Origin of the sequence: Henriciella mobilis, from assembly GCF_003576315.1 — a bacterium.
Taxonomy (GTDB): domain Bacteria; phylum Pseudomonadota; class Alphaproteobacteria; order Caulobacterales; family Hyphomonadaceae; genus Henriciella; species Henriciella mobilis.
Genome location: NZ_QWFZ01000035.1, coordinates 1 through 57,671 on the forward strand (window position 1 = coordinate 1; position 57,671 = coordinate 57,671).

Consider the following 57,671-nt stretch of genomic DNA (forward strand, 5'->3'; position numbering starts at 1 on the left):
ATCCATCCCCGGAGTTTCCAACAGTCTGCACCATAAAAAATGGCCCGGCGCATTGCCGGGCCATTCCTGTTTCTGGTTGTCGGATCGCCGTCCTAGCGGACGATGATCGTGACTTCCGAACGACGGTTCAGCGGCTCGCGAACACCGTCGCGCGTCGCCTTGGCGAGATCGTTCTCACCACGGCCTTCGGTCGAGATCATGTCAGACCCGATGCCACGCGACGTCAGTGCTGTTGCGACAGAAGCCGCACGGCGCTGCGACAGGCGGGCGTTGTAGGTCGCTGCACCCGAGGTGTCGGTGTGACCAACAATCGTCACCGAGCCCGGGGCACAGTCTTCACGCGCCCGGATGTTGGCAACAGCCTGGTCGATCACGGCAGCCGCCTGGCTCGTCAGGTCGGAGCTGTCCCACTCGAAGTAGACCACGAAGGCCTGGTTCAGCGTCGAGCAGGCTGCGACCGGCGCTTCCTCAACCTCTTCCGGCGGCGGCGGTGGCGGCGGCGGAGGCGGTGGAGGCGGCGGCGGTGGCGGCGGCGGCGGTGGCGGAGGCGGCGGCGGTGGTGGTGGCGGCGGGGCGCCGAACTGGTACCGCAGACCAACCGTCACGCTGTGATCGGTGTACTGGGCCTCATAGTTGACCGGGTTGGCGTTGTAATCGCGGCCAACGTACTGCAGATCGTCCGTCGTATAATACTTGTAGCCAATATCGAGAATGAGCTGCTCGGTGATGTCGTAGCCAATCCCTGCAAGGAATTGATATGCCAGAACCGCATCTTCATCGCTGAAGCCGTTAACGGTCGACGTGTTGCCTCCAACATCTGCAGCGCGCAGGCTGAAAGCCTTTGCTTTCACTTGTGAGATGCCAACACCGGCGCCCACATATGGGTTGAATGACGACTCCGGCATGAAGTCGTAGAGGCCGTTCACCATGAAGTCGATAACGGAAATCTTGCCGTCCGAACCCGGATCAAAGAACAGCGAAGCCGTATCAACCGGCGGGCCGCCATTGATCACGCCATCCGGATCAAGCGAGCCGGCACGCCAGCCAGCGACACCTTCAATACGGAAACCGTTTTCGAAACCGTAACCGATCCCCGCGCTGATGCCCGGAAGGCCACCATCCAGATCGGAGTCGCCTCCGAGGGAGTAAAGCGACCCCGGCTCAGCATCGTGATCCAGAGTGCCATCGAAAGTGTAGCCAAGATCAGCACGGCCATACCAGCCGTCCTGGGCGACTGCGACATTACCTGCCGACGCCATAGCGGCCGCAGCTGTCGCGCACATCAGAGTTCTTTTCATACTCATTCCTCTTTGTGAGCCGCATGAGCACCATTACTCACCGACCGCAGAGCTAACGGAGTGACCCGCATGGAATCGGTCTACAAAAGTTTTGTTCCGGAAGCGAGATGCGACGGGCAAGTCCGTTGGCTTCTTGTAGTTTTTTTTTGCTTGCGCTGCGTAAATGCAACAATTTTGGACAAATTTCGGACGAGTTTCGCGCAACGCACGAGCCGCTCTTCTGCGATGCCGGGGAAATGGTACCGCCTTCCCGGTTTGAACGGGAGACCTCTAGATCCACAATCTAGCGCTCTAACCAACTGAGCTAAGGCGGCACTCGCGCGTGACATACGCCGAGCAAGCAGCGCGTTCAAGACATTTTGCCCGGCTGTTGCAGTCGCCTGCAGGCTCACTGGGCCGCAACGGGCGGCCTAAGCGAATCGTCGGACGTATCTTCGCTCTCCGACCGCCTCGACCTGAAGACGAGCACGCCGTCTTCCAGATTGGCATGCCTGAGGGCGAATATGTCTTTCACATAATTCTGATGCAGACGCCAAGGCATGCGGTCGCCCTGTTTTGGCAGGTTCTCGCTGGCCCGCTGCACATAACCTGACGAGAAATCGAGCCATGGCTGGTCCCCCAAGGGTTCACCGGCTTCCGGACGAACCTCATCATAATCTTTCTTGTCCATGAAGCGTAGCAACCTGGTCGTGAAGTCGGCCGTGAGGTCGGCTTTCAGTGTCCAGGACGCATTCGTGTAACCGAACGTCGAAACCAGGTTTGGCACGTTCTCGAACATGATCCCGCGATAACCATGGATTTCGCCGGGCTGCACAGCCTGACCATCCACGACCAGATCGATCCCGCCGAGAAAATTCAGCTTCAGCCCCGTTGCCGTAACAATAATGTCGGCATCCAGGTGTTCGCCGCTTTTCAACTCGATCCCGTTCTCGCTGAATCGCTCAATGTGATCGGTCACGACCGATGCAGAGCCGGACTTCAAGGCCTGGAACAGGTCACCGTCGGGGACCAGACACAGGCGTTGATCCCATGGATTGTAGGTCGGTGTGAAATGAGTCTCGACGTCGAAATCGGGGCCCAGCTGTTCCTGCGCCATGTCGAGGATGCGCTTCTTGACTTTCGCCGGGCGCTTCCGGGCCATATTAAAAAAGAACATCTGGAACAGGATGTTACGCCAGCGGGTCACGCCATAAGCCCATTTTCCGGGCAGCCATTTGCGAAGCTGGATCGCCGTTGAATCCTCTGCCGGACGAGACACGACATAGGTGGGTGAACGCTGCAGCATTGTGACGTGTTCGGCGGTCTTTGCCATTTCCGGCACAAGCGTCACCGCTGTCGCGCCAGAGCCAATGACGACGACCTTCTTGCCGGCATAGTCGAGATCCTCCGGCCAGGCCTGAGGATGAACGATCTGGCCGGAAAAGCTCTCCTCACCCGGGAAAGAGGGCCGGTGGCCACCCTCGTAGGAGTAGTAGCCCGCACAGGTGTAAAGGAAACTGCAGCTCAGCCTATGGATGACGCCCGAAACCGCATCTTCGGCCTCGATGGTCCAGGTCGCCGTTTCAGAATCCCAGCTTGCCCGCTTTACCAGATGGTTGAAGCGAATCTGCTTGTCGATACCGTTCTCGCGAGCCGTCTCGTTGATGTATCGCAGAATGGACGGACCATCCGCGATGGCCTTTCGTTCGGTCCACGGTTTGAAGATGTAGCCGAGGGTGAACATGTCGCTGTCGGACCGGATACCGGGATACCGAAAAAGGTCCCACGTCCCGCCGATGGCGTCTCGGCCTTCCAGGATGGCATAGCTCTTTCCCGGACACTTTTCCTGCAGATGATAGGCCGCACCGATGCCTGACAGGCCGGCGCCGATTATCAGCACATCGAAATGTTCCTGTGTCATGCTCGCGATGAGAGCACGACCACTGCCCGTCTGTCTAGGTGACGCTCGCGTCAAGTTTAGCGGATTGTGCCGCCCGGGCGCTAATCTTGTCCCTGCGGTCCAGCCGAGACCGCACCCTGTTCAGGCCACGCGCCAAGGGCCCGGTAAAGCGCGATGATGTTGAGGTGTCGGACAAGTTCAGCCTGAATGAGCTGCTGGCGAGCGTTGTAATTGAGACGCTGCGAGTCAAGCACGGAGAGATAGTCATCGACCCCGACCTGGAACCGCTCCTGAGAAAGCTCCAGCGTGATCGATGTATCTTCAACCAGCCGCCCAAGCGCATCGACCCGCTCATCAATTGTCCGCGCCACCGCAAGCGCATCCGCTGTGTCCCGGAAGGCGGACTGGATCGCTTGCTCATAGCCGGCCACCGCGATGTCGCGGCGCGCCTGACTGACCTCAAGATTGGACTGTCTTGCGCCGGCGTCGAAGATCGGAAGCGAAATAGAGGGCCCGAAGCTCCAACCGGCCGTTCCGTCAAACAGATCGGTCAGGTCGCTCGACGCGTATCCGACTTGTCCGGTCAGTGAGATGACCGGAAAGAAAGCGGCCCGCGCTGCGGCGACATTCGCATTCGCCGCTAACAGCTGGCGCTCTGCCTGCTGCACGTCCGGCCGCTTGAGCAGCACCAGAGAGGACTGCGAAAGCGGAACGTCGCTGACCAGAGGTGCAGGCTTGAGCCGGGCCGCATCATACACCCCCTCGGGCAGGTCAGTCCCCACCACAAGGCGAAGTGCATTCAGGTCCTGATCCACCTGTGCAGCGAATTGGGCAACCTGGGCCCGCGCAGTCTCGACGCTGGCCGAGGCCCGGCGAACATCCAGCTCGGTCGCAACGCCAGCGTCAAACAGCTCACCTGTCAGCTCCAGCGATTCCGACTGCACATCGACCGTGTCTTCGGCCAGGGCGAGCAATGCCTTGTCGGCGGCCAGCTGCATCCAGAGTTCACCGACCGTCGCAGCAATCGAGATTTTCGCAGCGCGTTCGCCTTCTTCGGTTGCGAGATAGGATTGCAGGGCTGCTTCATTGAGATTTTCGACCCGACCGAACAGGTCGAGTTCATAAGCCGTGACGCCGATACTGGCGGATGCATTGTCACCAAACCCGGCACCGCCGGCATTGCCTGTTTCAAACGTACCGCCTTCCGTCACAGCGCCGCGTGCATTGACGGCCGGCAGACGTTGGGCGCGTGAGACGCCGTACTGCGCGCGGGCGAGCTGCACATTGGCCGCCGCGATCCGCAGGTCGCGGTTTTCGTCGAGGGCGAGTTCAATCAGCTGGCGCAATTCTGGCGCGGTAAAAACGTCCTCCCAGACAACCGGTTCGACGGGTTCACCGTCCGGATCGGTGACCGGGAGCGCGGCCGGCACCGGCGCATCAGGCCGCTCATAGGGTTCGGTGACGGTCATGCAGCCCGAAAGGATCAGGGTGCCGCTTGCGACTGCCAGTAGGAGTGATTTCCGGTTCATGCTCATGCCTCCGAAGGCTGCGCCTGTTTGAGCGGGCGCCCGCCTGCAAGTTTCCTGACTACAACGTAGAACATTGGCGCGAAGAACAAGCCCAACAGAATTGCCGATATCAGGCCTCCGACAACGGCTGTGCCTACGGCGACACGTCCAGCTGCCCCTGCCCCTGTGCTGAGCGCAAGGGGCAGCACGCCGAACCCGAAGGCAAAACTGGTCATCATGATGGGACGGAAGCGCATCCTCACCGCGCTCTTCACGGCTTCGACAAGCTCGGTGCCCTGACGCTCCAGATCGCGGGCAAACTCTACGATCAGGATGGCATTCTTGGAAGCAAGACCAATCGTCGTAAGCAGGGCCACCTGGAAGAAGATATCATTGTCGAGCCCACGCAGTTGCGCGGCAATGACTGCCCCCGCCACACCCAGAGGTGCAGTCAGCAGCACCGCAATCGGAACGATCCAGCTTTCATAAAGTGCCGCCAGGCAAAGGAAGACGAACAGGATCGAGAGGATGTAGAGCATTGTCGACTGACTTCCGGCCTCCCGCTCCTGCGCACTGATGCCTGACCAGGCAAGATCAAAATTGCCGGGCAGCTGGTCGACGAGCGTCTCCATCTCCGTCATCGCGACACCCGAACTGACTCCCGGCGCCGCATTGCCCTGGATATTGACCGCTGACAGGCCATTGAATCGCTGAAGCTGCGGTGAGCCATAAGTCCATTCCGTCGAAACGATTTCCTCGACCGGCGTCATACCACCATTGCCGTTGCGCACGCGCCAGTCACCAAGATCATTCGGCTGCATACGGGATTCCGCCTCGCCCTGCACATAGACCCGCTTGATCCGGCCCCTGTCCAGGAAGTCGTTGACATAGCTGCCGCCAAAGGAGACCGAAAGAAGGTTGGTAATATCGGCAACTGAAATGCCGAGCGCCTGGGCTTTCTGATAGTCGATGTCGATCTTGAATTGCGGGCCATCGGCGAGGCCATTAGGCCGAACCCCCGCGAGCTTCTGGTTCTGGCCGGCCATTCCAAGAAGTTGCCCCTGCGCCGCCATGAGCGCTTCGTGGCCTTCATTGCCTGCGTCCTGAAGATACAGGTCGAAACCAGCCGAATTCCCGAGCTCCGGGATCGGCGGCGGGACGATGGCGAACACCATGGCATCTGTGAACGAAGAGAAACTCCCCGTAACGGCGTTGGCTATCTCACTTGCGCCCTGTCCGGGTTCCGTCCGCTCAGACCATTCTTTCAGGGCGCCGAACGCGATGCCGTTATTCTGCCCTCGCCCAGCAAAGCTGAAACCAGCAAGTGTGAATATGCCTTCCATGCTGTCGCCGTGGGCATCGAAGTAGCGCTCGCGAACCTGGTCGACCACCTCGGCCGTGCGTTCCAGGCTGGCATCAGCGGGAAGGCTGACGAGCGTGATGACGCGCCCCTGGTCCTCCTGAGGCAGGAAAGAGGTTGGCAGGCGGGAAAACCCGAACCCGACAAGGACCACGATAACCGCGAAAACACCGACAAAGACCCAGCGACGGCGAATGATCCGGCTAACGACAGCTTCATAACCATCCCGCACTCGATTGAAGTTGCGGTTGAAGAAGGCTGCAGGTGCTCCCAACACGCCGCCCGGCTCGCCATGGCGGCCGCCTTTCAGGATCGTGGCGCAAAGCGCCGGAGAGAGAACAAGCGCAACCACCACCGAAAGGGCCATGGCCGAGACAATCGTCACCGAGAACTGGCGATAGATCAGACCGGCCGATCCCGGGAAGAAGGCCATTGGCACGAAAACAGCCGACAGCACCGTGGCAATGCCAACCAGGGCGCCGGTGATCTGCTTCATGGATTTTCTTGTTGCCTCACGCGGCCCAAGGCCGTCTTCCTCCATCACCCGTTCGACATTCTCCACTACGACAATTGCGTCATCGACCAGCAGGCCGATGGCGAGCACCATTGCGAACATGGTGAGCGTGTTGATGGAGAAGCCAAGCGCAAGCAGCACCACCATCGTCCCCAGCAGCACAACGGGAACCGCCATCATGGGGATGAAAGACGCGCGCAGGCTCTGCAGGAAGACGAGAATGACGATGAAGACGAGCACGACGGCTTCCAGCAGCGTCTTCTGGACCTCATGGATCGACGTCTCGATGAAGGGTGTAGAGTCGACGGGAAAGGCATATTCGAGATCGGCGGGAAAGTTCGCCGACAGCTCTGCGACCCGCTGTTTGACCGCCTCGGCTGTATCCAGCGCATTTGCGCCGGTCGCCAGCGACACCGCGAAGCCGGATGCCGGCATGCCGTTGAAGCGGGCAACGAAGGAATAGTTTTCCGCGCCCATCTCGACCCGGCCGACATCTTCCAGCCGAACGGAACCACCTTCCGGCGTTGTCTTGATCAGCAGCTGACGGAATTCGTCTGGCGTCGACAGCAGGGACTGGACGGTGATCGTCGCATTGATCTCCTGTCCCTCGACGGCTGGCGTTCCACCAAGCGAGCCAGCCGAGACCTGCGTATTCTGCGCGCGGATCGCTGCGATCGCATCAGCGGCAACAAGATTGTACTGGAACAGCTTGTCAGGATCGAGCCAGATCCGCATGGAATATTGCGAGCCGAAGAGCTGGACCTGACCAACACCATCGACCCGGCTGACCGGGTCATAAAGATTGCTTCGGATATAATCGCCGATGTCAGTCTGGTCGAACGTCCCATTGGGCGAATACAGCGAGGTGATCATCAGAAAGCCGGTGCTGGCCTTGTTTACTGTCACACCCTGGCGCTGGACCGGCTCCGGCAGGAGCGGGGTCGCAAGAGACAGCCGGTTCTGGACCTGCACCTGAGCGATATCCGGGTCGGTGCCGGTCTCGAAGGTCAGCGTGATCTGACTGGTCCCCGCCGAGCTCGACGTGGATGAGATGTAGTCGAGCCCGTCCAACCCCGTCATCTGTTGCTCGATGACTTGTGTGACGGAGTCCTCAACCGCCCTGGCCGAAGCGCCTGGATAGACTGCGCTGACGCTGATCGTGGTGGGCGCAATGTCAGGATACTGGGCGACCGGAAGGACACGCAGGGCCATGACACCGCCCAGCATGATGACAATAGCGATCACCCAGGCGAAGACCGGCCTGTCGATAAAGAAGTTTGCCATGTCGCGGGTCCGCTATTCAGGGGTAACGCTCGAAGGAGCCACCTTCATTGATGCCAGGTTGCGCCCGGAAACCGAAGAATCCTGAACCGGCGTGCCCGCACGCAGTCTCTGAAAGCCGGAAACGATCAGTTTCTGGCCTGCTTCCACACCGGCAGTGACGATCCAGTCGCTGCCTTCGGATTCCTGGATCGCCAGCATGACCTGCTGCGCCGTGCCATCATCTGCAACAATGTAGGCAAAAGGTTCACCCTTCGGCGTACGCTGAACGGCGCGCTGCGGGACGCGATAGACATCGTCGAGCGTCCCGGCAGAAAACTCGGCCTTCACGAACATGCCCGGCAGGATCAGGCCGTCCGGGTTGGGAACCTGGGCGCGGATGATCACCGTACCGGCTGCCTCATCAACGCTGACTTCGCTGAACTCAAGCGCGCCGCGATGCGGATAGGCCTGGCCATTTTCCAGCCGGACCGTCACCGGAACACCTGCATTCCCATCGCTGGAACGAATTCGCCCGGCTGCCACATCCTGGCGCCAGCGAAGCACTTCCGAACTTGACGCTGTCATGTCGACATAGATCGGGTCGAGCTGAAGAATCCGGGCGAGCTGCTGAGGCTGGTTGGCGGTAACAAGCGCGCCGGGCGTAACTGTTGAACGGCCGATACTGCCGTCGATCGGGGCCCGGATAGTCGTACGGGCAAGGTCAATGCGGGCCCGCTCAAGGGCTGCTTTCTGTATGCCGACTTCGGCCTCGGCTTGCTTGGCAGCAGCGTCAGCCTCGTCATAGGATTGCTGGCTGACAGCATTGATGTCGCTGAGCCGCTGGAAACGGCTAGCAGTCTGGCGGGCCGTCTCGGCCGTTGCTTGAGCCCGGGCAAGCGCTGCGCGGGCACTTTCCACCGACGCGACATATTCCGACCGGTCTATCTGGTAGAGCGCGTCGCCTTCGCTCACCTGCTGGCCTTCCGTGAACAGGCGCTTCTCGATCAGGCCGGAGACCTGCGGACGGATCTCGGCTTCGGCAAATGCGGTTGCGCGGGCGGGCAGAGACCGGACGCTCTCAACCGAAACCGACTCCAGCAAAATCGTTTCAACCGGAACCGCGGATGTCTGCATCTGTTGCGGGTTGGCCGTTTGAGCCGGCTCTCCCAACCCGCAGGCAGCCAGGAAAATGGCGCTGGCAAGTGCCGCCGCGGCAAGAACGCGGCGACCAGCGTAGAGGGAGGAAATCGTGGAGGCCATTTTCGGTCCTTCTCGAGTCATGCCATGGGTATATGTCTTGATATTAGCATGACTTTGTATAATTAGAATGAACGCTCTATCTATTGTTGCGCCGCAGCAAGTCAAGGGGCGTCGATCGAGTTTGGAGTTAAATGGTGCAAAAAGACTGCGCGCCAATGACGGGAGCAGAAAAACGGCGAGCTGCAAGGATCGACCAGGTTCTCGATGCGGCTGCTGACTGTTTTGTCGAATACGGCTTTCACAATGCCGGAATGGCCAAGATCGCCAAACGAGCCGGCATGAGCGTCGGCCACATCTACCACTATTTCGAGAACAAGGAGGCGATTATCGCGGCCATCGTAGACCGTGAATCAGCGCTATCGTCTCAGCGATTTCTTGAACTGGACGCCATTGCCCCCAGCGAACTGGCCGAAGCCATGGCCGACCGCGCGGCTCGGTCAATTTCAGACAATTCCGACATCATTCAGTCGGTCCTGAACATGGAGATGCTGGCGGAAGGCCAGCGAAATCCCGAAATCGCCAAAATCATCCAGCGCCACGACGAACATGTACGAAAGCAACTGATCCGCCTTTTTGGCGAAAAGCTTGGACTTTGCGATGCCGAAGCCCGCGCTGACATGCTGATGGTGGTCGTCTCAGGACTGGCAAGCCGCGTACTGCGCCATCCGGGGCTTGATCGGGCAAAGCTTGTCCCGGTCCTACGCCAGACGCTGATTGATCTTATGTCCCCAGGCCCGATCTGTAAGCGGTGAACCTTTTGGCGCCTCGAGCGCTGTCACTATCTGTATGGAGCAGACGGAAGGGACAGACTTGACGGCTTCGCGAGACGACCCGCTGGAAAATGTACTGGATCGGGCCATCAACGATATTGATGGCGAAAAGATTACCTTTGGCGATGTGCTGGACCTATTCGGCGATCGGTCGTTTGGACCGGTCATCGCCTTTTTGGGCCTACTGGTTGTGCTGCCGCCCCTGGGAGCCGTTCCCGGCCTGCCGGCGCTGATCGGCCTGATCATCATCATGTTTTCGCTACAGATCCTGTTCGGCGCCAGACATATCTGGGTACCCAAATTTGTGCAGAAGCGCTCAATCGGCAAAGACAAGCTGAAAGCCGCCAACCGCCGCGCCAAGCCCTGGCTAAAGCGGATTGATAAAATGATATCCGAGCGGCTGGAATTCCTGACAGGCCGCATCGCGGTGGTTGTTGCCGCCCTGATGGTCACCCTTCTTGCATTATTGATGATCCCGCTGGAACTGGTGCCGTTCGCGGTTGCCGCGCCCGGAGCCGCAATTGTCTTGTTTGGGCTTGCTTTTGTTGCTCGGGACGGCGTGCTCATGCTGTTAGGCTATGTGGCGTCGATTGCCGCGACGGTCCTCACAATCATTACGGTTCCGTGGGGCTCGCTTCCAGGCCTGTAGGTGGTCCCTACCTCATTCAAGCATCGCCGGTCACGCTCGATTTCGCTGACAATTCAAACGATTCCGGAACGGTTTGCCCGCCAAACAGTTTGATAAGGGAACGATGAGAAGGATCATGGGAACACAAAGCGGAAAGCTGACAGGTGATACGGCATGCGAGGAGACGCGTCAGCACCGGCGCGCCTTCCGAAAAGCCGTGTCCAGCGGACTGAGAAGGGCATTCCAGCCCGGCAAGCCGCACAGCCTGCCCAGTGATTTCATCGAACGTCTTCAAAAGGCTGACAGCAAAACAGCCAAGCCTTGAAGTTCAAAGACGGCCACGTGATGGTTAGATAGTCTAAGTTCTTCATTTTTCAGGATGATTTGCCCACGAACTGTTTCGCTAAACGAGGTGATTTACTCCCCGAAGGCGGGTTGAAGTCTGACTGCCGGAGTTTACGCTAAAGAAATGGAAGACATTATCTTCAGGCTGGAAAGCGAAGCCAACTCGGATGAATGGACATCTCTGATCGGGGCGTCCGTAGCGTTTCGCCGAGACCTTCATCGAAAGCCGGAGCTGCCTTGGCAGGAAGAAAACACCGCCGCCGCCATCCGCGCATCCCTCGATGCATTGAACATTCCCTGGCGTACATGCGCGGGCACCGGAACGCTCGCCACCTTGGCGATGGATGCGCCCGGCCGGCATGTCGGGCTTCGCGCCGATATCGATGCCCTGCCCATTCGCGAAGCGGGAGAGCATGACTGGGTGTCGACACACGAAGGGTGCATGCATGCCTGCGGTCATGACGGCCACGCAGCCGCCCTTATGTCGGCAGCCGCATGGCTGAAGATGCACGAAGCGGACCTGCCTGGACCGGTCACCCTGCTCTTCCAGCCGGCGGAGGAAGGCGGGCACGGCGCGAAAAAAATGATTGAGGACGGCGCTCTTGATGGTCTGGACGTCATTTTCGGTTGGCATAATTGGCCGGCGATCCCGTTCGGAAAGGCCGTCTGCCCGGACGGAGCCGTTATGGCCGGCAACGGTACGTTCCGGATTCACCTGCAAGGCTCGGGCGGGCATGCCAGCCAGCCGGAGAATACGCGTGACCCCGTCCTGGCCGCTGCGGCAGTAACCATGGCACTGCAACAGATCATCGCGCGCCGGATTACGCCGCAAAACGCTGCCGTGGTCAGCGTAACGTCGATCGAGGCCCCCAGCGGCGAAACGGTCATCCCGGACAGCGCGGTCCTTGCCGGAAGCATCCGGATCGCCGATCCATCAGATCGGGCCCGCATTGACGGAATGATTCAAGAAATCGCGACCGCACAAGCGGCCGCTTATGGTGTCGAAGCGACCGTCGAAATCTTCCCGCGCTATGACGCGACGATCAATCACGCTAGCCAGGCCGGCGAGATGAGAGCTGCAATCGCGGCTGATCTTGGACATGACTGGCAATTCGGCGAATTGCCTGTGCCCATCATGGCGTCAGAGGATTTCTCTTACTATTTGAAAGAGTTACCCGGCGCCTTTGCACTGATTGGTGCAGATGATGGCAACGGACATGACGTGCCATGCCACTCGCCACGCTACGATTTTAACGACCGGCTGCTGCCCATCGTCACGCGCATTTATGCGCGTCTGGCTGGTGCGCCACTGCCAACGCAATCAACCGCCCAACTGGATTGAGGCCGGCCGAACCATCCGACCGAAAGGAGACTTGAAAATGGAACTATTTGAACGCTGGGAATCGAATGTCAGAGGGTATGCCCGGACTTATCCCACGGTTTTCAAGTCCGCTTCCAATGCCCGCCAGACAGATGAGAACGGAAAATCCTACATCGATTTCTTTGCTGGTGCCGGTGTTCTGAATTTCGGCCACAATAATCCGAAGATGAAGGAAGCGATCATCGACTTCATCCAGTCTGATGGGATCCCGCACAGCCTGGACACGATGACAACCACAAAACGCGACTTCATGCAGGCCTTTGTCGACACCATCCTCAAACCGCGCGGCTGGGACTATCGCATGCAGTTCACCGGTCCGACCGGAACCAATGCGGTCGAGGCAGCCATGAAGCTCGCCCGCAGGGTCACAGGCCGCAACAGGATCATCGCCTTCACAAACGGGTTCCATGGCATGACGCTGGGCTCGCTTGCGGCGACGGCCAATGCCTACTTCCGGAACGCCGCCGGTGTCCCACTCCACTATGTCGATCGCCTGCCCTTTGGCCACCCGCTTGAAGGCATGGAGGAGACATACCAGGATGCCTCTTCAGGCTATGAGGCGCCCGCAGCCATCCTGATCGAGCCGATCCAGGCCGAAGGGGGTGTCAACGTCGCCGACGAGGCGTGGCTGAAGGAAATACGTCAGTTCGCCAAGGATCGCGGCGCGCTCTTTATTATTGATGACATCCAGGCCGGCTGTGGCCGTACAGGCTCCTATTTCAGCTTCGACGGCATGGATCTCGACCCCGACATCATTACGCTCGCGAAGGGCATTGGCGGCTTCGGCACGCCACTCGCCATGAACCTCAACAAACCTGAATTCGACAAGCACTGGTCGCCGGGCGAGCATACCGGAACGTTCCGCGGACAGGGCATTTCCTTCGTCGCGGGCAAGGTTGCGATGGACTACTTCAAGGATGACACCTTCATGAAGGAGGTCCGTGCCAAGGGCGACCTGATGCGCACGCACCTGCAGAAGATGGCCGGGCCAGGCATGGAAGTCCGCGGCAAGGGCATGATGCAGGGCCTTGATACCAAGGACGGCGCGCTCGCCAAGAAGATCGTCGCCGAATGCTTCCGTACGGGCCTGCTCGTTGGCGGTTGCGGCTCGGAAGGCCGCGTCATCAAGCTGATCCCGCCACTGACCATTCCCGAAGACGATCTCAAACAAGGCCTCGGCCTTCTCGAGAAAGCCGTTCAAAGCGTGATGGAGCCGGCATGAGACAGCGCGATGACATGACCTTCCCGCACGAGGAATATGTGCGGCGGCTGGAAGGACTGCGTGAACGCATGAAGGACCGGCGCCTTGATGCCGTGGTGATCTCGGACCCCGAGAACATCATGTACATGACGGACTATCAGACCACCGGGTATTCCTTCTTCCAGGCGCTTGTCGTTCCGCTCGACGGTGACTGCTACATGGTCACCCGGAACATGGAGGAGTCGAACGTCCATGCCCGCACCTGGGTCGAGAAGACGCGCCCCTTCGCCGACAATGGCGATGCCATCCAGACACTGGTAGAGAGCTTCCGCGAATTCGGTCTCAACAATTCGACCATCGGCTACGAACGGAACTCCTACTTCCTGCCTGCCTACCAGCAGGACCGTATCCGTTCGGCCTACACATCAGGGCGCCTGCTCGACTGCTTCGGCATCGTCGAGGAGGGCCGGATGCTGAAGTCAAAGGCCGAAATCGAAGTCATGAAGAAGGCTGCCAAGGCCACCGAAGCCGGCATGCAAGCCGGTATCGACGCCGTAAAGGCGGGCGTGACCGAGAACGAAATCGGGGCGGCCGTTTCTGCAGCAATGTTCCGCGCTGGTGGCGAACCACCGGCCGTCATGCCCTACGTGACGTCCGGCCCGCGCTCGATGATCGGCCATGCGACCTGGGAAGGCCGCACCGTCCAGGATGGTGAGCATGTCTTCCTTGAGGTCGGCGGCTGTTACCGGCGCTATCACACGGCGATGATGCGCACGGTCGTCCTGCAGGACCAGTTGTCCAGCTCGATGGAGAGCGCGCAGCGTCAGATGATCAAGGCCCTGCGGGAACTGAAGAATTATATCCAGCCTGGCCTGACGGTCTCAGATGCAGACAAGATCGTACGGGATATTGTCAGCGATGGTCGCCATGGCGGCGCGCTCATCACGCGGTCCGGCTATTCGATCGGAATCGCCTTCCCGCCGAGCTGGGACGAGGGCTACATTCTCTCGCTGATGCAAGGCGACCCGCAAATCCTGAGGGAAGGCATGACCTTCCATATTATTCCGTGGGTCTGGGGCGTCGATGGCGACAAGACGGTCGGCATTTCCGACACGATCTATGTCACCGAGGACGGCTGTGAAAGCTTCTTCTCTCTTGAGGAAGAATTCACGCTGAAGCCCGGAAAGAAGGCGTCTTCCGACAAACCGTCCGGAGATGCGTCAAAATCCAAATCGAGCAACGGCCAGGCCGCGAGCGCCTGAACGACAAGACTGGAGACAGGATCATGCTGACTGCCGTGAACCCGGCAACGGGCGACATTGTTCGCGAGGTCGAACCAGATAGCGATGAGGCCATCGAAGCGAAGCTGACGGCCTCGGTCGAAGCGTATCGCCAATGGAAGGAAAAAAGCTTTGCCGAACGGGCTGCGCTGCTGAACGCGGTCGCCAAGCTGATGCGCGAACAAGTCGAAACCCTTGCGCCATTGATGACGGAAGAAATGGGCAAGCCGATCAAGGAAGCGCGCGGTGAGGTCAACAAGTCTGCCTGGTGTGCCGAGCACTATGCTGCAAATGCTGAAGCCTACCTGGAACGGCAGGTCATCGAGTCCGATGCAACACTGTCCTATGTCGAACACCTGCCTATCGGCCCGGTTCTGGGCATCCTGCCCTGGAACGCCCCGTTCTGGCTCGCCTTCCGCTTCAGCGCACCGGCACTGATGGCCGGCAATTCCTGCCTGATGAAACATGACCCGCACGTCCCGGGCTGCGCGCTGGCGATCGAGAAATGTTTCCGCGACGCCGGCGCGCCCGAGGGGTTATTCCAGGCGCTGATGATCGAAACGCCGCGGGTCGAGGCCGTCATGCGTGACAAGCGCGTGCGCGGTATTTCCTTCACCGGGTCTTCGCGCGGCGGCGCAAAAGTCGCCGAGATTGCTGGTTCGGAGGTCAAGCCCGCAGTCCTCGAACTCGGGGGCTCCGACCCATCCATCGTGCTCGCTGACGCTGACCTCGAAAAGGCCGCCGATGTCCTGACCCTGTCGCGCATCATCAATGCGGGACAGTCATGCATCGCGGCGAAACGGATCATCGTCGAGGCCAGTGTCTATGAGAAAATGAAGACGCTGATGAGCGAGAAACTGGGCGCCTTGAAGCTGGGAGACCCTGCGCTCGAAGAAACCGACGTCGGTCCGATCGCCCGCAAGGACTTGCGTGCCACCCTGGACCGGCAGGTCCGTAGCACGATCTCCGAAGGCGCGACCTGTCTGCTGGGCGGCGAAGTTCCCAAAGGCGACGGCTATTTCTACCCCGTCACCCTGCTTGCCGACGTCGAGCCTGGCATGACAGCCTTCAAGGAAGAGACGTTTGGTCCCATCGGTGTGCTGATTGAAGCGCGCGACGAGGAACACGCGCTTTCGCTCGCAAACGACACCGAATTCGGCCTCGCGGCTTCCGTCTGGACCGACACCGAGCGGGGGCAAGAGATGGCGCGCCGCATCGAGGCTGGGCAAGTCAGTGTCAATGGCATCGTCAAGACGGACCCGCGCCTGCCATCGGGCGGCATAAAGGCGTCCGGTCTCGGACGGGAACTCGGCCCGCATGGCATCATGGAGTTTGTGAACGCCCAACAGGTCTGGGTTGGACCGGTTCGCGACAGCTGACCTGAAAACAGACAAACCCGATACAGCAAATTTCGAAGAAGTTTGACGCCGTCATTTTAGCGCGGCTTCAAATCTCTTCTGTAGGCCTTGACGCTGGCAAGGCCGCATTTCTCGCGGCCCGAACAGAACGTTCAGGGGCTGACCATGCTGCTAGCAAAACGCATCGCAATGATCGGACGGGCGGGAATCCTCGCCACGAGCCTGATATGCGGCGCACACGCACAAACGTCGCTGGCTGGCGGAGAATCCGCTGCAGCCATGACGACGAACCGCCCGGTCGAGCGCGACCTCACGGTCACAGTGAACAGGTCCACGCCGATCGACATCTCGCGACCATTCAAGCGAATTGCCGTATCACAGCCGGGAATCGCCGACGCTTCGCCGACGGCTGACAACCGCCTTTACGTCCGTGGCCGGACGATCGGAAGCACAAACATCCTCGTCTATGATGACGAAGGCCGCCTTGTCGAAGTGATTGATGTCCACGTGCAGCATGACCTCGGCGCGATCCGCAGCGATGTCACCGCACTCTTTCCTGCCGTGGACCTTGATCTTCGAACTGTGGCCAATCGTCTGCATGTGCGCGGCGATGTTCCCGATGATGCAACGGCCGCCGAGATCATGGAGATCGCCTCCAGCTATGCTCCCGAAGCAGTGATCAACGCGCTCAAGATCAGCAGTCCGCAACAGGTCATGCTGGAAGTCCGCTTTGTCGAAGCATCGCGCGAGGATGTGAAGGAAATCGGTCTTGGCAACCAGGTGAGCCGCGCGGGTGATTTTCTATTCTCGACTGGGTCCAGCTTGCTGTCGGGCGGAGCACCGAAATCCATCGCTTCGATCCTCGGGCGCTCGGGCGACGTCGATATAGACGTTTTCCTGCAGGCCCTTGAGGAGAAGGGTATCATCCGCACCCTCGCTGAACCGAACCTCGTGGCGCGCTCGGGCGAGACGGCCAGCTTTCTTGCTGGCGGCGAATTTCCCGTGCCGGTGGCCGCTGACAATGACACGATCACAATCGAATTCCGCGAGTTCGGCGTGAGCCTCGATTTTACGCCCACGATCCTTTCGGATTCCAAGATGAGCCTGGAGGTTCGTCCGGAAGTCAGCCAGCTTGATCCGCGCAACTCGGTCCGTCTTGCCGATGTCGAAATCCCGGCCCTCAGCGTACGCCGGGCACACACTATCGTCGAGCTTGCCGACGGCGAGAGTTTTGCGATTGCGGGCCTGATCCAGAACACGGTCGACAGCACCTCGCTACAGACACCTTGGCTCGCGGATGTGCCCGTCATTGGTGCGCTTTTCCGTTCCAATCGTTTCCGCGAGAACGAGACCGAACTCGTCATCATCATCACGCCCCGCCTTGTTCACCCTGCAGGCCGCGGCACGCGCCTGTCTGACCCGCTGGAACAGACGCGTGCGCCATCGGACATTGAACGGGTGTTTCTCGGCGACCTTGAAAAAGGCGCGGACAGGCCACTCGGCGAGGCAGTCAAGTCCAATATCGAAACCCAGTCAGTCCGCCCGGACCTGGGCTACGTGCCCCAATTTTCGGAGGGCGCAGAATGAACAATGAATCCGCGGCAATAGCCCCAACCTCAAAGACCAGGCTTCACGTCTACGCGCCTCAATGGGGAGGCAATATTTCGGACGCTGCAGGAGACCTGAGTTCAGTGTCGCTCACCGTCCACGCAGGTGCGGCGGACGCTGTCGATGCGGCCAGCAAGGATGCAGGCGGCATCGCTGTCATCGAACAGGATGCCAGCTTCGATCTTGTGGAATTGATGATCCGGATCTCGCAGGAACATCCCGATTTGCCAGGCATCGTGGTTGGCAAGAATGTCCCCGTTCTCGCGGTCAAGCACATCATTGCGATGTCCCGCTGGGACCTGATGGACGTCCCCGTAAACGCAGATGAGCTGAAACAATCCATTTCGACTGTCACCCGACGTGACAGCATGGGAACCGACAATACCGGCAGATGCTGGAGTGTGACTGGCTCGGTCGGCGGCTGTGGCGCGACGCTGCTGGCCGTGGAACTCGCCTACCAGATCAGTCAGCGGGAAACGAACAATTCAGTCTGCCTCGTCGACCTCGACTTCTTTGACGGTGCCTGCGCGTCCTATCTGAACTGCCCGTCCAGCCTGAACCAGTCAGCGCTCACCCAATCTGCTGACCGCATCGATGAAGCCCTCCTGCAGGCCTTCATTTCACGCCACAAGAACGGCATCCACCTGCTCTCGGCGCCGCGCTCGGACCGGCTCTGGAATACGATCAAGCCGGAGGCCATACTCAAGGTGCTCGACGTCGCCTGTTCGACCTATGACCACGTCGTCATTGACCTGCCCCGCTGGCCGACACCGTGGACAGCGGCGGTCGTTACAGGATCAGACGAAAATCTCGTCATGAGCGAACTGACCGTGCCAGCCCTGCACGCTGCCCGTCACCGTGTAGAAGAGCTGGAAATGCTGTCGGACGGTCTCGCCCAGCCGCGCATCCTGCTCAACCGCATGGCCAAGCGCATGTTCAGCAATACCGTCACAGTCTCGCAGGCTGAAGAAGCGATCGGGCGCCCGGTGTACGCAACCATCTCGTCCGACTGGGAAGCGGCCCTGGCGTCCGTGAACTTCGGCCAGGCCGTCAGTCAGGCGAAGCCGGGCAACCGTATCTCAAAAGATGTCGAAGCGCTGATCTACGCGCTTGAACATGGTGAGGAAGCAACCTCGTCAACCATCAAGGCAAGAAGGAGCGCATAATGGGCCGGTTCTCCCTTCTCTCCAAAGCGCAGCAGCCCCCTCATGAAGACGGGCCGTCGACCGAAGCCATCGAGGATACTGAAGGTCAGGCACCTGTCGAAGCGCCCAACTTCCTGACGGGGCTGGACGAAACGGAAGATTCTGCTGACGAGGCAGAGACGCCGCCGGCCTTCGACCTGCTCGACGCCAAGCTTCGCGTTCATAACAAGCTCATCGACGAGCTTGACCTGTCCATGCTCGACAAGCTGGACGAGACGGAGATGAAGCGCCAGGTCCGGCGTCTTGTCACCGAAATCGTCCGTGAAGAGCGTATTCCGATGAACCAGGCGGAAGTCGCCCAGTTCGCAGACTCCGTTTACGATGAAATGACCGGTCTCGGCCCACTTGAGCCCCTGCTCGCCGACCCGAGCATTTCCGACATTCTGATCAATGGCGCAAAGCAGGTCTATGTCGAACGCCATGGTGAGCTGGAACTGTCGGAAGCGAAGTTTCGTGACAATGCTCACCTGCGCCGGATCGTCAGCCGGATTGTGTCTGCGGTGGGCCGCCGTGTGGACGAAAGCCAGCCCTTGGTCGATGCCCGCCTCCTCGACGGCTCACGTGTGAATGCGGCGATCGAACCCGTTGCGATTGACGGTCCACTCGTTTCCATACGGAAGTTTTTCAAGAAGCCGCTGACACTGGATAAGCTCATATCTTTCAAGGCGATGCCGAAGGAAGTTGGCGAGTTTCTCCACGGTGCCGTGAAGTCCCGCGTGACCTGCATCATTTCTGGCGGCACAGGTTCAGGCAAGACGACGCTGCTGAATGCCTTGTCTGCTGCAATCAGTCACAAGGAGCGCCTTATCACCATCGAGGACGCCGCTGAACTCCAGCTGCAGCAGCCGCATGTTGCGCGCATGGAAACCCGTCCGCCCAACCTCGAAGGCAAAGGTGAGATACGGCAGCGTGAACTCGTGAAGAACGCCCTGCGGATGCGGCCAGACCGGGTCATCCTGGGCGAGGTGCGTTCCGAAGAGGCCTTTGACATGCTTCAGGCCATGAATACCGGCCACGAAGGCTCGATGGCGACAATCCACGCCAACAATCCACGCGAAGCCATCAGCCGACTTGAACAGATGGTCGCCATGGGCGGCCTGCGTATTTCACAGGAAGCTGTGCGCGGCCAGATCGCCTCGGCTATCGGCATCATTATCCAGGCCCAGCGCCTGTCCGATGGCTCTCGCCGCGTGACCCATGTCACCGAAGTCACGGGCATGGAGGGCGAAGTCATCCAGATGCAGGATATCTTCAAGTTCGAACGCCTGCGCACGGAAGAAGACGGGACGGTGGTCGGCGAATTTCGCGCCAGCGGCCTGAGGCCGCGCTGCCTCGACGAAATGCAACGCCGCGGCATCCGTCTTCCCGTCGAATATTTCGACCCGTCGAAACCGCTTCTCAAGGTGCCGTAAGCCGCCATGGGATTTGAAGCGGTCATCTATGTCCTTGCCTTCGGCTCCGCCTTCATGGCGGTGCAGTCAGCGCTGGGGTTCGGCAAGACAGCGCTCGAAAAGACCCGTATCAACAAGCGCCTCAAGGTAAAGGACAGCCAGGCTACGGTCGCGGACCTGATCGTGGAGCTGCGCCGCCAGCGTGGTCTCGACCAGGACGGCAATGGACGGCTGTCCCTGCAATGGTTCAACGACCTGGTCACCCGCTCTGGCTTGAGTTTTCAGCCAACCGTCTGGGCAGCTGTTGCGGCAGGTGTCGGCGCGGCGGCATTTGGTGCCGCGTTCTGGTTCCTGAAAAGCCCGACCTTTGCTGTACCTGCCGGACTTGTTGCCGCCATTCTGCTCCCCCTGCTCTTTCTGAAGCACAAGGTCGCCCAACGGGAGAAACTGCTTGGCGCCCAGCTGCCGGACGCCCTTGAAATCATCGTCCGAAGCCTCGAGGCGGGTCACCCGGTTCCCACGGCGGTCTCGCTGGTAGGGCGCGAAATGCCGGACCCGATCGGCTCTGAATTTGGTCTTGCTGCCGACGAAATCTCCTATGGCTCAAGCCTTGAAGAAGCCGTCCGCAAACTTGCCGAGCGCACGCGCCAGCCAGACGTCGAGCTTTTCGCTGCCACTGTGCGGCTTCAGGCCAAAACCGGCGGCAACCTTGCGAGCCTGCTCAAGGTCAATGCGTCAACGGTGCGCGCGCGTCAGAAGATGCGCCTGAAGGTTCAGGCGGCGTCGTCGGAGGGGCGTGCGTCAGCACTGATCCTTACCGCGGCGCCATTCCTCGTCATGGGGGCAATGTATGTCATCACGCCGAACTTCTATGGCGATGTCATTGACGAAAAGCTTGTCCAGTATGGCTTGGGCGGCTGCCTTCTCTGGATGGCCATCGGCAATCTCGTCATGCGCAAGATGATCAATTTCAAGGTCTGAGGAGGTAGAAGCAATGCCCCCACCGGGCCCTGACCAGATAACCGCTATCACGATCATCATGATCGTCATGGGCGCCGCGATGCTTGTCCTTGGCAGCAAGGTTTTCCGGTCGGTTCGCGACCGGCGCCAAGTCAGCGACCGGCTCAAGGCTGACGACGGCCGCCCATCGCGGGTATCGGCTTATTCCGAACGGCCCAAGGTGAGCCTTGTCGAGAAGATCGGCCGCCGCTTCACCGATCCGAACTCCGCGGACCTGACGAAGCTCCGGTTCCGGCTGATGAAGGCTGGCTATTACGGCAAATCCGCGCCCCACATCTACATTGGCGTCCGCTTCGTTGCGTTGATCCTGCCACAATTCATCCTGCTTGCCTGCTGGCCGCTCGTGGACCAGTACATGCCCCAGCACGGCCTGTTGCTGTCGTCCGTCGCACTCGGAATCATTGCATTCATTTCCCCCTCCTTCATCCTCGACAAGAAGGTCGCAAGCCGCGAGGAGCAATATCGAAACGGCTTCCCGGACATGATGGACCTGCTGGTCGCCTGTGTGGAGGCCGGTCTAAGTCTCGACGGTGCGGTTCAGCGCGTTTCTGATGAGCTGGTCCAGCGCTATCCCAATCTCGCCGACCATCTGAAAATCATGAACCTGGAAATGCGGGCCGGACGTGCACGGACAGAAGCCTGGAAGAATTTCGCCGACCGCCTTGGTCTCGACGAGGCCCGGGCTCTGGCGACCATGCTGCGCCAGTCCGAGGAACTCGGCACGAGCGTTGGTGAGACCCTGCGTGTCTTCGCATCGGACATGCGTGAAAAGCGGATGCTCTACGCTGAAGAGAAAGCCCTGGCCCTGCCGGCGAAACTCGTCGTGCCGCTGATCCTCTTCGTCTTCCCGTCGCTACTCGTCGTGCTGATGCTGCCGGCTATCGTACGGATGATGTACGTCTTCAGCCAGACCTGACCCCCTAGACGTCTCTCGCAAAACAAGACGCGCGCGCTCCAAAACAAGAACCGCGCACACCATGGCGCGATCGGGTGATCACTCAAAACGGTATGAAAAAGCCCCGGCCCTCATTCTGGGAACCGGGGCGAGAAGCATTTGTGAGGCATTCTGTCCTTTAGGCTTTCGCCCCAAGTCCTTTATTGGCTGGCCGGGACGACGTGCTGGCTGATGTCTTCGCCAAGAACCACCTCAATCGTCGACGACACAGGTGCCTTGGGCTGTAGCGGCCGAGGTCTCGGCGCGACGTAGACGGATTTGCGCGGCTTTTCCTCTTCGCGCAGCGACACCAGCTCGGCTTGCTCGAACGCATCATCAGCGCTGCCTCGCAAAGCAAGCGACAATGTGCCGGTCTGCGATGCGACGGACAGTTTCTGTGCCTGGTCCAGAGACACTGACAAGGTGGCCGTTTCAAAGACGTCGGGTTGCTCGCCCGTCATGTCATCGTTGAGATCTACGCCGAGCACTTCCACATTCTGCAGGAGGACCTTCGAGACAAGCTTCAAGACTTTTGAATCAGGGGCGGCATCTTCGGTGAAGATCACATCGACCCTGTCACCCGGCAGCACAAAGCCGCCAACGCCCGATACAGCTGTCGTGCGGATGGTAAAAGCGCGGTAGCCGGGCTCAATCTTGGCCGAAAGCGATGCCCGCATGCCAGGAGACAGCAACATCGCATTCGACAGGGGCTGACCAGCAGCAATATCGATCAGCGTCCGGCGGCTTTCGCCTGACTCTTCCAGCGCCTCTCGCGAGTCAAAGCTGCCAGGCGGAATCGCACTGACAGGCCGCTCCTCGACGCGGAACCAGTCGGGACTGACCGAGACACCGCGAGGGATGCTGCGTGCCGCAATGAGAACCGGTGCCTTCGGTGGTTCTGCAGGTGCGGCCACCTCGACCGAGCGCACAGCATCCGGCTCGGAGGAGGATAGCCAGAGCCTTGCGCCAAAAAGGGCAGCCGCACCAAACGCAATCGACAGAACAAGAGTGATCACTGGGGACATTTGCATTGGTGCATTCCTCGAACATGAGTTTAGGCCTACCCTAAAGCCTCGCCTCTTAACCGGGGTGCAAACATGGAAAGGGAATTGGACCAGATCACTTAACCAAATGGCCCGACGACCTGTGAGAAGTGCCAGCTTGCTGCAGCTGCCACCATTATTGTAACATGTTATAAGTTTTGATGATCGCCGCAGCCGCAGGAGTTCTACCCGTTGGAAAAGATGAAATCGTATCTCGGCTGGAAGATCGACTATACTGTGCCCGCCGGCGAGCCGGCATTCGCCGCACCGGACTCCATGTCCTGGCGCGTATTCAAGAATCCGATCGCACTCGCCATTGGCGGTGTGGCAGCCGTTCTTCTTGAATTTGCAGACGCACGCATTCGTTCCGGCGTTTGGGATCACTCGGTCTTCAAGACAGATCCAATCGGACGCTCACAACGCACCGGGACCGCGGCCATGGTCGGCGTTTACGGTCCGCAAAGCGCAGCGCGCCGAGTTATCCAGGGCGTCACCAACATGCACAGCAAGGTGACAGGAATGACGCCGTCAGGGGAGGCCTACAAGGCGCTCGACGTCGAACTCCTCGACTGGGTTTCAGCAACGGCGAGCTTCGGCTTTCTGACCGCCTATGATCGCTTCGTGAAGCCGGTCTCCTATGACGAGAAATGCCGCTTTTACGAGGAAGGAGAGCAGGTCGCCCGACTTTATGGCGTCAAACATCCGATCCGCAGTCCCGAAGACTTCGATGCTATGCTCGCAGCGCTCATGCCGCGGTTCGAGCCCCACCCGATCAATTCCGAGTTCCTCGACATTGTGAAGTCCGGCAAGGAAATGAGAAACGTTCCCAAGTCGCTGCAGTCGAGCCTCGCCAATGCGTCTGTGTCCATTCTGCCGCCGAAAGTCCGCGAAGTGTTGGAGCTCGGTCCGGAATATGATCTCAGTCCGCTCGCTCGCATGTCGCTTAAGTCGCTCGGCGCCCTGGCCGAGCGAATTCCGGTAAAAGGGTCACCGCCAGCGCAAGCGGCCACGCGGCTGGGCCTGCCCTGGACCTTTGCATGGAAAAGCCCGAAAGCGCAGCAGCGCATCCTTCAGGCGGCTCCCGGTCTCGAAAGCGCTAGCCCGGCACATCCTCCAGCGGAATGACATCAACGGCTTGGCGGCTCTGCTGATCGGTCGCCGCTTTCAGGATGCCCTTGACCGGCGACACATCCGAATAATCGCGTCCGTAAGCGACGACTATATGGTCGACACCAACATGGACAGCGTTTGTCGGATCGTACTCGATCCAGCCGAGCTCCGGGCCGCACCAAGCCCGAACCCAGGCATGCATGGCATCAGCACCGCTGAGCCGCGCCTGTCCGGGCGGCGGCGTCGTCCGAAGAAAGCCGCTGACATAGCCAGCCGGAATGCCAACACTACGCAATGCCGCAATCATGATATGGCTGAAATCCTGACAGACGCCGTGACGGGCGGCAAACGCCTCTTCGTGCGACGTTTCGACTGACGTGGCGGTCGCGTCGAAAGACATGTCCCGGTTCAGGGCTTCACCAAGGATTTGCACCGTATCGGCAACACCGACATCTGGCGGCAGCATGTCCTCGACATAGTCGCTCAATTGTCGGTTGGGCCGGATGCGAGGACTTCTGCCAAGGAAATGAAGGGGCGAATCCGGTGCCAGCGAGTGAACATCATTCAACGCTGCCGGCAGCGCATCCAGCGCCAGGCCTGAGGTCTCTTCCTTGACCTGGACATGACGTTCTATCCGCGCTTTCAGGCTGAATTCTATCCGGGAATGGGCGTGGCTGAAGACGATCTCATGCGCTTGATTGCCAAAGAAGTCGCGAAAGGTGCTTCGTTCGCTGGGTACAGGCGCGACATCGAGCGACGCGGCAATGGCGCGCTGCTGCCCCGCCAGGTCGCGAGGCACGAACCTCAACATGTGGCGGCCCGCCCAGACTGGCGCCTTGTAACTGTAGGTAATGCGCAGGCTGATATCATACCGCATGACGATCCTCAGCTCATATAGGTCCGGCCGAGACAGTCGGAAAATGCTCCGATATCGCTTCTCAAAGCCAGCAATGCTGCGCTGTTCATGGCATCCTGCGGCATTGTTACAAATTTCGTGTGAATGCGGAGGAGCTGCGAATAAACCTCTGACGGATGGCCATTTTCCATCGCGCGCGGTAGTGCCTCCACATGCGCCTTCAGCACATCGAGATGGAAAATCAACGACCGCGGATTAAGCGGGTCCCGCGCCAGCAGTTCGATTACGGATTTGCGTGAGGCAATGAACGCATAGCGTCGGCGGTGAGAAATCGTGCTGTCGCCATATTCCAGCGCCAGATCAAGCGATCCGTCAGGCGCGCCCGGGTCGAGAAAGCTTGCCAAGGCCCAGGCCAGCGACATGACGTGTTCTATGGACCGCCCAAGGCTGAGAAAGCGCCACTCGGTGAATCGGTACATGTTCTCGTGGACGAGGCCGGTAAATCCGCTCGACTCCCGCAGCAACCAGACCATGCGCCTTGCTGTCTCGTCGCCAGGGTCCAGTTCTTCGTCCTCGTCATGCACTGTATCAACAATTTCCGAGATGGCCGCCCAGCCATCCGGCGAGAGGCGGTCACGCACGCTCCCTGCTGTTCTGGAAGCGGAATCGATAGCACTGACCAGGCCAGCAGGCATCGCTTCGCTGGTGTCGAGCCCGATCCGCTTCATGAAAGCTGACAGGTGTCTCAACAGTGGGGACGACGGCGATTCCGCATCTGCCAGCCGGGAATGATATGCCCGGTTAAGGCGCGCAAATCCTTCGGCCCTGTCAACATAGCGACCCAGCCAGTAAAGGTTCTCCGCCGCATTGCTTGGCAGCGCGCCGCGTTTGGCGCGCGGCTCGGCCGTCATCTCGCTGACCAGCGCTGTTCGGGTATCGACCGGCCTATCGCTGATAATCCAGACGTCGGCGACAGAGCCGCCCTTCTGCATATTGAGAACGGTCGAGCCTTCCTGAGGTCCGATCCGCGCAAAGCCGCCCGGCATGACAGACCATCCGTCATCTGTTCGCACCATGAAGACCCGCAGGCTCATGGGGCGCGGCTGCAGGCGCCCATCGACAAAGGCCGGTGAAGTCGAAAACGACACCGCCTCCTGCCCCACGAGATTTTCACCCTCTTCGTCGATCAGGTGCTGCACAGTTTTGTACACTGATGACTTCAACTCGCCCGCGAGCACGGTCGTCTCATCAGGGTCGAAGGGCATGCGGGTCGAAAGGGCCGGCGCAATCATCATTTTGTCGACGTGATCCAGCACATAGCGACGCTCGGCTGCCTGTCCGCACCACCAGGTGGCAATGTTCGAAAGTGCCAGGGGCTCTCCAAGAAGATGGCGGGCGATCCGCGGGAGGAACGCCATCAGGGCACGGGTTTCGAGGATGCCGGTCCCGAGCGCATTCACCATCGAGACTGTGCCCCGTCTGGCCGCCCCAACAAGGCCAGCCGTGCCGAGCTTTGAGCCTTCTTCCAGTTCGAGGGGATCAGAGTAAAGCGCGTCCAGGCGGCGCCACAAGACATCAACCGGCTGCAGTCCAGATACAGTCCGCACACAGACTTCTCCGTCCACGACAGTCAGGTCTTCGCCCTCGACAAGGAGCAAACCAAGATAGCGCGCGATATAGGCCTGCTCGAAATAGGTCTCACTGTAGGGTCCCGGGCTCAGGATCGCGACATGATTATCCGCCGACCGCCGCAGATTTAGCAGGCTGGCACGGACATCCCGGAAGAAACCCGACAGCCGGTGCACACGCGCCTCAGCATAGTGCTCAGCGTAGACGCGAGATGTCGCCACGCGGTTCTCGAGCGCATAGCCCGCGCCAGACGGTGCCTGCGTGCGGTCGTTCAGAACCCACCATTGGCCATTCGGTCCCCGTCCGATCTCAAAAGCGAGAAAGTGCAGGTATTTCCCAGATGGCGGATCAACACCGACAAGAGGACGAAGCCATTCCGGGCTTTGTGCAATGAGCCGGCCCGGCAGGTAACCATCTCGGACTAGCCTGTTTTCTCCGTAGAGATCAGCTGCAACCTGCTGGAGCAGCTGCGCCCTTTGTGTCAGTCCCCTGCAGATCTCGTCCCATTCGCGCTCGTGAATAAGGACGGGCACATGCGAAAGCGGCCATGGGCGCTCGCGCGAAACGTCATTTGTGTACTGGCGGAGAAAGACGCCGGAATCGCGCAGGTACATATCCCCACGCTTGAACCAGCTATTGATGGTTTCTGGCGTCTGGCCAGCCAGGTGCGATAGAAGCCCGGACCAGGCAGGGCGCAGCTGGCCGAATTCGTCCAGCAACTCATCGGGCGCCGAAGGATTAGGCCGGTAGGATTCCAGCAACTTCCAGATAGCGTCCGATTGTGCCGGGTTGGCCTGGCTCATCGATCTACACTCCAACGCCGCGACGCAGGTCGAGCGTCGTCGGAAACTCCGGATGCGGGCGCTCGGTTTCAGGTAGTTGTGCCCCTGGCGTATGGCCATGCGGCTCGAACCGCGCGAGCCGGCGGGCTTCGGCCTCGTTGGAATTGACCGGAAAGGTCTCATAGTTCCGGCCGCCGGGATGCGCGACATGATAGACGCATCCGCCGATAGCGCGGTTCGACCAGGTATCGAAAATGTCGATGGTGAGTGGCGTGTTTACGGGCAAGGTCGGGTGCAATGAAAGCGGTGGCTGCCAGGCCTTATAGCGCAGCCCGGCCACTTGCGTCCCATTTTCTCCAGTTGGCGTAAGGGGAAGCCGACGGCCATTACAGGTGACGACATATCTCTCTGGCGCAGTTGCCTTCAGCTTTACCTGAAGGCGTTCAGCCGAGCTGTCAGTGTAGCGCACTGTGCCACCAATCGCGCCGCTCTCACCCAAGACATGCCAGGGTTCAATCGCCTGGCGAAGCTCAAGCCAGTTGTTCTCATAGGTAACTTCGCCGCAGAACGGGAAGCGGAACTCGAACTGGGCAGCATACCACTCCGGCTTCATCTCGAAGCCATGCTCGCGCAGGTCATCCAGCACCTCCATGAAGTCCTGCCACACGAATTCCGGCAGCATGAACTTGTCATGCAGCATTGTCCCCCACCGCGGCGGCTTGCCTGTGGCCGGGCTTTTCCAGAAGCGTGCAATCAGCGCCCGGAGCAACAGCTGCTGGGCAAGGCTCATCCGTGCATTCGGCGGCATCTCGAAGGCACGGAATTCGACGAGGCCCAGCCTTCCAGTCGGACCGTCCGGGGAATAGAGCTTGTCGATACAGATTTCCGAGCGGTGCGTATTACCCGTAACGTCGATCAGCGCGTTGCGCAGCAGCCGATCGACAAGCCAGGGCGGCGGCATGTCACCCTCTCCCGGCTTCGGGATCTGCGAAAGCGCGATCTCAAGCTCGTAAAGCGTATCATGACGCGCCTCATCGATCCGGGGCGCCTGGCTGGTCGGGCCGACAAAAATGCCTGAGAACAGGTAGGACAGGCTCGGATGACGTAGCCAGTGCAGGATGAAACTTTTCAGCAGGTCCGGCCGGCGCAGGAACGGGCTGTCGAGCAGCGTCGCCCCGCCAACTACCACATGGTTGCCCCCACCGGTACCGGTATGCCGTCCATCGATCATGAACTTGTCCGCGCCAAGCCTGGTCTGCCGCGCCTCTTCATAGATCGTCTCGGTCGTCTCCACGCATTGCTGCCAGTCGTGCGCTGGATGGATGTTGACTTCGATGACGCCGGGATCTGGTGCAACCCGGATGACGTTGAGGCGATGATCGGGCGGCGGCGCATAACCCTCGATATGGACTTTCAGGCCCAGCTTTTTCGCCGAAGCCTCGGCCGCACGGATGAGCTCGAGGTAGTCTTCCAGCGCTTCTGTTGGCGGCATGAAGACGCAAAGTCGTCCGTCACGCACTTCAACAGACAGCGCTGTACGAACAGCCTCCTCCGCGCCATCGAGCGTCTGCTCCTGGATATCCTGACCTGCTGAGGCAGCTGTCCGGCTTGCGACAGGCTGGCGAACGACCCCGTCTTCATCCTGGTTGATCGCTTCTTTCAGCGTGAAGTCGGGCAGTGGGCCACGCGGCGCAGCCGGGTCAGTAATGTTGATGTACGGATAAAGCGCTGGCGGCACATGCGGCAGCGACTCCAGGGGCAAACGGTAACCGGCTGGAGAATCGCCGGGGACGAGGAAAAGTTTTCCCCGCCGCAGCTTCCACTTCTCTGTTCGCCAGCGCTGTCCAGTCGCCTTGGCCTGCCAGCGCTGGACGGGAAGGACAAACCCGCACGGTTCCGTCAACCCACGATCAAAGACCCGCGCGATCCGCGCCCGCGCCTCGGCATCCTTGAGTTCGGAATTCTCTGGCGTGACGTTTTCCGGCAGTTTGGCTTCCTTGAGGAGCCATTCGCCGGGATCCTCATAGGCCGGCACCACCGCGTCTGTGTCGACGCCGAGTTCGGTCGCAATCTCAGTCATGAGCTGTTGGGCTTCTTCGGGGCCCACATCGTACTGCTCGGTCTCGCTGGCGATCAGGTTTTCATCCGCCCAGACCGGCTTGCCATCCCGGCGCCAGTAGAGCGAGAAGGTCCAGCGCGGCAAGGTTTCGCCAGGATACCATTTCCCCTGCCCGTAATGCAGGAAACCGCCAGGCGCGAAGCGGTCACGCAGGCGCCGGATCAGCTTGTCGGCGAGGTCTCGCTTGGTTGGGCCGACAGCCGCTGTGTTCCATTCAGCCGCTTCGAAATCGTCGATCGAGATGAAGGTCGGCTCGCCGCCCATGGTGAGGCGGACATCCTGCTCCTTCAGAACCTCATCCACCTTGTTGCCGAGCGCATCAAGATCAGCCCAGCTCTCATCGGAGAAGGGCTTCGTGATCCGCGGATGCTCGGCGACACGTGCGACCTGCATGTCGAAATGGAAGTCGGTCTTCGTGTCCGGATCGCCAGTGAAGCCGCCAGCAATCGGCGCCGCGGTCTTGTAGTGTGGGGTTGCGGCCAACGGAATGTGACTTTCGCCGGTGAGCAGGCCTGAGGTCGGATCGAGGCCGATCCACCCCGCCCCCGGGATGTAAGCCTCGGCCCAGGCGTGCAGGTCCGTGAAGTCATGGTCCGTGCCTGCCGGCCCGTCGAGCGCAACCAGATCAGGCTTCAGCTGGATGAGGTAACCCGACACGAAGCGCGCGGCGAACCCAAGACGGCGCATGAGCTGGACCAGCAGCCAAGACGAATCCCGGCAAGAGCCCGAGCCTATCGTCAGCGTCTCTTCCGGCGTCTGCACGCCCGGCTCGAGGCGGACGATGTAATCGACAGCGTCCGAGACGCGCCGGTTGAGATCGACGAGGAAGTCGACTGTCCCCGTCGTTCCGCGTGGAACATCCTTGAGAAACGCCTCGAATTTCGGGGTGAGCGGCTCCGTCGTCAGATAGATACCGAGATCGTCCGCATAATCGTCGGAATACTCGAAGGGCCATTTCTGGGCGCGCTCTTCAACGAAGAAGTCGAACGGATTGTAGACCGTCATGTCCGCAACGAGATCCACCTCAATCTTGAATTCCCGGACCGGGTCGGGAAACACGAAGCGCGACATCCAGTTGCCATACGGGTCCTGCTGGTGGTTCACGAAGTGATTGTCTGGCGACACCTTGAGGCTGTGCGAGACGATCCGCGTACGCGAATGCGGCGCCGGTCTTAGCCGGATAATTTGCGGTCCCAGACTGACCGGCCTGTCATAGGTGTAGTGCGTGAGGTGATGGATGCTGGCGAGAATTGCCATGTAGGTTCCTGAAGTTGCGCGAAGCCGGCTCCATCGCAGCGCATTATGGCCGCGATTGCAAAGAACTTTCGGTCAAGGATTGTCGTGCGAGGCTGGAAAGCCCGTCCTGACAAGCGAAAGAGATTTTACCGCCCAGCTTTCAGGCAGCCCCTTCACCACGTCTGAAGCGCTGGCGAAGACTTTCAATGATCATGTCCAGACCAAACTCGAACAGTTCGTCATGCGTCGGCTCGGAGCGAGACTTGATTTCTTCATCGACAATGCGCTCCTGAAGAGCCGAACCAAGCGCGAAACGGCGCAGGGTTTGAATGGCGTAGACCGCCTCAATTCTCGAGAATCCGTGCTGTTCCAACACGTTGATCGACTTGTTGATCCGTCCCCGTGTGAGTTCATCATCAAAATGCAGCCGGACCATGATGCGCGCACCATCTCTTGTCGCTCGCGCCGCACGATTGATTGCGCGGGCACCGTCAGCCAGCCAACTCGACCAATCGAATTCGGCTTCGTGCTGACTCGGCGTCGGGATCAGCGACTGATAAAGCCGCCTGCACATCGCATCGAGAATTTCGTCCTTGTTGCGGAAATGCCAGTAAAGCGACGCATTCCTGATCCCAAGGCGGGACGCAAGCCTGCGTGTACTGAATGCGTCAAGCCCAGTCTCGTCGAGAAGTTCCAGCGCACTATCGACAATTCGCTCCTGATTAAGCGGTTCACGGTCCTCATCAGGCACTGGTGGATTGGAATGCGTCCCCATGATAGACGAAATATCGCTCCGAAGCGCCATAAAAGGCAAGCTGTTTCGAAGCTTTCGGCTCAACCATTGCTTCAGGCGGAAGCATGGAAGACGGGCCATCTCTCCGCAATGCAACCGTTTTCAAAGACGGCGATATCTCCGAACTGAAGGAAAACGGATTCCGACTGTTTCGGCCTCAGGAAAACATATTCGTCGGGCTCGATCGGCGTAGTCGACGGCGCCGTCAGCATCTGCTGGTTGCTGGAACGCCCATAGGTATCGTTCAGAACGACGCTCTCTGGCCAGACGGGCTCTGCCATCCAGTTGCCCCCAAAAATGAAGACCGTCTTGTCGTGTCCCTCAGGTAGATCCGGCTGCCGGCCGCGAACAAACTCGAAGCCTGCAATATTGATCCCGTCCAGAACCTTGAGCGCTGGCGTTGCTATGAAACTCGCTGGCCAGTGGGGGGCCAGCAGAGGCGTATCGAAATCAGTCGGCTTTACGAGAACCGAGCCCACCGAGACTTCATTGGCAATTTCCGTATCGCGATAGAGCCTGTAGGTTGGACTTCCGGCAGCATTCAGAATCAGACCGCTGGCCGTACGTGAAGCGCATGTCATTGCTTGTGCTTTTGAGAAGATTGACCACGCGCTTTGAAGCGCCACTTCACGCAATCCGCCCTTTTCCGGCATTTTCGCGACATGCGGCTCATACCCCATCAGCCCGGCGAATGCTGCGTGGTTTGATCTGTCGATCGACCTCACCGTATTAACCAGTGCGTCATCCGGGGCAAAACCGCCGCGGTGCAAACCCACATCGACTTCGAGCACCAGCTGCATCGTGATTCCGAGCTCTGCAGCGAGAGCCAGATATTGTTCCGCCCGGGTTGGGGTATCGACCAGCCACTTGATATTGGCGTCAGGGCTGGCCTCGCTATAGAAGCGCCTTGCGGCCGCAACAGGCATCGGCTTTCCCAGCAGCTGTTCGGCTTCCGGCATTTCTCCAGCCAGGGCCAACAGCATCTCAATGTTGAAGGTCATCAGCCGGTCTGAACCCGTGCGCGTCCTGATGTGGCGGATGAGGCCGACAGACGGCAGGGATTTTGCCACGATACGGTAGCCCATCCCTTCGGGCAGGTCGTCCAGAAGCGTTTCGATGTTGTGGTCGAGCCGTTGGCGATCGATCACCAGGGTGGGCTGGGCAATGCCAGCCTCTTTCAAGGCTTTAGACAAGGCAGCGAAGTAGTTTGCGTCCAGGGCGGGGGCGGCCATTATCTTGTGACCTTCACGCCAAACAGCGTTTTCAGGTAGGGCGTCAGGAAGCGCCCCTCAGGGTCAAGCCGGTTCCGCACTTTCGAGAAGGTGACAAACTCGGGATATAGGTCCGACAGCGACCGGTGATCGAGGCTGTGAAGCTTGCCCCAGTGCGGGCGCCCGCCGGCCTTTCGTAAAATGGGCTCAATATCGGAAAAGAAGAAGTCGTAGCTGTCCTCGTGATAGGCATGCACGGCAATTGAAATCCGGCCTCCGTCGTTGAAGGGGCTAAGCCAGATATCGTCGCCGCCCGTCCGTCGAACTTCGATCGGGAAGAAGACATCTGGATGCTTCTTCTCAACGATCGCAATCACATCCGACAGGGCCGAAAGCCCTTTTTTGACCGGCAGGTGGTACTCCATCTCGTTGAACCGGACATTGCGCTGACTGGCGAGCAGCTGCCAGCTGTTGCCAATGACATCCTCACCTTCGAAGGACTCGAACGCCGCTTTCAGGAATTCCCGTCTTCCTTCAACGTCGTCCTCGGCATAGTCGCGCGCCCGTTTGAGGCCCAGGACAGCTTCGTCATCGTCCTGTGGAGGCCTTGGAGTCGGTTTGTTTTTCGTCTCCTCGTGGGCAATCGAAATGCCGTAGCCCGAGAACGGGATATAGAAAAACTCGTAATTCCGGCGGGTTTTCCAGCGCGATTGGGCGTGACCGATCAGTGCGTCCAAGGGCTCGGCCCAGGTCAGCCGGTGCAAGCGGTAGGAATCGACAAGCTGGACTTCCGCCTCAACAATTACGCCGAGCGCACCAAGAGAAACGCGGGCGGCGTCGAAAGCATCGCTGTCGCGTTCGCGCGAGATGGTCAGCAACTCGCCGCTCGCGGTCATGAGTTTCAGTGCCGTGACTTCCGCCGAAAGGCAGGGCAGCCCGGCGCCTGTGCCATGCGTCGCGGTGGAAATTGCCCCCGCCAGGGACTGCTCGTTGATGTCACCAAGGTTGCGAAAGGCAAGACCGTGGCGTTCCAGTTCCGGCGACAGGTACTTCAGACGTGCGCCGGCATTCACCCAGGCACGCTTCGCCGTCTGATCGACACTGTGGACCAGCCCCATGCCGTCCAGCTTGATCAGCGTTCCATCCGTCGCCGCCAGAGGCGTAAAGGAGTGACCGGCGCCAACAACACGTACAGGTCCAGCCGCCCTGGTGATTGCGGCCTTGAGTTCCTCTATATCGCGCGGTCTGGCAATATGTTGCGGCTCCGCCGTCTGATTACCGGACCAGTTGCTCCAGCCCTTTTTCTTGTCGTGCCCGTCAGCCCCCATCGTAAACCCGGCCTCCCTGCATATTAGTTCTTCTTCGAAAAAATAGTGGCACCAGCCGGGCCGGGTGTCACGGGGCTTGACTCTTTTGCTATAGAACAAAATAAGAACATATGGAGTCTGAAGCGCTGAACATACCGGGCGTCTTTCGCCTCGACCGCAAGCCTGAAAAGGCAGATGCACGCTTCCCGCTGAAGCTCGGGGCCGAAGGTGTTCACGAAATCTGCGAGCATGCGCACGGCGACATGGGCGCGGTGAGCGGTTTTGCGCTGGCAGCGGCAAAACCAGCCCCCGGCCCAGTCTTCTGGATCCGTCAGAGACGGCTGCGTCAGGAGCATGGCCGTCTGCTGCAAGCTGGCCTGCCCGCACTCATTCGTGACGAGCGGCCAGTCCTGCATGCCGAGACACGCAAGCTCGCCGACACACTCTGGGCTATTGAGGAAGCGGTGCGATCATCCGCTGTCAGCCTCGTTATGGCGGAGCTGGAAGACATCGATTTCACCGCTTCACGTCGGCTGACGCTTGCCTCTGGGCGCTGCGGTGTGCCGGTCATCCTGATGCTGCCCTTCCGACATGAAGGCTCGAGCGCGGCGTCTGCCCGCTGGCGGGTAAAACCGCGGCCTTCAGCGCCAAACCCCTTCGATGCTCGCGCACCCGGCGCGCTGCGCTGGCAGGCTACTCTCGAACGATCCCGCCAGGCGCCGGCCATGGCGGGACATGTCTTCAATCTCGAGCTGGACAATGAAACGCTATCTCTCCGTGTGGTTCCCGGACTGGCCACTGACACGCCTGCGCCGCGCAAGGCGCCGCAACCTCGGCAAACCGTCAGCCCGGACCTGCGCCGAAGCGCCTGAACCGCGCGCGCCCTTCGCCCTGCTGGAAGATGGCACGCATGGCCTGCGCGTGGTCGCAGCGAATGCGTCTGCACGCGCGCTCGGCATCTCACCGGGTCTTGGCTTTGCCGATGCAAAGGCACGCTGCCCGGACCTCCAGCATGAGGATATCGACCGCGAGGCTGACGCCAGGGCCCTTGCCCGGCTTGCCACCTGGATGATCCGCTATTCCCCGCTGGTCGCTCTCGACGGTGCTGACGGGCTGATGATTGAGACAACCGGTTGTGATCACCTGCACGGCGGGGAGCCGGCCATGATGGAGGCCATCTCCGCCACTCTGGAGGCTGATGCGATCCCCCACCGGCTCGGCCTTGCCGCCACGCCAGGGGCCGCATCGGCGCTTGCCCGCTCCAGCCCCGGCACAATCCTGAAAGATGGCGAGGAGGCCGACGGACTTTCGACACTCCCTGTCACGGCCCTGCGCATCACACTTGAAGCCGAGACCCTGCTCAATCGCTTTGGCCTGCGCCAGATCGGCCAGCTCTACGGGATTGACCGCAAGGCGCTTGGTCGGCGTTTTCAGTCCAGGAGCGCGGCCGATGCCGTGCTGCTCCGTCTCGATCAGGCGCTTGGCCTGCGCCATGAGCCGCTCGACCCGATCACCCCGCCCCCGGCCCTGTCCGCTCGCCTGCCCTGTCCTGAGCCGCTACTCGCCAAGGAGGGCATTCTTGATGGACTGAACAGGCTGGCCGAGCGCCTCTGCGCTGACCTTGCCGCACGTGGTGAAGGTGCCCGCGCCTTTGCCTTTCACGCTTTTCGTGCCGATGGCGGCCTGTCGACTGTCTCGATCACGCTGGCCCGGCCCTCGCGCAGCCCGAAGCACATACTTCGCCTCTTCGATGAAAAGGTGGAGCGGATCGATCCCGGCTTCGGCATTGACCTGCTCATGCTTGAAGCCCGCCGTACCGGGCTGATGGAGATGAGCGCCGCCGCACTCTCCGGAGACCTTGCTGCGAGCGATTCAGATCCCGTCCTGCTGTCCGCACTGGCAGACCGGATCACGGCAAAACTCGGAGAATGCGTCGTAAGCCTCGTCAGGCCGGCCGAGAGCCACCTGCCAGAACGCGCTGAACCACATGTCATCTATGAGGGTGCCCTGCCCATCTCGCGCATGCCCGGCCCGCAGGAAGGCCCGCGCCCGATACGGATCATCGACCCGCCAGAAGAGATCAAGGTACTCGCCGAAGTGCCGGATGGCCCACCGCTGCGCTTTGTCTGGCGCCGCATCGCACGCAGCGTTGCCCGTGCCGACGGGCCGGAACGGATTGCACCTGAATGGTGGACCCATACCGCGCCGCCACCGCCCGCACAGAGCCCTGACGGCGTCGAACGCAAATGGCTCGCCCCAAAGCTCGACAAGCGCGCCGATGCGGCCCTGATCGACCAGATTCGCAATGATCTGGAAACCGAGGATCCGGGCGAACCGGTCTCCAACCTGCCCCGCGCGCGGGACTATTACCGCGTCGAGGACGAGACCGGCCGGCGCTACTGGGTGTTCCGTCAGGGTCTCTACCATGATGGCCGCGGCGGCACGCCTACATGGTTCGTCCATGGGGTCTTCGCATGACGGATTATGCCGAACTCGCCGTCACGACGAATTTCTCCTTCCTTAGAGGGGCGAGCCATGCGGCCGAACTGGTGGCCCAGGCCAAAGGGCTTGGCCTTGCCGCGATTGGCGTTGCCGACCGCAACACCCTGGCCGGAGTCGTGCGCGCACACCTGGCCGCCAGAGAAGTTGGCCTGCGGCTGCTCATCGGCGCGCGGCTGGTGACGACTGACGGTTTCGAGCTGATCTGCTACCCGACAGACCGGGATGCCTATGGCCGCCTTTCCCGCCTGCTATCGGATGGCAAGCTGCGCGCGCCAAAGGGTGAGTGCCATATCACGCTGGACGACATCTTCGCCCATGCGGAAGGCCAGGTCTTCATCGCCATCCCGCCACCAAAGCCGGATGAGGCCTTCCGTCAGCGTCTGGAGCGGCTGCAGTCGCTCTGGGCCGGCCGGCTCTATCTTGCCGCACGGTTCGCCTTCTCCGGGCGTAATCGCGAGCAGATCGCCCGTCTTGCCGATCTCGGGATGAAGGCCGGCGGCGTACCCATCATTGCGATCAATGATGTCCTCTATCATGCACCGGAGCGGCGCCCCCTTCAGGATGTTGTCACCTGTATTCGCGAGCATTGTACGATTGAAGAAGCCGGCTACCGGATCGAAGCCAACGCCGAACGTCACCTGAAACCGCCTGACGAAATGGCGCGCCTGTTCAGGGGCTTTGAACCGGCCCTGCGCCGGACCCTGGAGATTGTCGAGCGCTGCCGCTTCTCACTGGACGAGCTTGCCTATGAATATCCGGATGAACCTGTCCCACCCGGCAAGACCCCGCAGGAACACCTGGAGAGCCTTACCTGGGCGGGAGCAGAATGGCGCTATCCCGACGGCATACCGCAGAAGGTCCGCGCTGCGCTCATCAAGGAGCTCGGCCTGATCCGGGAGCTTGATTATGCCCCCTATTTCCTCACCGTGCATGACATTGTCGCCTGGGCGCGCGGCCAGGACATTCTCTGCCAGGGACGTGGATCGGCGGCGAATTCGGCGGTCTGCTACTGCCTCGGCGTGACCAGTGTGGACCCGGGCATCACTGAGCTTCTCTTCGAACGTTTTCTGTCAAAGGAACGCAAGGAACCGCCCGATATCGATGTCGATTTCGAGCATGAGCGCCGCGAGGAAGTCATCCAGTATGTCTATCGCCGCTATGGCCGTCATAAGGCCGCCCTCACCGCGACCGTCATCTCCTATCGTCCTCGCTCTGCCGTGCGCGAGGTCTGTAAGGCGCTTGGCCTTTCGGAGGATATTGCCGGGGCGCTGGCGGGGACGGTCTGGGGTAGCTTCGGCTCGGACGTGAAAGAGAAGCAGATCCGCCAGGCCGGCCTCGATCCGGCAAACCCGACCATCCGGCGCGCGGTGCAGCTCACCCGCCAGCTGATCGGTTTTCCGCGCCACCTGTCCCAGCATGTCGGCGGCTTCGTCCTGACACGCGGGCCCTTGGTCGAAACCGTGCCGATCGGCAATGCCGCGATGGATGAGCGTACCTTTATCGAATGGGACAAGGACGATATCAGCGCGCTCAACATCATGAAGGTGGATGTGCTGGCGCTTGGCATGCTGACCTGCATCCGGAAGGCTTTCGACCTGCTGCGGCTCCACAAGGGGCTGGACTATGACCTCGCCACAATCCCCCCCGAAGACAAGGCGACCTATGACATGCTGTGCGAGGGAGACTCGCTCGGTGTCTTCCAGGTCGAGAGCCGGGCGCAAATGAACATGCTCCCGCGTCTTCGCCCCAAGGTCTTCTACGATCTTGTCATCGAAGTCGCGATTGTGAGGCCCGGGCCGATCCAGGGCGACATGGTCCATCCATATCTGCGCCGCCGCAAGGGGCTGGAAAAGATTACCTACCCCTCTCCGGCACCCGAACATGGTCCGCCCGACGAGTTGGAAAGAATCCTCAAACGTACTTTCGGCGTTCCTCTTTTTCAGGAACAAGCCATGCAGATTGCCATGGATGCGGCGAAGTTCTCACCTGATGAGGCCAATGGCCTGCGCCGTGCCATGGCAACCTTCCGGAAGGTCGGAACGATCCATAATTATGAGGACATGATGGTGGAGCGGATGGCCGCGCGCGGCTATGAAAAGGCATTCGCGCAGCGCTGTTTCGACCAGGTGAAAGGCTTCGGGGAATATGGTTTCCCGGAAAGCCACGCCGCCTCCTTCGCCCTGCTCGTCTATGTCTCCTCCTGGCTGAAGTGCCATCACCCCGATGTCTTCTGTGCAGCCCTGCTGAACAGCCAGCCCATGGGCTTCTATGCCCCGGCCCAGATCGTCCGTGATGCGCGTGAACATGGCGTCGAGGTGCGTGAGGCCGATGTGAATCTGTCGGACTGGGATAACACATTGGAACCCTCTGGGCTTTCTGCTCGGGACTCTTCTTCACCTGGGGGCGACGGCCCCTGCGCCTGCGCGCTTGCTTATGAAGATGAAGACCTCCACGGCCCGACCGGGCCAGGCGCAGAAGGCCCGAGCCGAAGGCGAGGGACAGCCTGCGAGCATACTCACCAAAGACTCGCTGTCCGCCTTGGCTTCCGGCAGGTCGACGGGCTTGGCGAAGACGAAATGGAGCAGATGCTCCAGGCCCGTCTTGGCGGATTCGATGCGCCCGAAGACATACGCCGCCGGGCCGGTATCACGCGCCGGGCCATGGAGCTGCTGGCCGCCGCCGACGCCTTCCGTTCGATGGGGCTGGACAGGCGGGCCGCGCTCTGGGCTGCGCGCGGGGAGGCGGCAGGCAAGCCGCTGCCGCTCTTTGCGGCTGCCGATACGGCTGAGCAAGGCGGCGAGGTTCGTACACCTCTGCCAGAGATGCCGCTCTCTGAACACGTCCTGCAGGATTACCAGACGACACGTCTGTCCCTTAAGGAGCACCCCATGTCCTTCCTGCGCGCGCATTACAGAAGCTTGCGTACGATCAGTACAAAGGAAGCCGTCGAACTCAGGAACGGCTCGCGGGTACAGACGGCAGGCATTGTCCTGGTGCGCCAGCGCCCCGGCTCAGCGAGCGGGGTCTGCTTCATCACGCTGGAGGACGAAACCGGTATCGCCAACCTTGTCGTCTGGCCAAACGTATTCGAGCGCTTCCGGGCCGTAGTCATGGGCGCGCGCATCATGTTCGTGAAAGGCCGCGTCCAGCGCGCCGATAATGTCACCCACATCGTCGCCGAACAGCTGATCGACCGGACCGACGACCTTGGCCTCCTGTCTGAAACCACGCTCAGTGACCCGCTACGCCACGCGCTCGACCGAGCCGACGAAGTTGTCCGCCCCATTCCTGACCGCAAGGGGCCCGAGCCACGCAGCCTGCATACCCACCCCCGTAATGTCCGCGTGATCCCGAAAAGCCGGGATTTTCATTGAGGAATGTGTGATTTACGCAGTAGTTTGACTGGCTTCCCCACCGGAGCGACCTACTTCTGAGGTCAAAGGGTCAGCATGCAATGAACGGGGGACTTCACTCCCAGCGGTCTTGTGTGTTCCTCGTTATCAGCGACTCCCGCTGCGGTTGAACGAAGAATTAGGAGAGATTTGCTAGGGGCTTGGATGTGAAACACCTTAAACTGGCATATCTGGGCCTGGTAGCCGCGCTGGTCATGGCGGCCTGTCAGGGCGAGCAATCGGCGAGCGACCAGCCGCGCGCTGAACGCGCGGTCAAGATCGTGGCCTACTCCGTCACCTATCGGACTGAAACCACCCGCGTGGAAGCAGTGGGCACCGCGCGCGCCCGTTCTTCAGCAACCATCTATCCCGAAACTGCCGGCGAAGTGACACAAGTCAACTTCGAGGCTGGTGACTATGTCGCCAAAGGGGACGTCCTCGTGCAGCTTGAAGCGCGCGCTGAGCGGCTCGACGTTGAAGAAGCAGAAGTTGCCTTGCGAGACGCCCAGCGCACCATCGACCGTTACAATCGTGCCAGCACACCAGGCGTGATCGCCGGCAACGAGATGGATCGTGCTCAGGCTGCCTATGATACCGCAAAGGTACAACTCGACATTGCGCGCGACGCCCTCGCCCGCCGTACCGTCAAGGCACCCTTCTCCGGACATGTTGGCCTGACCGATATCGATCCCGGTGCGCGCATCACCACCAGCACGGTAATCACCAGGCTAGACGCTCGCGATACGCTGTTTGTGGACTTCCCCGTGCCCGAGCAGACTTTCGGGCGTATCGAGACTGGCGACATTTTCGAAGTCGAACCCTTCTCGGACCCCTCGCAAACCTATGAAGCTGAAGTGCTCACTGTGGACAGCGCCATAGACGCAACAACGCGGGCCTATACGGTGCGAGCCTCAATCGATAACTCCGATGACCGTCTGCGCCCCGGCATGAGCTTCCGGATCGGCTTCGACTTGCCTGGACAGCGCTATCCGACCGTGCCGGAAGAATCCATTGTCTGGGGCGGCGACGGCGCCTTCCTGTGGCAGGTGAAAGATGGTCGCGCTGACCGCGTCCCCGTCACGATTGTCAGCAGGGATGCCGGTATGGTTCTGGTCAAGGCCGACCTTCCCGAAGGAACGTGGATTGTCGAACAGGGTGTTCAGAAGGTTCGCCAGGGAACACCTGTCGAGACCCCTGGACGCAGCCAGACCATTGCTGGTCCGGGCGATGAGCGCCGGGAGGGCGGTCCGTCCGCAGCCCTGCCATGATGCCGCCCGGCGCTGGCCTGCCAGGCCTTTCGGTTCGCCGTCCGTTGCTGGCGGCGGTGATGAACCTGTTGATCGTCATCGCCGGACTGGCAGCCATGCTCGGTGTCGAGGTCCGTGAGCTGCCCGATGTCGACCGTCCGATCGTCTCCGTGCGCGCCAACCTGCCTGGCGCGGCACCAGAAACGATGGATGCGGAAGTTACCAGCATCCTTGAAGGGGCGATTTCCCGCGTTTCCGGCGTCCGGGAAATCAACTCCTCCAGCGAAGAAAACAATTCGCGCATTCGCATCGAATTCAATCCGGGGGTCGATCTGGACACGGCCGCTTCGGACGTTCGCGAAGCCGTCAGCCGCGTGACCCGCGAATTGCCCGACCGCGTCGAGAACGTGGCTGTAACCAAGGCCGACAGCGAAGGCGAAGCGGTCCTGACGATCGCCGTGATTTCGACCGCCTATTCTGAAGAAGAGCTGTCGCGCATCATCACAAACGACATCATTCCGGAATTCCTGTCGATCGAAGGCATCGCAACGATACAGGAATTTGGAACACGCGAGCGCCAGATGCGTGTCGTGGTTGATCCGCTCCGCCTTAGTCGGTTCGGTCTCACCATAGCAGACGTTGCAAGCGCACTTCGCGAAGCGCCATTCGACGTGCCAGTCGGCAGCTTCCGCTCTGAAAGCCAGGAACTTATCGTGAGAGCCGAGGCAACGGCCGCGACCCCCGAACTCATCAAGGACATTTACATTCGCGGCGACACCAAGATTGGTGATGTCGCAGAAGCCGTTCTCGGGCCGGCCGACGCCGATGACTTTCTGCGATACAACGGCAACCCTATCATCGGGCTCGGCGTTGTCCGGCAGGCGCAATCAAACACCATTCAGATATCCAGCGCGGCCAAGAAAAAGATCGAACAGCTCAACCGTCGCTTCGATGACATCCGCCTGGAAGTGACCTCCGACGAAGCCGTATTTATCGAGAAGTCGGTCGAGGAAGTCCTGCTCTCTTTGGCCATCACCGTGCTGATCGTCGTCGGAACTATCTGGCTGTTTCTCGGGTCGGCAAAGGCAACAATTATTCCCGCCGTCGCGATCCCCGTTTCGTTAATCGGGACCGTGGCCGGCATCTGGGTACTCGGTTTCTCGATCAACCTGCTCACCCTGCTCGCACTGGTTCTGGCAACCGGCCTGATTGTGGACGACGCCATCGTGGTTCTGGAAAACATCCAGCGTAAGCAGGCCGATGGTCTTCGCCGGCGTGCAGCTGCGGTCATCGGCGGCCAGCAGGTCTTCTTTGCTGTCATAGCCACCACAGCTGTTCTGATCGCCGTCTTCGTTCCGATTTCCTTCCTTCCATCGACGACCGGTCGCCTTTTCCGGGAGTTTGGCTTCGTGATGTCGCTTTCGGTCGGTATCTCATCGATAGTGGCCCTGACGCTTGCGCCGGCCATTGCTTCCAAATTCCGTTTCATCGAACGTGATCCGGCCGACCGGAAGGACAATGCACTCGAACGCTTTGGACGATTGCTGCTCGGCGGTTACGAACGCGCACTGCGCTTTAATCTCGACCGCCCGATGGTTATCGTCATCGTGTCATTGCTGGCCGCCATCGGGGCTGGCTTGCTTTACCGGTCCCTTTCGCAAGAACTCGTGCCCCCCGAAGACAGGGGAGTCGTCCAGGTCTTCGCCACAGGACCCGATGGCGTTGGTCTTGCCTACATGGAACAGGAGGCGGACGAAATCGAAGCGCTCCTTCAGCCATTTGTCGATGATGGCACGATCGAAAACCTGTTCACGATTGTCGGCGCCTGGGACCCCAACCGCGTCAACGTCACGGCGCGGCTAGCCCCGTGGGAAGAGCGCGAGCTAAGCCAGCAGGATGTCATCTCAGCTCTGCAGGGCCCGATGTCGGAAATCCCTGGATCGCGAGTCTCGGTTTTTGGCCGCTCAAGCCTTAGCGTCGGCTGGGGCGGGCGCGGCGGCGGATTACGGATCGCCCTGACCGGCAATAATTATGATGACATTTATGCCGCTGCTCGCTCGCTGGCTCGCGCAGTCGATAGCAGCGACATCCTGTCCAATGCCGATATTTCCTACCAGCCAACCCAGCCGCAACTTTCCGTGCAAGTTGACCGGCGCCGGGCTGCTGACCTCAACGTGCCGCTGGACCAGATTTCAGTCACCCTGCGGGCCATGGTCGACGGCGAAGATCTGATTGATCTCAATGTCGAGGACCAGGCTATTCCTATCATCCTGGAGTCGGAAACCGGCGCCATCCGAGACCCGGGCGACCTGCGGAACCTTTTCGTTCGCTCCGACGAGGGCGCGCTCGTTCCAATCTCGACATTGACGGAAATCCGCGAGGAGGGTGTCGCCGCCGAGCTGGACCGTACCGCTCAACGGCGCGCTATCGAAGTCGATATGGACATAGCGCCGGGGCTGCCGCTCGCTGATGCCATTGCCGAGATTGAAAGGCTGGGTGATGAGGCCCTTCCTGCGGGCATCAACATGATACTGCAAGGCGATGCTGCGACGCTGGAGGAAAGCAATCGCGATCTCCTCATCACCTATGGCTTCGCCTTTATCATCGTTCTGCTGGTGCTGGTCGCCCAATTCGAAAGCGTGACCAGTCCGCTGGTTATCTTACTGTCGGTTCCTTTCGCGCTCGCGGCGGCCGTATATGCCCTGACTTTTACAGGCGTGTCGCTCAATATCTACTCGCAGATCGGTTTGATCATGCTGATCGGTCTGATGGCTAAGAACGGTATCCTGCTCGTCGAGTTTGCCGACCAGCTGCGCAGCATGGGGCGGTCTGTGAAGGACGCTGTCTTCGAAGCCGCAATCATCCGCGCACGTCCGATCGTCATGACTTTGATTTCCACTGTACTTGGCGCTCTTCCACTCATCCTGTCGAGTGGAGCCGGCGCGGAAGCGCGCAATTCCATTGGCTGGGTGGTTTTCGGCGGGCTGGGGCTGGCCGCACTCTTCACGCTGTTCCTGACACCGGTGATCTATCTCGGCGTTGCGCGTCTGTCGAAGCCACGTACGCAGGAAACCCGTGCGCTGGAAGAAGAGCTCGAAGAAGCCCGTGCCCAGCAAGGCGGCCAATTGGCTGAGTGACAGCGGCAAGCGACATGCTATAGCCGGTCTCATGCTGGCCGCTATCGAGACAGGTGGAACCAAATGCGTTGCCGCATTGGCTGAGGCGCCTGGGAAGATACAGCGCCGCATCGAAGTCCCAACCACCTTTCCTGACGAGACGTTCGCGCGCTTGCGCGATGCGCTCGGCAACGCCGGCCCGATAAGCGCGCTCGGTATCGCAGCGTTCGGCCCAGTGGATATCGATCCGGCATCGCCCACCTATGGAGAGGTGCTGGTGACGTCCAAGCCAGGCTGGCAGGGCGCCTCCTACCGAAACGCCTTCGCCGGGCTCGGCTGCCCCCTACGGATTGAAAGCGACGTTTCCGGCGCTTGCCTGGGCGAGTGGGGTTTTGGCGCCGGACAAGGCGAAAACGTCATAGCCTATGTCACGGTGGGTACCGGGATTGGCGCAGGCGTCGTCCACAACGGGGCGATTCTCAATGGTGTCGGACATTACGAGATGGGCCATATCAAGGTCAGCCGCGCCGACGATGACGGCAAGGCCCGGTCGGTCTGCCCTCTTCATGACGATTGCCTTGAGGGCCTTGCCAGCGGGCCGTCTATTCTGGCGCGCTGGGGGCAATCACTTTCGGAGCTGGCGCAAGGCCACGAAGGCCTGGATGTAGAAGCTTCCTACCTCGCCCAACTCGCCCGAACGTTAACCCTGACCCATCGCCCCGCCCGAATTATTTTCGGTGGCGGAGTAATGAAAACTCCCGGCCTGATCGAAGCGATCCGACGGCATACGAAATCGAGCCTTGCCGGCTATATTGATTGTGGACGCGCTGGCGACATGTCCGATTGTATCGTGCCCGCCTCGCTCGGCGATGATGCCGGGATCACAGGTGCCCTCATGCTGGCGGACGCCGCGCTGTCCGAGCAGTAAATGACTGCCCTTCGGGCAGGGCTTGGCGCCGCCCGGGCTTTCTGAGACCATTGTTGTCAACAAGCAGAAAGACTTGCCGGAGGAACCACCATGCTCGCCAATATCAGCGAAACCGCTGTTGAAGATGCCGACATCGCCAAGGGCCACAAGTACCCACTCGCATTCGATACGCCGCCCGCCGCAGACCTGACGGACCTCGACCTCTTTACGGCGGGCCAGCCCTTCGAGGCCTTCGCGACGATGCGCAAGCAATCACCCGTCTGCTGGCATGATGAAAGCGAAGGCGCCGGCTTCTGGGCGCTTACGCGGTATGACGATGTGCGCGCCACCGAGCTCAACACGAAGGTATTCTCGTCGCAGAGGGGCGGCATCCTGATGAATTACGGGCGCGCCGATCAGCGCCACCCGCTGCTCCATCGCGCCTCGCTGGATGCAATGATTTGCCTTGATCAGCCCTATCATATGCCGCTGCGCCGCGCGCACATGCCGTTCTTCACACCAGCCTATGTTGCGAACCTGAAAGCGCGGGTGGACGAAAAAGTAGGGACATTGCTCGACACTATGGAAGCCCGCGCCAGGGACTCGGGCGGGCCGGTCGACATGGTCGAGTTATTCTCTGCCGAATTGCCCCTGTTCACCCTGTGCGAAATCCTCGGCGTCGCCGAATCCGACCGCCCGAAATTGATCGAGTGGATGCATTATCTGGAGCGGGCCAGCGATACGATGAGGAAGGGAGAAGAAATCGATCCGGCCTTCTTCGGCGCCTTTGTCCAGAACGTGCTTGAGATGTTCGATTTCGGAAAACACGTCCTGCAGGCGCGCCGTAGGGACCCAAAAGAGGACCTTCTTTCGGCGATTGCCAATGCCGAGATCGATGGCTCGAAGTTGTCTGACGAGATGCTTGACGGTTCCTGGCTGCTGATCGTGTTTGCTGGCAACGATACGACGCGCAATTCCTTGTCCGGCACGATGAAGCTGCTCACCGAATTTCCTGAACAGAAACAGATGCTTCTCAAAGACACTTCACTCATCAGCAACATGACACACGAGGCCATCCGCATGGTCTCTCCAGTGATCTATATGCGCCGGACAGCGACCGACGACGCCGAGATACGAGGCCAGAAAATCGCGGAAGGCGAGAAGGTCGTCATGTACTACGGCGCTGCCAATAGAGATCCGGACGTCTTTCCTGATCCAGACCGCATGGACGTCACCCGCGTAAACGCAAAAGACCATATCGCCTTCGGGATGGGGCCACATGTTTGCCTTGGTCAACGCGTTGCAAACATGCAGCTTGAAGCGGCCTACCGCCAGATCCTGGCTCGTTTTCCGAACGCGGAATGGACTGGAGATATCGACATCACGCCGAACAATTTCGTGCACGCAATCGCCCGCCTCAGTGTCGACCTTGGTATTTGATCCGGAGCGCCATTCGCCATTGAAAGCCCGGCAGCAGAACCTTCCCTCATTAGCCAAAAAGACAAGAATCCGGCCCGTTAGAACAAATTTCAAGTACCAGTTTAAACGTTAGTTTCGGGTCAGGTGGTAGTACCAAAGCTGTAGTCAGCCTCGCAGGAATATGAACTTGGATCAAGCCGCCGTCATCGGCCTGACCGTACCGGTTGTGGCAGGTTGCATGTGTGCGATCTTCCTCAGCTTCTGGTACTACAATCGGGAAGATAGAAGCGCTCTGCGGTTCGCGGCAGCCTTTTTTCTCGCCGTCACCGGCTTCTCGGCCAACCATTTTATTCTGGACAAGGATACGTTAGCGAACGCGATCTTCCATAACGCGTGCTATTCTGGCGGCCTGTATCTCCTCCTGGACGGAATCCATCTGGCCTTCTCTCGCAAGACGCCGGTGGGCACTCTAGGAACAATTGGGATCGGCAGTGTCATCGCTGCCATCATCATTCAGTTGTCCCCAGCCGACCTTGGCCAGCGTGTGCTCTGGATAAATACCCTTCAGGGCTGCATGCTACTCGTCGCAACGGCGAGCCTTTGGGGCATCTGGCGCAGCAACTGGACCGGCACGGCCACCTACGCCGCACTTATTCTTTGCGCCATCAATATGGTGGTGGTTGCTCCATACAACATCGTTAACTCGTTTGTTTCCGGGGACGTCTTCTTCCAGACTGCCTATTGGGCAACCATGAACATGGTTACCACACTGTCGGTTACGGCCATGGGAGGCGCTCTGGTGGCCGTTTGCGTTATGCAGAGACTCGCCGACCTTCGGGAGGATGCCGATCACGATTACCTGACCGGCTTGAAGACGCGTCGCGCTTTTGAAGAGGCGGCGCGCTATTATTGCGACGCCCGGTCGGGAGAAGTCGCTGCCACGCTCATCATTATCGACATAGATCACTTCAAGACGATCAATGATGAACACGGCCATGTCGCAGGCGACCAGGTTATCGGGCGGATCGGAGCATTCCTGAACGCTCAGACCCGAAGCAGTGACGTCGCCGGTCGCATGGGCGGGGAAGAGTTCTGCCTGCTTCTGCCCGGAACGGATACAGCGGGTGCCCGTCAGCTGGCGGCGCGCTTGCGAGCGAAACTGTCCAACCTCACTTTCGACGCGCTGCCCGAAACCCTTCGCGTGACCGCAAGTTTCGGCATTGCCGAGTTTGGTCGCCGCACCGCATTTGCAGATGCCTATCCCATGGCAGACGCCGCTCTCTATTCCGCCAAGACGCGCGGCCGCGACCGCATTGTCTGCGCGCCTGCCCCCGAGGATGCAGGCCGACCGATCCGGAGGGAACGCTTCAAGGCGCTCCCCGACGGATCGCGCGTGCCAGTCGGACAATTGGCGTCCTGACACCCGTGGTCAAAGGGCCGGAGCGTCAGGCGGCCCTGGAAATCTGCGACAAAGCTTCGCCTGCAGCGCTGCCCGACGCGCGCCAGGCGATATCTCCCAGCGACACCATACCGAGAAGCTTCTTTTCCCGGTCAACAACCGGCAGCCTGCGAACCTTCTGCTGAGCCATGTTTTCGGCGACCTTTTCGACCTCGTCATCGTCAAAACAATAAAGCACACCAGAACTCATGAGGTCGCTGACCTTGGTTCTCCGGACATCCTTGTTGACCGCCACGCCCCGCACGACGATATCCCGATCAGTTATCATTCCAACCAGTTTGTCGTTGCGAGCAACAGGCAAGGCTCCAACATCCTCCCGCTGCATCTTCGTCGCAGCCAGCTGAAGGCTCTCGTCAGCTTCGATGTAGCAGCAGTCCTTGTGCATGATGTCGTGAATTTTCATCGTGGTCCTCCATCTGTTCCGAGGCCGCGCAAGTCCCTCGTCCGGGCGTCCGTGGTGAAAGTCCGGAAAGCCAGATGACCGGCGCGCCTCAAGCGGACATCTGACATCCGCCCCGAAGAACCGAGTACCTTTATAGCAACTTGTTAGTGACTGAGGAAGATTCAGACGGCTCCCAGCCCGTGGACCTCCCCGCGCAAACTGCGTCTCCTTAAACCAGACTCACAACAGCTTGCCCGCAGCAACATTTCGCGCAACGTCTAGCCTAATGACGCTGGGACAGACTTGCCGCCCGCCCCGGTCACATGCTCTCTGTCGAGCAACCCAGAAAAGTGGAGGATACCTGATGTCTGAGAAGCCAGAAAGCGTTGGAAAAGAAGTCCTGTATGAAGTGAAGGACCATATCGCCGTCGTTACACTCAATCGCCCAGACAAACGTAATGCGGTAAACGGTGCCGTCGCTTCAGCGCTCGGCTGGATCTGCGAGGAGACGGAGCGTGACCCCGATGTACGGGTCTGCATTCTGACGTCTTCACTTGAATCGACTTTCTGCGCCGGCGCGGACCTGTCCGAAATTTCGAAAGGCAACGCCGCATCCCTGTCGACCAAAGCCGGCGGCTTTGCCGGATTCGTCCGCTTCCCGCGCACCAAACCCTGGATCGCAGCGGTTCGCGGAAACGCTCTGGCTGGCGGCTGTGAACTTCCGCTCGCCTGCGACATGATCGTCGCGGCAGACGATTCCCGTTTCGGCCTTCCCGAAGTCAAACGTGGGATTTTTGCCGGCGCAGGCGGTGTTTTCCGGCTTCCGCGCGCCCTTCCCCGGAACGTCGCACTGGAAATCGTCGCCACCGGCGATCCGATGCCTGCGGAAAGAATGTACCAGCTCGGCCTGGTCAATCGCATGGTTGCCTCCGACAAGGTCCTTGAGGAAGCCAAGTCGCTTGCTGGCCAAATCGGTGTGAATGCGCCACTCGCTGTCCAGAAGAGCCTTGAGGTCGCCAGACAGGCCTTCGAGGGCACCGAAGAGGAGCTCTGGAAAAAGTCCGGCGCAGCATCTGCGATTGTGTTCTCAAGCGAAGACGCCAAGGAAGGACCGCGTGCCTTCCTTGAAAAGCGCGCACCTGTCTGGAAAGGCAAATAAAAAATTGCGCCGTCCGGGCGGAATGAGCGTGCCCGGACGGCGCAGTTGCAGCCTTGCAAGCCCCTCAACTCACAAGTCTGCAAGGCTCCAAGGTCGGGATCGAGGAGTCGGAGGCTCAATCCCAGCGAAGCCGTCAAATCAACGTTAACCCGGTGAACGCCGGCACAATATCCGTAAGAACCCGTAGGCGAGGAAGTGGGCTGGCTCTGTCGGCCACGGCGTTCCGGCCAATCTCTTCTGTCACACAGCGGCGGCCAATAAAAAGCCCCGCTCGCCGGACTGGCGAACGGGGCCGAATGGTCCGCCCGCTGCGCGGGCAGAACCTCTAAAAATGATCAGTTGCCGAAGCGGATCTTCGCCCGCACACCGATCGTCCGCGGCGCACCCAGCGTCGCGTAATGCGAACGCACGGTGACAGGATCGCCATTGATATCCGACACAATCTGATTGGACAGCGGAGTCGAGATGATGCCGGTCTCGATGTACTCGTCGAACAGATTGTTGACGTAGAGCGAGACGGACCAGTCTTCCGCGTCATAGGTCGCCTTGGCATTGGCAACACCATAGGACGGGATCGCAACCGACGAACCGCGTCCCCCCGTGCGGGTCAGGATATCATCTTGCCAGGCATAGGAGCCGTTGAAGATCAGCTGGTTACCGTTGGCGAGCGGCACATAATACTGACCGAACACCGAGAACTGGCTTTCAGGCGAACCCGGCAGGCGGTCGCCAGCCTTGCCGTCCTCGAAAGCCGTGCCAAAGCCTGGCGGCGTGATCGTACGGATCAGGAACGGCACGTCTTCTGTCAGCTCGGTCTTTGCATAGGAATATGAACCGCGAAGATCGAATTGATCTGTGACACGCCATGAGCCCTGAAGTTCGATGCCGGTCGATTCAGCGCCTGCCGCGTTGACCGTGATCGGAATGTTCGCGTTCACTGTGGCAGAAGCGACCTGAGGATCTGTCCATTCGACATAGAAGATCGCACCATTCAGGATGAGATCTCCGCCGAGCCAGGCCGTCTTGGCGCCAATCTCATAGTTGGTTGTCTTGTCTGGGCCAAACTGGCGCTCGTCGAACTGAGCAATATCGCCCGGATTCGGACCGTACTGCTGGCCGGGTGCCAAGGCACACGCACCCTGAGTCGCATTCGGATCGAACTCATCACATTGGCCGATGCCATTGGACGCACCAACACGATAACCTTCCGAGATTGTGAAGTAAGCGAGGAAGTCGTCCGTCACATCGTAGGAAACGTTGAATTTATAGAGGAAACCATCGTCTTCCTGGGTCAGGCTTGGATCGAAAGGCAGGCCTTTGATCTGGTCCAGCGTGATCAAAGAGAAACTCGGATCCTCGAAAAGTGGGAAGAACACCGTTGTATCGTTGGGCACGGTCGGATCACCCGATGGATAGAACCGCTCGGTGATTGCACCGTCCAAGAGTTCATATTCATAGAAACGTCCACCGATTGTCGCCTTGAGCTTGTCGGTGAACTGGTAGCCGACTTCGCCGAAGATCGCCGACTCGGTCAATTCATTGTGAGCGATTGAGAAATACTCGAAGCCATCCGGGCGGTTTGTGATGAAGTCAAACCCCAGCACGTCATTGGCGTACTGCGGATAGCCCGGCACATATTCTTCAGACGTCGCAACGTTCTCCTGCTTCGAGTAGAACCCGCCGACAATCCAGTCGAACTTGCTGTCCATAGTGGAAACGAGTCGGATTTCCTGGGTGAATGTCTCGGTCTCGCCAACTTCGCGCGTGAAGGAACCGAAGGCCGGGAAAAGTTCGTATGAGTACTCAAGCGATACCAGAAGGTTGTTCTGGTCGCGCTGGCCATCGTCCTCGAATTTGGAAAGGCCGGTCGCCGACGTCAGCTCTGCAAAGCCGAGATCGGCAATGACCTCGAGCGCAAGCAGCTCGTTCTTGATCTCGTTCGGTTCAGGCACGCGAAGACCATTCTCGAAGTCACCCGCCGAGAAGATTTCAGGTCCAGCGCCGGGGAAGACAGTACGCTTATTGGAAATCCGGCGGCCGCCGACATCGACGTCCTGGAAGTAGTAGGTCAGCGTGCCATCGAGCCAGTCGGTCGGCGTCCAGCGGGCAGCAAACCGGCCGGAGACGGCTTCCTCGGTGTCGACATCGTCTTCGCGGCGCAGATTGGCCGCGACATCGGCTGGATCAGAGAAATCCGGGTCAGGATTGGAGACACCGATTTCACGAAGCAGGAAGGGCTGGTCGACGAAACCGGAATCGTCGAGGAAATCGATCGAGCCGCGGATCGCGAAGTTGTCGCCAAAGCCTTTGTTGAAGGTGAAGCCGGTATCATAGGAGAAGCTGTCGGCTTCGGAATACTGATAAACATCGGCGCGGGCTTCGACCATGTCGGTGTTGAATTGCGGCTTGACCGGAATGTAGCGGATAGCACCCGCCAGCGTACCAGCACCATAAAGCGTGCCTTGCGGCCCAAGCAGGACCTCGACGCGCTCCATGTCGTTGAGCTTGAGGTCGATGAAAAGCGGGACTTCGCCAAGATAGGTCGCGACCGTGCCGCCCCCTGAATTGTCACCATCGCCCGGGCCGATCGGGTCGGCATTGATGCCCCGCACGATGATCGGGTTGCCCTGACGCGCGCCGCGATCGACGACGTTGATCCCTGGTACGAAGGAAAGGAGGTCTGAAAGCTCGCTGATGCCTTGTTCTTCGATCTGGGCGGCGCCGACGGCGGCCACATTGATCGGGACATCCTGAACCGATCCCTCACGACGGGTTGCCGTGATGACAACAACATCCTGACGGGCGACAGCTTCTTCGCCATCAGACTCCTGTGCGGCGGCGGTTGGCAGCGCGCCCCCGATCCCAAGTGCAAACACACTTGCACCCAAAAGCCAGCTTGTTTTCATTGTTTCGTACCTCCTACATGCGGATCAAGAGGTAAGCTTTTCCCGAGACTTTCCGTTTATCAATGAATTTCGCAACCAATCGACTGCTTTTGACCGATCGGTGACACAAATGTCACAATTGTAGCGGGCAACTGACCAATTTATGGACACTTGATGACTTCAGGCGATTTTTCTCTGGTGCGTGACCTTCTTGCACGCCGTGCCTACAAGGATGCACATGCCTTGTGCATGAAGGCTATCCGGTCTGACCCTAACCGGGGCGAGCCGTACTTTCTTTTGGGAATACTCGCAGCCGACCATGAGAACCACGCCAAGGCCATAGAGCTTTATGATCGTGCCATCGGTCTTGGTGCAGCCCCCTCTGAAGCCTTGGCGCAGAAGGCGCGCAGCCTGATAGCCCTCAATCATCGCGACCAGGCGCTTGCCGCTGTCGAGCAGGCAGCTCATCACAACCCGTCCGATGCCGCGATCCTGGACACCATCGGTGTCGTGTACAGCCGCGCCGGCCTGCATGAGCGCGCCTTGCCCTGGTATGAAAAGGCGGTTGAAACTGCCCCGGGCTCCGCCCGGCTGCGCTACAATCTGGCCGTTGCACTGCAGTTTGTCGGAAAGATGGACCTGGCCCGCCAAGCCTATGAGGCGTGTCTGGAGCGTGATCCGTCGGAAACACGCGCTTTGACGGGACTAGTCCAGGTTTCACGTCAAACCGAGGACGACAACTACCTCGACCGCCTGATGGCGGCTCAGGGAGCCCTTGCCCGGCGCCCCAGCGAAAAACAGGCTGATGAAACACTCCACATCTGTCATGCCATTGCGAAAACGCTGGAAGATCTCGGCCGACACAAGGAAGCCATGAGTTGGCTCGCGCGCGGCAAGGCAGCCAAGCTTTCCACGCTGAACTATAGTTTCGACAGCGACAGTGCCCTGTTCGAGGCGGCCATCTCGACGGCGGAGTTCGATCTCGCCGACGGACGTAATCAGGCCGCCCCCGTCTTCATCGTCGGATTGCCACGGACCGGAACAACGCTCGTCGATCGCATACTGTCGAGCCACCCGGTCATGACATCCGCCGGGGAGCTCACGGATTTTGCGCTTTGCCTCAAGCGGCAGCTGAACACGCCATCGCGCTATGTCCTTGACCGCGAGACGCTGCTTGGGGCGCAGCAGGCCGACATGGACGCTTTGGGCCGGGCATATATTGCACAGGTGGGCAAGACGTTGGGTATGGAAGGCCGGTTCATTGACAAGATGCCGTTGAACGCATTTTACGCACCACTGATCCTGAAAGCTCTGCCGAATGCCCGGGTGATCTGTCTGCGCCGGCACCCGCTAGACACCGTGCTGTCGAATTATCGCCAGCTGTTTGCGACGAGCTTTTCCTATTACAATTATTCGCTGAACCTTGAGACAGCAGCCAGGTACTATGTTGGTTTCGACCGGATGATGGCCCGTTTCCGGGACGCACTTCCAGAGGATCGCTTTACCGAGGTTCACTACGAATCGATCATCGCCGACCAGGAAGGCGAAACCCGCCGATTGCTGGATTTCTGCGGCCTTGACTTCGACCCGGCCTGCCTTGCCTTTCACGAAAATGCCGCGCCCGTCGCGACAGCAAGTTCCGTTCAGGTCCGCCGACCGCTTTATTCCACCTCGCTGAACCGCTGGAGAAAGGTCGAGGATGAACTCGCACCAGCCATCGCCATTCTCGACAAGGCAGGGTTGCTGGAAGACTAAGCGATCGAACGCCGACACGGTCTGCTCTTGATCGCTGCCCCGCAAACTCTAGGGATAGCGGCTGGAAACAAGACGAGTCAGGCGCGCAAATGCCAGAAAGAAAGCGACGGTTTCGAACAGGACCGGGGACGCTGGTCGCCGCCGCCTTCATCGGGCCGGGAACCGTCACGGCCTGCACCTTGGCCGGAGCGAATTTCGGCTTCGCTCTCATTTGGGCACTCGTCTTCGCGACCATTTCCACCGTCATCCTACAAGATATGTCCGCCAGGCTTGGCGCGGGCGCACGGCTCGGTCTTGGCGAGGCCCTTCTCAAATCGGCACCTGGCTCGCTTGGTACGGCGATCGCGGCAGGGCTGATCCTGGCCGCGCTTGCAATTGGCAATGCGGCGTATGAAAGCGGGAACATCGTCGGCGGAGTCCTCGGTATAGAAGCGATTGCGGGCGAAGGCGCACGCCGGGCAATGATCCTCTCGATCGCGCTCGTGGCCGGCGCCATCCTGCTTATCGGCCGCTACAAGCCCATCGAACGGATCCTTGTAGCGCTCGTCCTGCTCATGTCCGGCGCATTCCTGCTGGCTGCTATCCTGACGCGCCCCGATCCGCTCAACCTCCTGTCTGGTCTCTGGCCGATCATTCCCGAGAACGGTCTGCTGACGACGATTGCCCTGATCGGTACGACGATTGTGCCCTATAACCTCTTCCTCCATGCGGCGGCGGCCCGGCAGCGATGGAACGACGATCCTGCCAGTGTCACCGAGGCCCGGCGCGAAGCGGCCGTATCAATCGCCCTCGGCGGCGTCGTCTCCATCCTGATCCTCTCGGCCGCAGCTGCCAGCCTCTTTGCCCGCGGCATCGAAGTTTCGAGTGCTCGCGATATGGCGCTCGCCATTGAGCCCGCTTTCGGCCCTGCGGCCCGCTACCTGATCGGGGCGGGCCTGCTGGGTGCTGGCCTGACCTCCGCAGTAACGGCGCCGATGGCAACGGCTTATGCTCTCAACGAATTACTGCCGCCGAAAACCACCGCCAGTCAGACCCGGCGCTTCCGCATCATCTCGATCTCTATTGTCGCGATTGGGGCCGCCATTGCCCTCAGTGGGGTAAAAGCCGTCTCGCTGATCCTCATCGCACAGGCCGCCAATGGGATTCTCCTGCCTGTTATTGCTGTCTTTCTTCTCTACGTCATGAACCGCCGCAGCCTCCTCGGAAAAATGGCCAATGGACCCATGGCGAATTTTGCAGGGGTAATCGTCGTCCTGATCGCCGCCCTGCTTGGCGCGCGCGGGGTGTGGCGCGCGATTGAAACAGGGCTTGCCACGTTATGAGCGACACAATTGGCGGCAAATCTGCCAATGGCTGGCACTTCTGGGTCGACCGGGGCGGGACCTTCACCGACATCATCGCCCGCAAGCCGGACGGTTCGTTCGAAATCACCAAGCTGCTTAGCGAGAATCCAGACGCCTATCAGGACGCGGCGATCGCCGGCATTCGCCATCTCACGGGGGCAGACGACGATGCAGCGCTCGACACACGTCAAGTCGAGGATGTCCGGATTGGCACCACGGTCGCCACAAACGCCCTGCTTGAGCGGAAAGGCGCCCGCACGGTTCTCATTGTGACGACTGGTTTCGCCGACCTCCTGCGCATCGGGCGTCAGGCGCGTCCGGATATTTTTGCGCTCGATATCCGGAAACCCGCCCCTCTCTATGACGTGGTGCGCGAAGTCGATGCCCGTATCGGCCTTGATGGAGCCGTCCTTTCGCCGCTGAATGAAGACGCCGCCCGCTCCATTCTGTCGGAAGCCAGGAACAATGGAGTGGCATCCTGCGCGATCGCGCTCATGAATGCGTGGAAGTTTCCGGAAATGGAACGCCGCTTGGGCGAGATTGCGCGGGAGATCGGCTTTCATCATGTCACGCTGAGCCACCAGGCCGATCCGCTGGTTGGCTATGTCGCCCGTAGCGCGACAAGCGTCGCTGACGCCTACCTCTCTCCAGTTCTGCGCACCTATGTCGACCAAGTAAGAGGCGCCCTCGGCAAGGTTCCGCTTCGATTCATGCAATCGAATGGCGGACTGGCAGACGCCGATACGTTCCAGGGAAAGGACGCGGTGCTGTCCGGCCCAGCAGGCGGCGTAGTTGGTTCGGCGCGCAGCGCTGCAGCGCTCGGTCATGACAAGGTGATCGGCTTCGACATGGGTGGCACATCGACCGACATATCGGTCTACGAAGACGGGTTCGAACGGGTCACCGAAGCCGACGTTGCCGGGACGCCGTTGCGGGTGCCGATGATGGATATCCACACCGTGGCGGCAGGCGGTGGTTCGATCATTCGCTTCGATCAGGGCCGGCTGCAGGTCGGCCCGCACAGCGCTGGCGCTGATCCGGGTCCGTGTGCCTATCGCCGCGGCGGCCCGCTGACGGTCACCGACGCGAACATTCTCCTTGGGCGTATCCAGTCGGCCTATTTCCCTGCCGTCTTTGGCCCCAGGCAAGACCAGTCCCTTGACGTAGATGCCGTCGAAGCAGCTTTTGCTCAACTTGCCAGCACTATTCAGGCAGATAGCGGGGACGCATGGACCGCGCAGGAGATCGCCGGCGGTGCGCTTCGCATTGCGGTCGCCAATATGGCCCAGGCAATCCGCAAGGTGACGCTGGAAAAGGGGCGCGATACGGACGGATTCGTTCTCCAGGCTTTTGGCGGGGCCGGTGGCCAACATGCCTGTCTGGTCGCTTCGGAACTTGGTATCGACACAGTCCTCATTCATCCCTTTTCCGGCGTTCTCTCGGCGCTCGGCATCGGGCTTGCGGACGAGATCGATATCCGCCGCGCCTCGGTCGAGAAGCCGCTCGATGAAGCCGGGGTGGCGAACGCAAGAGAGACCGTCGACGCTCTCCGCGCTGCGCAGAACGATCGGTTCGCCGGTGCCGGCCCGGAGTCGCTGGACTGGTCGCCCAGCATAGCACTTCGATATTCGGGTACGGACACGACCATCGATGTTCCACTCAATCGTGCCGAGGTCATGCGCGCCGCGTTCGAGGCAAGCCACCAGCGACAGTTCGGATTCACCACCCCCGACCGGTCGATCACGATTGAGAGCGTCACCAGCGAATTGCGACGGGCGGGCACCGATGTCCGCTTGCCGGAACGCCCCCCTCGCAG

General features: G+C 60.1%; 39 protein-coding genes and 1 tRNA gene (1 of these 40 running past the window's edge). 24 read left to right on the forward strand and 16 right to left on the reverse strand.

Translation table 11 applies throughout. The features are described 5' to 3' along the window. Window positions 1-92 precede the first annotated feature (92 nt). From D1227_RS16360 to D1227_RS16385, 6 genes are all read right to left on the reverse strand, one after another. Window positions 93-1,298 carry an OmpA family protein gene (locus tag D1227_RS16360; protein WP_199288339.1) on the reverse strand — a complete coding sequence of 402 codons (1,206 nt, stop codon included), beginning with the start codon at window positions 1,296-1,298 and terminating at the stop codon, window positions 93-95. 237 nt (window positions 1,299-1,535) lie between these two features. Further along, window positions 1,536-1,612 (reverse strand) — tRNA-His (locus tag D1227_RS16365). Window positions 1,613-1,686: 74 nt separating this feature from the next. Then, window positions 1,687-3,198: a flavin-containing monooxygenase gene (locus D1227_RS16370; protein WP_119405436.1), complete on the reverse strand. Its 1,512-nt coding sequence runs from the start codon at window positions 3,196-3,198 to the stop codon at window positions 1,687-1,689. Window positions 3,199-3,278: 80 nt separating this feature from the next. Then, window positions 3,279-4,706, reverse strand: a complete 1,428-nt coding sequence (locus tag D1227_RS16375; protein ID WP_119405437.1) for an efflux transporter outer membrane subunit — start codon at window positions 4,704-4,706, stop codon at window positions 3,279-3,281. A gap of 2 nt (window positions 4,707-4,708) precedes the next feature. Then, window positions 4,709-7,843, reverse strand: coding sequence for an efflux RND transporter permease subunit (locus tag D1227_RS16380; RefSeq protein ID WP_119405438.1), 3,135 nt, complete (start codon window positions 7,841-7,843; stop codon window positions 4,709-4,711). Window positions 7,844-7,855: 12 nt separating this feature from the next. Further along, the gene (locus D1227_RS16385; protein ID WP_158586693.1) at window positions 7,856-9,082 is read right to left on the reverse strand and encodes an efflux RND transporter periplasmic adaptor subunit; all 1,227 of its coding nucleotides are present in this window, start codon (window positions 9,080-9,082) and stop codon (window positions 7,856-7,858) included. Between the two features lie 155 nt (window positions 9,083-9,237). On the opposite strand from D1227_RS16385, the gene D1227_RS16390 reads away from it, so the two are divergent. Together D1227_RS16390 and D1227_RS16395 are read left to right on the forward strand one after the other, a co-directional pair. Next, a complete protein-coding gene (locus tag D1227_RS16390) occupies window positions 9,238-9,834 on the forward strand; it encodes a TetR/AcrR family transcriptional regulator (protein WP_158586694.1) in 597 nt (198 codons plus the stop codon). 58 nt (window positions 9,835-9,892) lie between these two features. Next, complete coding sequence (locus D1227_RS16395) at window positions 9,893-10,501, forward strand: exopolysaccharide biosynthesis protein (protein ID WP_119405488.1); 609 nt, start codon at window positions 9,893-9,895, stop codon at window positions 10,499-10,501. 16 nt (window positions 10,502-10,517) lie between these two features. On the opposite strand, the gene D1227_RS19850 is transcribed toward D1227_RS16395, so the two are convergent. Beyond that, window positions 10,518-10,775, reverse strand: coding sequence for a hypothetical protein (locus D1227_RS19850; RefSeq protein ID WP_147373345.1), 258 nt, complete (start codon window positions 10,773-10,775; stop codon window positions 10,518-10,520). A gap of 174 nt (window positions 10,776-10,949) precedes the next feature. Between D1227_RS19850 and doeB2 the strand changes: the two genes are divergently transcribed. The 9 genes from doeB2 to D1227_RS16445 all read left to right on the forward strand — a co-directional run bounded on the left by doeB2 (window position 10,950) and on the right by D1227_RS16445 (window position 22,185). After that, window positions 10,950-12,167 (forward strand): N(2)-acetyl-L-2,4-diaminobutanoate deacetylase DoeB2, encoded by a 1,218-nt coding sequence (doeB2, locus tag D1227_RS16405; protein WP_119405442.1) that lies wholly within the window; start codon window positions 10,950-10,952, stop codon window positions 12,165-12,167. Between the two features lie 37 nt (window positions 12,168-12,204). Next, window positions 12,205-13,428, forward strand: coding sequence for an aspartate aminotransferase family protein (locus D1227_RS16410; protein ID WP_119405443.1), 1,224 nt, complete (start codon window positions 12,205-12,207; stop codon window positions 13,426-13,428). Next, complete coding sequence (gene doeA / locus D1227_RS16415; protein WP_119405444.1) at window positions 13,425-14,669, forward strand: ectoine hydrolase; 1,245 nt, start codon at window positions 13,425-13,427, stop codon at window positions 14,667-14,669. Before D1227_RS16410 ends, doeA begins: the two co-directional genes overlap by 4 nt. Window positions 14,670-14,692: 23 nt before the next feature. Next, on the forward strand, window positions 14,693-16,066 hold the full coding sequence (locus tag D1227_RS16420; RefSeq protein WP_119405445.1) for an NAD-dependent succinate-semialdehyde dehydrogenase: 1,374 nt from the start codon (window positions 14,693-14,695) through the stop codon (window positions 16,064-16,066). A gap of 144 nt (window positions 16,067-16,210) precedes the next feature. Next, window positions 16,211-17,632: a type II and III secretion system protein family protein gene (locus tag D1227_RS16425; protein WP_119405446.1), complete on the forward strand. Its 1,422-nt coding sequence runs from the start codon at window positions 16,211-16,213 to the stop codon at window positions 17,630-17,632. Continuing rightward, entirely contained in the window at window positions 17,629-18,819 is a 1,191-nt protein-coding gene (locus D1227_RS16430) for an AAA family ATPase (RefSeq protein ID WP_147373346.1), read from the forward strand. The genes D1227_RS16425 and D1227_RS16430 overlap by 4 nt, the downstream gene beginning before the upstream one ends. Further along, the gene (locus tag D1227_RS16435) at window positions 18,819-20,270 is read left to right on the forward strand and encodes a CpaF family protein (RefSeq protein ID WP_119405448.1); all 1,452 of its coding nucleotides are present in this window, start codon (window positions 18,819-18,821) and stop codon (window positions 20,268-20,270) included. The genes D1227_RS16430 and D1227_RS16435 overlap by 1 nt, the downstream gene beginning before the upstream one ends. A gap of 6 nt (window positions 20,271-20,276) precedes the next feature. Further along, a complete protein-coding gene (locus tag D1227_RS16440; RefSeq protein WP_119405449.1) occupies window positions 20,277-21,230 on the forward strand; it encodes a type II secretion system F family protein in 954 nt (317 codons plus the stop codon). 13 nt (window positions 21,231-21,243) lie between these two features. Then, window positions 21,244-22,185, forward strand: coding sequence for a type II secretion system F family protein (locus D1227_RS16445; RefSeq protein ID WP_119405450.1), 942 nt, complete (start codon window positions 21,244-21,246; stop codon window positions 22,183-22,185). A gap of 179 nt (window positions 22,186-22,364) precedes the next feature. Here D1227_RS16445 and cpaB read toward each other — a convergent pair whose 3' ends face one another. Continuing rightward, complete coding sequence (cpaB, locus tag D1227_RS16450) at window positions 22,365-23,234, reverse strand: Flp pilus assembly protein CpaB (protein WP_119405451.1); 870 nt, start codon at window positions 23,232-23,234, stop codon at window positions 22,365-22,367. A gap of 213 nt (window positions 23,235-23,447) precedes the next feature. Here cpaB and D1227_RS16455 point away from each other — a divergent pair, with 213 nt between their 5' ends. Further along, the gene (locus D1227_RS16455; RefSeq protein WP_119405489.1) at window positions 23,448-24,371 is read left to right on the forward strand and encodes an oxygenase MpaB family protein; all 924 of its coding nucleotides are present in this window, start codon (window positions 23,448-23,450) and stop codon (window positions 24,369-24,371) included. Here D1227_RS16455 and D1227_RS16460 read toward each other — a convergent pair. The 6 genes from D1227_RS16460 to D1227_RS16485 form a co-directional block, all read right to left on the reverse strand. Next, window positions 24,343-25,233, reverse strand: a complete 891-nt coding sequence (locus D1227_RS16460; protein ID WP_119405452.1) for a transglutaminase family protein — start codon at window positions 25,231-25,233, stop codon at window positions 24,343-24,345. The genes D1227_RS16455 and D1227_RS16460 overlap by 29 nt on opposite strands. 8 nt (window positions 25,234-25,241) lie before the next feature. After that, a complete protein-coding gene (locus tag D1227_RS16465; protein ID WP_119405453.1) occupies window positions 25,242-27,644 on the reverse strand; it encodes a circularly permuted type 2 ATP-grasp protein in 2,403 nt (800 codons plus the stop codon). Window positions 27,645-27,648: 4 nt separating this feature from the next. After that, complete coding sequence (locus D1227_RS16470; RefSeq protein WP_119405454.1) at window positions 27,649-30,999, reverse strand: transglutaminase family protein; 3,351 nt, start codon at window positions 30,997-30,999, stop codon at window positions 27,649-27,651. 139 nt (window positions 31,000-31,138) lie between these two features. Next, a complete protein-coding gene (locus D1227_RS16475; protein WP_158587763.1) occupies window positions 31,139-31,783 on the reverse strand; it encodes a TetR family transcriptional regulator in 645 nt (214 codons plus the stop codon). A gap of 41 nt (window positions 31,784-31,824) precedes the next feature. Next, on the reverse strand, window positions 31,825-33,003 hold the full coding sequence (locus D1227_RS16480; RefSeq protein WP_119405456.1) for an alanine racemase: 1,179 nt from the start codon (window positions 33,001-33,003) through the stop codon (window positions 31,825-31,827). Further along, complete coding sequence (locus D1227_RS16485) at window positions 33,003-34,310, reverse strand: D-arabinono-1,4-lactone oxidase (protein ID WP_119405457.1); 1,308 nt, start codon at window positions 34,308-34,310, stop codon at window positions 33,003-33,005. Before D1227_RS16485 ends, D1227_RS16480 begins: the two co-directional genes overlap by 1 nt. A 110-nt stretch (window positions 34,311-34,420) precedes the next feature. Here D1227_RS16485 and D1227_RS16490 point away from each other — a divergent pair, with 110 nt between their 5' ends. From D1227_RS16490 to D1227_RS16525, 8 genes are all read left to right on the forward strand, one after another. Beyond that, window positions 34,421-35,161, forward strand: a complete 741-nt coding sequence (locus D1227_RS16490; RefSeq protein ID WP_119405458.1) for an ImuA family protein — start codon at window positions 34,421-34,423, stop codon at window positions 35,159-35,161. Beyond that, complete coding sequence (locus tag D1227_RS16495; protein WP_233349676.1) at window positions 35,049-36,767, forward strand: Y-family DNA polymerase; 1,719 nt, start codon at window positions 35,049-35,051, stop codon at window positions 36,765-36,767. The genes D1227_RS16490 and D1227_RS16495 overlap by 113 nt, the downstream gene beginning before the upstream one ends. Continuing rightward, on the forward strand, window positions 36,764-40,165 hold the full coding sequence (locus D1227_RS16500) for an error-prone DNA polymerase (RefSeq protein WP_119405460.1): 3,402 nt from the start codon (window positions 36,764-36,766) through the stop codon (window positions 40,163-40,165). The genes D1227_RS16495 and D1227_RS16500 overlap by 4 nt, the downstream gene beginning before the upstream one ends. Window positions 40,166-40,350: 185 nt before the next feature. Then, a complete protein-coding gene (locus D1227_RS16505) occupies window positions 40,351-41,451 on the forward strand; it encodes an efflux RND transporter periplasmic adaptor subunit (RefSeq protein ID WP_233349677.1) in 1,101 nt (366 codons plus the stop codon). After that, entirely contained in the window at window positions 41,448-44,567 is a 3,120-nt protein-coding gene (locus D1227_RS16510; protein ID WP_119405461.1) for an efflux RND transporter permease subunit, read from the forward strand. Before D1227_RS16505 ends, D1227_RS16510 begins: the two co-directional genes overlap by 4 nt. Continuing rightward, complete coding sequence (locus D1227_RS16515; RefSeq protein ID WP_119455234.1) at window positions 44,506-45,474, forward strand: ROK family protein; 969 nt, start codon at window positions 44,506-44,508, stop codon at window positions 45,472-45,474. The genes D1227_RS16510 and D1227_RS16515 overlap by 62 nt, the downstream gene beginning before the upstream one ends. 90 nt (window positions 45,475-45,564) lie before the next feature. Beyond that, window positions 45,565-46,893: a cytochrome P450 gene (locus D1227_RS16520; protein WP_119405463.1), complete on the forward strand. Its 1,329-nt coding sequence runs from the start codon at window positions 45,565-45,567 to the stop codon at window positions 46,891-46,893. Window positions 46,894-47,059: 166 nt separating this feature from the next. After that, entirely contained in the window at window positions 47,060-48,292 is a 1,233-nt protein-coding gene (locus tag D1227_RS16525; RefSeq protein ID WP_158586696.1) for a GGDEF domain-containing protein, read from the forward strand. Window positions 48,293-48,317: 25 nt separating this feature from the next. Here the strand turns inward: D1227_RS16525 and D1227_RS16530 are convergent, their stop codons facing one another. Beyond that, window positions 48,318-48,734: a CBS domain-containing protein gene (locus tag D1227_RS16530; RefSeq protein ID WP_119405465.1), complete on the reverse strand. Its 417-nt coding sequence runs from the start codon at window positions 48,732-48,734 to the stop codon at window positions 48,318-48,320. Window positions 48,735-49,077: 343 nt separating this feature from the next. On the opposite strand from D1227_RS16530, the gene D1227_RS16535 reads away from it, so the two are divergent. Next, window positions 49,078-49,872, forward strand: coding sequence for a crotonase/enoyl-CoA hydratase family protein (locus D1227_RS16535; RefSeq protein WP_119375180.1), 795 nt, complete (start codon window positions 49,078-49,080; stop codon window positions 49,870-49,872). Between the two features lie 335 nt (window positions 49,873-50,207). Here D1227_RS16535 and D1227_RS16540 read toward each other — a convergent pair whose 3' ends face one another. After that, window positions 50,208-52,778: a TonB-dependent receptor gene (locus tag D1227_RS16540; RefSeq protein WP_119405466.1), complete on the reverse strand. Its 2,571-nt coding sequence runs from the start codon at window positions 52,776-52,778 to the stop codon at window positions 50,208-50,210. Between the two features lie 153 nt (window positions 52,779-52,931). On the opposite strand from D1227_RS16540, the gene D1227_RS16545 reads away from it, so the two are divergent. The 3 genes from D1227_RS16545 to D1227_RS16555 all read left to right on the forward strand — a co-directional run. Next, window positions 52,932-54,512 (forward strand): tetratricopeptide repeat-containing sulfotransferase family protein, encoded by a 1,581-nt coding sequence (locus D1227_RS16545; protein ID WP_119405467.1) that lies wholly within the window; start codon window positions 52,932-52,934, stop codon window positions 54,510-54,512. Window positions 54,513-54,601: 89 nt separating this feature from the next. Continuing rightward, on the forward strand, window positions 54,602-55,834 hold the full coding sequence (locus tag D1227_RS16550; protein ID WP_119405468.1) for an NRAMP family divalent metal transporter: 1,233 nt from the start codon (window positions 54,602-54,604) through the stop codon (window positions 55,832-55,834). After that, window positions 55,831-57,671, forward strand: partial view of a hydantoinase B/oxoprolinase family protein gene (locus D1227_RS16555; RefSeq protein WP_119405469.1) — the 5' portion only. It continues 1,783 nt past the right edge of the window; only the first 1,841 of its 3,624 coding nucleotides appear in the window; it begins with the start codon at window positions 55,831-55,833; its stop codon lies beyond the right edge, outside the window. Before D1227_RS16550 ends, D1227_RS16555 begins: the two co-directional genes overlap by 4 nt.

Bases quoted from the DNA above. Each gene is read 5' to 3' on its own strand.
- D1227_RS16460 (WP_119405452.1), bottom strand. From the start codon at position 25,233: ATGCGGTATGATATCAGCCTGCGCATTACCTACAGTTACAAGGCGCCA.
- D1227_RS16475 (WP_158587763.1), bottom strand. From the start codon at position 31,783: ATGGCGCTTCGGAGCGATATTTCGTCTATCATGGGGACGCATTCCAAT.
- D1227_RS16410 (WP_119405443.1), top strand. From the start codon at position 12,205: ATGGAACTATTTGAACGCTGGGAATCGAATGTCAGAGGGTATGCCCGG.
- D1227_RS16540 (WP_119405466.1), bottom strand. From the start codon at position 52,778: ATGAAAACAAGCTGGCTTTTGGGTGCAAGTGTGTTTGCACTTGGGATC.
- D1227_RS16380 (WP_119405438.1), bottom strand. From the start codon at position 7,843: ATGGCAAACTTCTTTATCGACAGGCCGGTCTTCGCCTGGGTGATCGCT.
- D1227_RS16360 (WP_199288339.1), bottom strand. From the start codon at position 1,298: ATGAAAAGAACTCTGATGTGCGCGACAGCTGCGGCCGCTATGGCGTCG.
- D1227_RS16445 (WP_119405450.1), top strand. From the start codon at position 21,244: ATGCCCCCACCGGGCCCTGACCAGATAACCGCTATCACGATCATCATG.
- doeA (WP_119405444.1), top strand. From the start codon at position 13,425: ATGAGACAGCGCGATGACATGACCTTCCCGCACGAGGAATATGTGCGG.
- D1227_RS16375 (WP_119405437.1), bottom strand. From the start codon at position 4,706: ATGAACCGGAAATCACTCCTACTGGCAGTCGCAAGCGGCACCCTGATC.
- D1227_RS16440 (WP_119405449.1), top strand. From the start codon at position 20,277: ATGGGATTTGAAGCGGTCATCTATGTCCTTGCCTTCGGCTCCGCCTTC.
- D1227_RS16455 (WP_119405489.1), top strand. From the start codon at position 23,448: ATGAAATCGTATCTCGGCTGGAAGATCGACTATACTGTGCCCGCCGGC.
- D1227_RS16520 (WP_119405463.1), top strand. From the start codon at position 45,565: ATGCTCGCCAATATCAGCGAAACCGCTGTTGAAGATGCCGACATCGCC.
- D1227_RS16370 (WP_119405436.1), bottom strand. From the start codon at position 3,198: ATGACACAGGAACATTTCGATGTGCTGATAATCGGCGCCGGCCTGTCA.
- D1227_RS16535 (WP_119375180.1), top strand. From the start codon at position 49,078: ATGTCTGAGAAGCCAGAAAGCGTTGGAAAAGAAGTCCTGTATGAAGTG.
- cpaB (WP_119405451.1), bottom strand. From the start codon at position 23,234: ATGCAAATGTCCCCAGTGATCACTCTTGTTCTGTCGATTGCGTTTGGT.
- D1227_RS16465 (WP_119405453.1), bottom strand. From the start codon at position 27,644: ATGAGCCAGGCCAACCCGGCACAATCGGACGCTATCTGGAAGTTGCTG.
- D1227_RS16420 (WP_119405445.1), top strand. From the start codon at position 14,693: ATGCTGACTGCCGTGAACCCGGCAACGGGCGACATTGTTCGCGAGGTC.
- doeB2 (WP_119405442.1), top strand. From the start codon at position 10,950: ATGGAAGACATTATCTTCAGGCTGGAAAGCGAAGCCAACTCGGATGAA.
- D1227_RS16390 (WP_158586694.1), top strand. From the start codon at position 9,238: ATGACGGGAGCAGAAAAACGGCGAGCTGCAAGGATCGACCAGGTTCTC.
- D1227_RS16385 (WP_158586693.1), bottom strand. From the start codon at position 9,082: ATGGCCTCCACGATTTCCTCCCTCTACGCTGGTCGCCGCGTTCTTGCC.
- D1227_RS16495 (WP_233349676.1), top strand. From the start codon at position 35,049: ATGAAACGCTATCTCTCCGTGTGGTTCCCGGACTGGCCACTGACACGC.
- D1227_RS16550 (WP_119405468.1), top strand. From the start codon at position 54,602: ATGCCAGAAAGAAAGCGACGGTTTCGAACAGGACCGGGGACGCTGGTC.
- D1227_RS16500 (WP_119405460.1), top strand. From the start codon at position 36,764: ATGACGGATTATGCCGAACTCGCCGTCACGACGAATTTCTCCTTCCTT.
- D1227_RS16530 (WP_119405465.1), bottom strand. From the start codon at position 48,734: ATGAAAATTCACGACATCATGCACAAGGACTGCTGCTACATCGAAGCT.
- D1227_RS16485 (WP_119405457.1), bottom strand. From the start codon at position 34,310: ATGGGGGCTGACGGGCACGACAAGAAAAAGGGCTGGAGCAACTGGTCC.
- D1227_RS16490 (WP_119405458.1), top strand. From the start codon at position 34,421: ATGGAGTCTGAAGCGCTGAACATACCGGGCGTCTTTCGCCTCGACCGC.
- D1227_RS16435 (WP_119405448.1), top strand. From the start codon at position 18,819: ATGGGCCGGTTCTCCCTTCTCTCCAAAGCGCAGCAGCCCCCTCATGAA.
- D1227_RS16470 (WP_119405454.1), bottom strand. From the start codon at position 30,999: ATGGCAATTCTCGCCAGCATCCATCACCTCACGCACTACACCTATGAC.
- D1227_RS16425 (WP_119405446.1), top strand. From the start codon at position 16,211: ATGCTGCTAGCAAAACGCATCGCAATGATCGGACGGGCGGGAATCCTC.
- D1227_RS16510 (WP_119405461.1), top strand. From the start codon at position 41,448: ATGATGCCGCCCGGCGCTGGCCTGCCAGGCCTTTCGGTTCGCCGTCCG.
- D1227_RS16430 (WP_147373346.1), top strand. From the start codon at position 17,629: ATGAACAATGAATCCGCGGCAATAGCCCCAACCTCAAAGACCAGGCTT.
- D1227_RS16480 (WP_119405456.1), bottom strand. From the start codon at position 33,003: ATGGCCGCCCCCGCCCTGGACGCAAACTACTTCGCTGCCTTGTCTAAA.
- D1227_RS16545 (WP_119405467.1), top strand. From the start codon at position 52,932: ATGACTTCAGGCGATTTTTCTCTGGTGCGTGACCTTCTTGCACGCCGT.